Source organism: Rothia nasimurium (assembly GCF_928382285.1).
Classification (GTDB): domain Bacteria; phylum Actinomycetota; class Actinomycetes; order Actinomycetales; family Micrococcaceae; genus Rothia; species Rothia nasimurium_E.
The window spans coordinates 1-57,671 of sequence record NZ_CAKMSS010000007.1; the positions used below are offsets into that span (position 1 = coordinate 1).

55 protein-coding genes (1 of these 55 running past the window's edge) are annotated in these 57,671 nt (G+C 59.4%); 42 read left to right on the plus strand and 13 right to left on the minus strand.

Annotated features, from left to right (window positions below):
- Positions 1-443 precede the first annotated feature (443 nt).
- Positions 444-1,532: an alanine dehydrogenase gene (gene ald, locus L6758_RS08205; RefSeq protein WP_237205570.1), complete on the plus strand. Its 1,089-nt coding sequence runs from the start codon at positions 444-446 to the stop codon at positions 1,530-1,532.
- A 92-nt stretch (positions 1,533-1,624) separates the two neighbouring features.
- Here ald and L6758_RS08210 read toward each other — a convergent pair whose 3' ends face one another.
- The 6 genes from L6758_RS08210 to dcm all read right to left on the minus strand — a co-directional run bounded on the left by L6758_RS08210 (position 1,625) and on the right by dcm (position 6,578).
- Positions 1,625-2,032 carry a hypothetical protein gene (locus tag L6758_RS08210; RefSeq protein ID WP_237205571.1) on the minus strand — a complete coding sequence of 136 codons (408 nt, stop codon included), beginning with the start codon at positions 2,030-2,032 and terminating at the stop codon, positions 1,625-1,627.
- On the minus strand, positions 2,029-2,448 hold the full coding sequence (locus tag L6758_RS08215) for a hypothetical protein (RefSeq protein ID WP_237205572.1): 420 nt from the start codon (positions 2,446-2,448) through the stop codon (positions 2,029-2,031). Before L6758_RS08215 ends, L6758_RS08210 begins: the two co-directional genes overlap by 4 nt.
- 67 nt (positions 2,449-2,515) lie before the next feature.
- The gene (locus tag L6758_RS08220; RefSeq protein ID WP_237205573.1) at positions 2,516-2,938 is read right to left on the minus strand and encodes a hypothetical protein; all 423 of its coding nucleotides are present in this window, start codon (positions 2,936-2,938) and stop codon (positions 2,516-2,518) included.
- 351 nt (positions 2,939-3,289) lie between these two features.
- Positions 3,290-4,222, minus strand: a complete 933-nt coding sequence (locus L6758_RS08225) for a hypothetical protein (protein ID WP_237205574.1) — start codon at positions 4,220-4,222, stop codon at positions 3,290-3,292.
- Positions 4,223-4,269: 47 nt separating this feature from the next.
- Positions 4,270-4,956 (minus strand): DUF6318 family protein, encoded by a 687-nt coding sequence (locus tag L6758_RS08230; protein WP_237205575.1) that lies wholly within the window; start codon positions 4,954-4,956, stop codon positions 4,270-4,272.
- 293 nt (positions 4,957-5,249) lie between these two features.
- Positions 5,250-6,578 carry a DNA (cytosine-5-)-methyltransferase gene (gene dcm / locus L6758_RS08235; RefSeq protein WP_237205576.1) on the minus strand — a complete coding sequence of 443 codons (1,329 nt, stop codon included), beginning with the start codon at positions 6,576-6,578 and terminating at the stop codon, positions 5,250-5,252.
- A 132-nt stretch (positions 6,579-6,710) separates the two neighbouring features.
- Here dcm and L6758_RS08240 point away from each other — a divergent pair, with 132 nt between their 5' ends.
- The gene (locus L6758_RS08240; RefSeq protein ID WP_237205577.1) at positions 6,711-8,213 is read left to right on the plus strand and encodes a MutH/Sau3AI family endonuclease; all 1,503 of its coding nucleotides are present in this window, start codon (positions 6,711-6,713) and stop codon (positions 8,211-8,213) included.
- Positions 8,214-8,381: 168 nt separating this feature from the next.
- On the plus strand, positions 8,382-9,335 hold the full coding sequence (gene pheA, locus L6758_RS08245) for a prephenate dehydratase (RefSeq protein WP_237205650.1): 954 nt from the start codon (positions 8,382-8,384) through the stop codon (positions 9,333-9,335).
- Positions 9,336-9,380: 45 nt separating this feature from the next.
- On the opposite strand, the gene L6758_RS08250 is transcribed toward pheA, so the two are convergent.
- Entirely contained in the window at positions 9,381-10,430 is a 1,050-nt protein-coding gene (locus L6758_RS08250) for an Abi family protein (RefSeq protein ID WP_237205578.1), read from the minus strand.
- Positions 10,431-10,590: 160 nt separating this feature from the next.
- The gene (locus L6758_RS08255; RefSeq protein WP_237205579.1) at positions 10,591-11,751 is read right to left on the minus strand and encodes a diacylglycerol/lipid kinase family protein; all 1,161 of its coding nucleotides are present in this window, start codon (positions 11,749-11,751) and stop codon (positions 10,591-10,593) included.
- 144 nt (positions 11,752-11,895) lie between these two features.
- Here L6758_RS08255 and serS point away from each other — a divergent pair, with 144 nt between their 5' ends.
- From serS to L6758_RS08305, 10 genes are all read left to right on the plus strand, one after another.
- On the plus strand, positions 11,896-13,200 hold the full coding sequence (gene serS / locus L6758_RS08260) for a serine--tRNA ligase (RefSeq protein WP_237205580.1): 1,305 nt from the start codon (positions 11,896-11,898) through the stop codon (positions 13,198-13,200).
- 109 nt (positions 13,201-13,309) lie between these two features.
- Complete coding sequence (locus tag L6758_RS08265) at positions 13,310-14,263, plus strand: metal ABC transporter substrate-binding protein (RefSeq protein WP_237205581.1); 954 nt, start codon at positions 13,310-13,312, stop codon at positions 14,261-14,263.
- A 20-nt stretch (positions 14,264-14,283) separates the two neighbouring features.
- Positions 14,284-15,036 carry a metal ABC transporter ATP-binding protein gene (locus L6758_RS08270; RefSeq protein ID WP_237205582.1) on the plus strand — a complete coding sequence of 251 codons (753 nt, stop codon included), beginning with the start codon at positions 14,284-14,286 and terminating at the stop codon, positions 15,034-15,036.
- Positions 15,036-15,896, plus strand: a complete 861-nt coding sequence (locus L6758_RS08275) for a metal ABC transporter permease (RefSeq protein WP_237205583.1) — start codon at positions 15,036-15,038, stop codon at positions 15,894-15,896. The genes L6758_RS08270 and L6758_RS08275 overlap by 1 nt, the downstream gene beginning before the upstream one ends.
- A gap of 141 nt (positions 15,897-16,037) precedes the next feature.
- Entirely contained in the window at positions 16,038-17,282 is a 1,245-nt protein-coding gene (locus L6758_RS08280; protein ID WP_237205584.1) for an ATP-binding protein, read from the plus strand.
- A 112-nt stretch (positions 17,283-17,394) separates the two neighbouring features.
- Entirely contained in the window at positions 17,395-18,255 is an 861-nt protein-coding gene (locus tag L6758_RS08285) for an HAD family hydrolase (RefSeq protein WP_237205585.1), read from the plus strand.
- 277 nt (positions 18,256-18,532) lie between these two features.
- Positions 18,533-18,901, plus strand: coding sequence for an antitoxin HicB (locus tag L6758_RS08290; protein WP_237196313.1), 369 nt, complete (start codon positions 18,533-18,535; stop codon positions 18,899-18,901).
- A 271-nt stretch (positions 18,902-19,172) separates the two neighbouring features.
- The gene (locus L6758_RS08295; protein WP_237205587.1) at positions 19,173-20,159 is read left to right on the plus strand and encodes a glycosyltransferase 87 family protein; all 987 of its coding nucleotides are present in this window, start codon (positions 19,173-19,175) and stop codon (positions 20,157-20,159) included.
- Positions 20,137-20,502 carry a thiol-disulfide oxidoreductase DCC family protein gene (locus tag L6758_RS08300; RefSeq protein WP_237205588.1) on the plus strand — a complete coding sequence of 122 codons (366 nt, stop codon included), beginning with the start codon at positions 20,137-20,139 and terminating at the stop codon, positions 20,500-20,502. Before L6758_RS08295 ends, L6758_RS08300 begins: the two co-directional genes overlap by 23 nt.
- 27 nt (positions 20,503-20,529) lie before the next feature.
- Positions 20,530-21,450, plus strand: a complete 921-nt coding sequence (locus L6758_RS08305) for an AEC family transporter (protein WP_237205589.1) — start codon at positions 20,530-20,532, stop codon at positions 21,448-21,450.
- A 19-nt stretch (positions 21,451-21,469) separates the two neighbouring features.
- Here the strand turns inward: L6758_RS08305 and L6758_RS08310 are convergent, their stop codons facing one another.
- From L6758_RS08310 to L6758_RS08320, 3 genes are read right to left on the minus strand one after another with little or no spacing between them, the layout of a single operon-like run.
- Positions 21,470-22,096, minus strand: a complete 627-nt coding sequence (locus tag L6758_RS08310) for a recombinase RecJ (protein ID WP_237205590.1) — start codon at positions 22,094-22,096, stop codon at positions 21,470-21,472.
- 36 nt (positions 22,097-22,132) lie between these two features.
- Positions 22,133-22,861, minus strand: coding sequence for a hypothetical protein (locus tag L6758_RS08315; RefSeq protein WP_237196322.1), 729 nt, complete (start codon positions 22,859-22,861; stop codon positions 22,133-22,135).
- 1 nt (position 22,862) lies between these two features.
- Positions 22,863-26,654: an AAA domain-containing protein gene (locus tag L6758_RS08320; RefSeq protein ID WP_237205591.1), complete on the minus strand. Its 3,792-nt coding sequence runs from the start codon at positions 26,652-26,654 to the stop codon at positions 22,863-22,865.
- Between the two features lie 625 nt (positions 26,655-27,279).
- Between L6758_RS08320 and L6758_RS08325 the strand changes: the two genes are divergently transcribed.
- Complete coding sequence (locus L6758_RS08325) at positions 27,280-28,398, plus strand: CAP domain-containing protein (protein ID WP_237196327.1); 1,119 nt, start codon at positions 27,280-27,282, stop codon at positions 28,396-28,398.
- Between the two features lie 88 nt (positions 28,399-28,486).
- On the opposite strand, the gene dacB is transcribed toward L6758_RS08325, so the two are convergent.
- The gene (gene dacB / locus L6758_RS08330; protein WP_237205592.1) at positions 28,487-29,887 is read right to left on the minus strand and encodes a D-alanyl-D-alanine carboxypeptidase/D-alanyl-D-alanine endopeptidase; all 1,401 of its coding nucleotides are present in this window, start codon (positions 29,885-29,887) and stop codon (positions 28,487-28,489) included.
- Between the two features lie 209 nt (positions 29,888-30,096).
- On the opposite strand from dacB, the gene L6758_RS08335 reads away from it, so the two are divergent.
- The 25 genes from L6758_RS08335 to L6758_RS08455 all read left to right on the plus strand — a co-directional run bounded on the left by L6758_RS08335 (position 30,097) and on the right by L6758_RS08455 (position 54,108).
- The gene (locus L6758_RS08335) at positions 30,097-30,615 is read left to right on the plus strand and encodes an inorganic diphosphatase (RefSeq protein WP_237199651.1); all 519 of its coding nucleotides are present in this window, start codon (positions 30,097-30,099) and stop codon (positions 30,613-30,615) included.
- Between the two features lie 154 nt (positions 30,616-30,769).
- A complete protein-coding gene (locus L6758_RS08340; protein ID WP_237205593.1) occupies positions 30,770-31,900 on the plus strand; it encodes a zinc-dependent metalloprotease in 1,131 nt (376 codons plus the stop codon).
- Positions 31,900-33,093: a tRNA lysidine(34) synthetase TilS gene (gene tilS, locus L6758_RS08345; RefSeq protein ID WP_237205594.1), complete on the plus strand. Its 1,194-nt coding sequence runs from the start codon at positions 31,900-31,902 to the stop codon at positions 33,091-33,093. Before L6758_RS08340 ends, tilS begins: the two co-directional genes overlap by 1 nt.
- A gap of 84 nt (positions 33,094-33,177) precedes the next feature.
- Positions 33,178-33,729: a hypoxanthine phosphoribosyltransferase gene (gene hpt, locus L6758_RS08350; protein ID WP_185173992.1), complete on the plus strand. Its 552-nt coding sequence runs from the start codon at positions 33,178-33,180 to the stop codon at positions 33,727-33,729.
- 213 nt (positions 33,730-33,942) lie between these two features.
- Positions 33,943-36,036, plus strand: a complete 2,094-nt coding sequence (gene ftsH, locus L6758_RS08355) for an ATP-dependent zinc metalloprotease FtsH (protein WP_272878406.1) — start codon at positions 33,943-33,945, stop codon at positions 36,034-36,036.
- On the plus strand, positions 36,036-36,602 hold the full coding sequence (gene folE / locus L6758_RS08360; RefSeq protein ID WP_237205595.1) for a GTP cyclohydrolase I FolE: 567 nt from the start codon (positions 36,036-36,038) through the stop codon (positions 36,600-36,602). Before ftsH ends, folE begins: the two co-directional genes overlap by 1 nt.
- A gap of 114 nt (positions 36,603-36,716) precedes the next feature.
- Positions 36,717-37,616 (plus strand): dihydropteroate synthase, encoded by a 900-nt coding sequence (folP, locus tag L6758_RS08365; protein WP_237205596.1) that lies wholly within the window; start codon positions 36,717-36,719, stop codon positions 37,614-37,616.
- Between the two features lie 258 nt (positions 37,617-37,874).
- A complete protein-coding gene (folB, locus tag L6758_RS08370) occupies positions 37,875-38,285 on the plus strand; it encodes a dihydroneopterin aldolase (RefSeq protein WP_237196340.1) in 411 nt (136 codons plus the stop codon).
- Positions 38,275-38,781, plus strand: a complete 507-nt coding sequence (folK, locus tag L6758_RS08375) for a 2-amino-4-hydroxy-6-hydroxymethyldihydropteridine diphosphokinase (RefSeq protein ID WP_237205597.1) — start codon at positions 38,275-38,277, stop codon at positions 38,779-38,781. The genes folB and folK overlap by 11 nt, the downstream gene beginning before the upstream one ends.
- Positions 38,778-39,305 carry a DUF3180 domain-containing protein gene (locus tag L6758_RS08380; protein ID WP_237205598.1) on the plus strand — a complete coding sequence of 176 codons (528 nt, stop codon included), beginning with the start codon at positions 38,778-38,780 and terminating at the stop codon, positions 39,303-39,305. The genes folK and L6758_RS08380 overlap by 4 nt, the downstream gene beginning before the upstream one ends.
- A 277-nt stretch (positions 39,306-39,582) precedes the next feature.
- Positions 39,583-40,140 (plus strand): PH domain-containing protein, encoded by a 558-nt coding sequence (locus L6758_RS08385; RefSeq protein ID WP_237205599.1) that lies wholly within the window; start codon positions 39,583-39,585, stop codon positions 40,138-40,140.
- Positions 40,141-41,799, plus strand: coding sequence for a PH domain-containing protein (locus tag L6758_RS08390; RefSeq protein WP_237205600.1), 1,659 nt, complete (start codon positions 40,141-40,143; stop codon positions 41,797-41,799).
- Positions 41,799-42,503 carry an ABC transporter ATP-binding protein gene (locus L6758_RS08395; protein WP_237205601.1) on the plus strand — a complete coding sequence of 235 codons (705 nt, stop codon included), beginning with the start codon at positions 41,799-41,801 and terminating at the stop codon, positions 42,501-42,503. The genes L6758_RS08390 and L6758_RS08395 overlap by 1 nt, the downstream gene beginning before the upstream one ends.
- Positions 42,497-43,873: a hypothetical protein gene (locus tag L6758_RS08400; RefSeq protein WP_237205602.1), complete on the plus strand. Its 1,377-nt coding sequence runs from the start codon at positions 42,497-42,499 to the stop codon at positions 43,871-43,873. Before L6758_RS08395 ends, L6758_RS08400 begins: the two co-directional genes overlap by 7 nt.
- 52 nt (positions 43,874-43,925) lie before the next feature.
- Positions 43,926-44,828 carry a Rossmann-like and DUF2520 domain-containing protein gene (locus L6758_RS08405; RefSeq protein WP_237205603.1) on the plus strand — a complete coding sequence of 301 codons (903 nt, stop codon included), beginning with the start codon at positions 43,926-43,928 and terminating at the stop codon, positions 44,826-44,828.
- A 90-nt stretch (positions 44,829-44,918) separates the two neighbouring features.
- Positions 44,919-45,785 (plus strand): pantoate--beta-alanine ligase, encoded by an 867-nt coding sequence (panC, locus tag L6758_RS08410; RefSeq protein WP_423816780.1) that lies wholly within the window; start codon positions 44,919-44,921, stop codon positions 45,783-45,785.
- Between the two features lie 97 nt (positions 45,786-45,882).
- A complete protein-coding gene (gene lysS / locus L6758_RS08415; protein ID WP_185174710.1) occupies positions 45,883-47,340 on the plus strand; it encodes a lysine--tRNA ligase in 1,458 nt (485 codons plus the stop codon).
- A 196-nt stretch (positions 47,341-47,536) separates the two neighbouring features.
- On the plus strand, positions 47,537-47,734 hold the full coding sequence (locus L6758_RS08420) for a hypothetical protein (protein ID WP_237196360.1): 198 nt from the start codon (positions 47,537-47,539) through the stop codon (positions 47,732-47,734).
- A 204-nt stretch (positions 47,735-47,938) separates the two neighbouring features.
- Entirely contained in the window at positions 47,939-48,292 is a 354-nt protein-coding gene (locus L6758_RS08425; RefSeq protein WP_185174003.1) for a histone-like nucleoid-structuring protein Lsr2, read from the plus strand.
- A 446-nt stretch (positions 48,293-48,738) separates the two neighbouring features.
- The gene (locus tag L6758_RS08430; RefSeq protein WP_237205605.1) at positions 48,739-51,357 is read left to right on the plus strand and encodes an ATP-dependent Clp protease ATP-binding subunit; all 2,619 of its coding nucleotides are present in this window, start codon (positions 48,739-48,741) and stop codon (positions 51,355-51,357) included.
- Between the two features lie 397 nt (positions 51,358-51,754).
- A complete protein-coding gene (locus tag L6758_RS08435) occupies positions 51,755-52,261 on the plus strand; it encodes an amino-acid N-acetyltransferase (protein WP_237205606.1) in 507 nt (168 codons plus the stop codon).
- Between the two features lie 90 nt (positions 52,262-52,351).
- Positions 52,352-52,909 (plus strand): hypothetical protein, encoded by a 558-nt coding sequence (locus L6758_RS08440; protein WP_237205607.1) that lies wholly within the window; start codon positions 52,352-52,354, stop codon positions 52,907-52,909.
- Positions 52,894-53,223 carry a hypothetical protein gene (locus tag L6758_RS08445; RefSeq protein ID WP_237205608.1) on the plus strand — a complete coding sequence of 110 codons (330 nt, stop codon included), beginning with the start codon at positions 52,894-52,896 and terminating at the stop codon, positions 53,221-53,223. The genes L6758_RS08440 and L6758_RS08445 overlap by 16 nt, the downstream gene beginning before the upstream one ends.
- A gap of 25 nt (positions 53,224-53,248) precedes the next feature.
- On the plus strand, positions 53,249-53,815 hold the full coding sequence (locus L6758_RS08450) for a hypothetical protein (protein ID WP_237205609.1): 567 nt from the start codon (positions 53,249-53,251) through the stop codon (positions 53,813-53,815).
- Complete coding sequence (locus L6758_RS08455) at positions 53,809-54,108, plus strand: hypothetical protein (RefSeq protein ID WP_237205610.1); 300 nt, start codon at positions 53,809-53,811, stop codon at positions 54,106-54,108. Before L6758_RS08450 ends, L6758_RS08455 begins: the two co-directional genes overlap by 7 nt.
- Here the strand turns inward: L6758_RS08455 and L6758_RS08460 are convergent.
- A complete protein-coding gene (locus L6758_RS08460; RefSeq protein ID WP_237205611.1) occupies positions 54,105-55,070 on the minus strand; it encodes an A/G-specific adenine glycosylase in 966 nt (321 codons plus the stop codon). The genes L6758_RS08455 and L6758_RS08460 overlap by 4 nt on opposite strands.
- Before the next feature lie 86 nt (positions 55,071-55,156).
- Here L6758_RS08460 and L6758_RS08465 point away from each other — a divergent pair, with 86 nt between their 5' ends.
- The 3 genes from L6758_RS08465 to radA form a co-directional block, all read left to right on the plus strand.
- Positions 55,157-55,951 (plus strand): hypothetical protein, encoded by a 795-nt coding sequence (locus L6758_RS08465; RefSeq protein WP_237205612.1) that lies wholly within the window; start codon positions 55,157-55,159, stop codon positions 55,949-55,951.
- A gap of 96 nt (positions 55,952-56,047) precedes the next feature.
- Entirely contained in the window at positions 56,048-57,115 is a 1,068-nt protein-coding gene (gene disA, locus L6758_RS08470; protein ID WP_237205613.1) for a DNA integrity scanning diadenylate cyclase DisA, read from the plus strand.
- 51 nt (positions 57,116-57,166) lie between these two features.
- Positions 57,167-57,671, plus strand: partial view of a DNA repair protein RadA gene (radA, locus tag L6758_RS08475; RefSeq protein ID WP_237196379.1) — the start only. It continues 899 nt past the right edge of the window; the window shows 505 of its 1,404 coding nt (coding positions 1-505); it begins with the start codon at positions 57,167-57,169; the stop codon falls past the right edge of the window.

Here is a 57,671-nt window from a genome sequence, read left to right on the forward strand (position 1 = left end):
TCAGGCATGTGGGGTTTTTGGGCTCACTTGGTTTAGGTTAGCTTGTGGGGCTAACTTGTGGGGTTGGTTGCCTTGTGTTGATTGGGTTGTGGGGGTGTTGGGGACACACTTTTCTGCCTATAACCCATGATTCTGCCTTCAGACCTGGCATCAAAACACCCTCCGCAACGTACCAAACCATGGCTTGATATAGACCAACAGGTAGCCAAACTAGAGATGCGTGGGTTGCCTTTGGACGATTCACAGTGGGCTTTTTCCCGTCTCTATAGATGTCTTCAGATTTCCGACCCGGCTGCCGCTGCAGAGCTCGCCTAGTCGCCGTCCGCCCCGGGTTTTCTATGAATATGAAGAAAACCCGGGGCGGGTTGTTTTTGTTCAACAAAAGGGCGTAGGCTGATTAACGCAACATTTTTCAACGACGAAAATGAATGGGAGACCCCCTCATGCGCATTGGCGTACCCCGCGAAATCAAGCCCCAGGAACAGCGCGTTGGCCTCACCCCCGACGGCGTGCTGGCTCTTGTTCAGGCTGGCCACGACGTGCTAGTTGAGAAGGACGCCGGGCTCGGCGCAGGCTTCTCCAACGAGGAATACGAGAAGGCAGGCGCTACCCTGGTCAGCCAGGACGAGGCCTGGAACCAGGCTGAACTGCTGGTGAAGGTCAAAGAGCCAATTGAATCCGAGTACAAGTACCTGCGTGAGGATCTGACCCTTTTCACCTACTTGCACCTAGCTGCCGATAAGCCCCTGACTGAGGCTCTGCTGGCTGCGAAGACCCGCGGTATTGCGTACGAGACCGTGCGTAACGGCCGTGCCCTGCCCCTGCTGCTCCCCATGAGTGAGGTTGCGGGCCGTCTGGCTGCTCAGGCTGCGACTCAGTACACCATGGCTACCGAGGGTGGCCAGGGTATTCTGCTGGGCGGCGTGCCCGGTGTTGCCCCCGGCCGTGTGGTGGTTCTGGGTGGCGGTAACGTGGGTACCCACGCCGCTAAGCTGGCTGTTGGTGCTGGCGCTGAGGTTACTATTCTTGAGGGTTACGGCCCCCGTGTGCGTGAACTGTCTGACCTGTTTGGGTCTACTGCGCGCGTGCTGAACTCCACTCCCGCAAATATTGAGCGTGAAATCGCTGAGGCCGACGTGATTATCGGTTCGATTCTGGTTCCTGGCGCTAAGGCTCCTAAGGTTGTGCGCCGTGAGCACCTGAAGACCATGAAGCCCGGCACCCTGCTGATTGACGTCGCGATTGACCAGGGCGGTTGCTTCGAGACTTCCCGCCCCACCACCTACGCTGACCCGATTTTTGAGGTGGACGGCATCCGTCACTACTGCGTTGCTAATATGCCCGGTGCTGTGCCCCGCACCTCGACGATCGCCCTGACCGACGCAACCCTGCCCTACGTGCTGAAGCTGGCTGCTGGCGTGGATGAGGCCCTGGCCAACAACCCCGACCTGGCTCTGGGCCTGAACACCGACGCTGGCAAGATTACTTTTGCCGGCGTTGCTGAGGCCTTCCCTGAGCTGCCTGCCGCCTAGGTTTTAGAGGTAGCTTAAGGGGGCGGACGCCCGCCCCACCTTCCTGCCCTGCGGCAGGGGAGTGGGGCGGGCGTCCTTTGTATATTTCCGGGCTACTTGCTGTGCTTGCCCGTATATGGTGGGCGCACCGGCAGGAGCCTGCGCGCCAAGAGGTAGAGCATGTACGCTAGCGCGGCGTTGAGGGACGCTGTGCCCCACACTGTGAGCGCAAGTGATTCCGGTAGCAGGGTGTAGAAGAGGAAGGTTCCTAGCATGGTGCCTGCCAGGCCGAGAAAGAGAATCCCGGCCCCGTGCCAGGCGTACTTGCCCTGCCAGGGAACACGAGCCATTTCGAGGCCGACTCCGCCGAGGAAGATAGAGACGAATCCCAGCCAGTTGCTGTCGGCATATATGCCCCAGGCTATAGACCCGTAGCCTAGGCCAATGACCAGAGCGGCTGCGGGAGAAGCCCCGATCATGATGGGGTCTTGGCTTGGTTCGTGTGCCGGGGTGTTTGTCATTCCTGCTCCTTGCTGAGGGGGTGGTAGCCGGGGGTGACAAAGCGGTGGAAGATGAAGGTGGTGGCTGCCAGGAGGGGAAGGCGCCAGGTGGCACTGGCGGGGTCGTCTAGACCGGGGTAGAGCAGGGCAAGGACGGCCACTGCGAAAACCGTCTGGGAGACTAAACCATAGCTGATAGGTAGGGTTCTTTTTGCTGATGCTCGACGACGGCTGATATAAAAACCGAACGCCACACAGCAGAAGATAAGAACCATGGTGAGCAGGTGGGCCTGGAAGATGAGGCTGGCTGCGAGAGCTATAAAGAGGGCTGTGATGGTGAGAGTTTGCAACCAGCTGTAGCCGATACGTTCCTCGTAGGCGTAGGGTTCGGACGCCTGCTGCACGGCTGGCCGGGACTGGATGGTTTGTTCGGTCATGGGAATCTCCTCCTTGAGATTTCTACCATTGTAGAACTGTGGGCTCTAGTCAGGCTAGGGCTGCCTGTTATTTTTCGTTGGGTATGACTGGTTTACTCTTGTAAATCCAGGGCATCGCGAACCGGGCTGCCATGGTGAGGGCGCCAAAGCTGCTGATGAGGATTGCAATGTTTGACCAGGCATCTGTTTCTGGATCGGTGAGAATAAGCCACATAACGGTAAAAAACCATATAACGAGAGTTGCTAGGGAGATAACGGTGTAGCTGGTGCGGGTGTATGTTTCGATACGGTCATATTTGAGTTTGGACTGGTCTTGCGTGTACCAGATGGGGATGAATATGAGCGGGAAGAGCCCAGCTAAGTAGCCGTGTCCTGCAAGTATGACGGCGAGCATGCCTGTGTATATGGCTGCAAGTAGAAGAGACGGCCCCCAGGGTGCTCCGTTGGCCTGGTAGCCAATTTTTTCGGCGGTCTGTAAGGGTGTTGTCATGGTGGTAACCTCCTTGTTGTTTGCCTACTCCACCCAATTATATCATTGCTTACTATTTTGGAGGGTGGAGAAAAGGTCGCAACCTTCTGGTTGCGACCTTTTCTCATACACACACATTTCTTTCGCACCTATCCCTTACGGGAGGAGCTTCAGAGGTTACACACATTTCTCTGAAAGGGGTGACTCATCGCCACGGTGAGATTCTCAGTCTCTTGAGGTGGTGAGGTTTTCTCTCCTCGTCCTCATGTCTTTAACTATGGCACCCTAACCTTTGAGCTCAATTCGGGGAACCTGTGCGAAACCTAAGAAAATACTTTTCTGGTGAAGTTTCTGTGCTGGCTGGTGGCGGAACTAGCCGGTGGTGCAGCCCCAGGCGTCCGCACCCGCGGCGCAGTCGTCGGCAACTAACCCAACCTTGGTGCGCCAGACCCGCACGAGCTGCGGGTCGCTGGTGCGGCTGACGGTCCCGTCGATGACCTGCCAGGGTCCGCCCTCTACCGAGTATTCACCGCGGTAGGCGGTGGTCAGAGCGAAATAGTAGTCGCCGGGGTCTGTGTAGCGGTGGGAGGTGTCGGTGGGCTGGTCCCAGACGTCCGCGCCGAGCTGGTAGCCGGGGTAGGCAATTGGCCCGAGGGCGGCGCCGTCCCCGTAGTCGAAGGTGTAGGAGATGGGGGTTGCGCGGAGCACGACGTTTTGGCCGTTGATGGTGCGCGTGAATTCTTGGGGGTTGGGGTTGGCCCAGAAGTTGGTGTTGTAGTTTTTGAGGGTGTGTGGTGCGCGTTCTTGCTGGGGTGTGGCGGCTGCGATGGGGAAGGTGTCGAAGTCTTGGGTGGTGAGGGTGACACGGACGGTGCGTAGTACGGTTTGCCCGTTTTCTTCAGCGAGTTCTAGGCCGGCGGCTTCGAGGTCGGCTGGGTCGAGGGTGATGCAGCCAAGGCTGCGCCCTTGACTGAGGGCGTAGGGGGAGTCGCGGCCGGCGCCCCAGTCGGACGGTACGAGCCCGAGTGTGCCGACGTTGCCGTCGTTGGTGAGGCAGTAGGAGCCTTCTCGAAGGCTGGCGCCACGCTGAACGGGTGCTTTGCCGGGGACGTCGGGCTTGTCGAAGTAGATGAGGTTGACGGCAGATGGGAGACCCTCATTGTGGACTTGATACTCAGGAGGAGCATCAACTGAACTATCTACACCATCTTCAGACTTGATAAAGCTCTCAATGATATCGATTTTAAATCCATCATCGTCTGCCTCACCTGATGAGGTAGCATGAGCCCCCGGAGATGCGTTCAAAATAGCTAGTAAAAGCGCACAAGAGATTGAAAATACTTTAAGCCGCACTAGTTAATCTCCTTTGTGCTGAGTACCCTCCAACCCCCATCTTGGAATTTCAGGCGAAAATCTACGCCCTTACTTATTGAATCTGAGTTGTCGTTATAGATTGCTTTACCGTCATACCAGAGAACAGAGTCTTCTGCTTCAAAGTTGCTCCCAACTGAGTATTCTCCGTTTCCCAGGGAGACAATGAGTTCTTTGTTGTAGTGGACAGTAAGTCCACCAGCGACAACCCACCCCCCTGAGGCATAGATTTCTTCCAGCGATTGATAGAATTCATGTTCTTTAGTATGGGATTCGTCGACTAGTAGTTTCACCTCTGAGGTATCGCCGGTCTGGTAAGCATAATTGCGCATCTCCTGCCAGTACGCAATAAATTTTTCCATTGCCTCTGGCGACTCAATATTCATGCCTTCCGGTGCCACAGGCTTCGGTACGTTCTGAGCTGGTCCGTGTTCATCAGCAGCACGGTATTCACCCTCGGGTGCTTTAGAGCCACCTGAATAGTTGGTTTCTTCCGCGCTAGCTGTTTCCTCTATGGCACTTGTGCTACTGGACGCCGCCGCAGCTGTTACTGTGCTGGTGCTGTCGTTGGGTTCAGGTACTGATCCTGTTGCCTGCGCACTGCAACCTGTAAAAGCTAGTAGCGCGATAGCTGTTAGGGCAAGATTACGGGTGGGAGTGTGTTTCATAAGGGCCTCCTGGTGACGTCGTTGTGACTAGGTCTTATGTGTGTTTATAGTGCTGGGTTTATGCCATGGCAAGAGTTTCGGCCCGCTTGCCCGGTTTTTGACAGCAGATTACGCTGAAGACGGCCAGTTATCCACAGGTCTTGCGTCTGACGTGGGCTAATAGGCCTACAGGGAAGAACTGCGGAAAGTATTTGAGCTGACCCCGTTGCTCTATCTAGCAGTCCTTCAAAATATAACGAGTAAAGCGCCCCTCACCTGGCGGTGCGAGGGACGCTTATAGTAATTAGAGGTCGCTAGAAAAGGGTATCGGATGGATTATTTACTACCGCGTTGGTAAGAGGTATATTCTCACGCTCTAGCCCGTAGTGCCGACGATTAATGGCTTTGCCAAGTGCGTTGGGGATGCCCACGACTAATGCGTTACCCATGCAGAAAGCGCGATGCCCGTCAGTTAAACCTGTATCGGTCCAGCCCTTGGGGAAACCCTGAATTTGGTCTAGTTCATCAGGAATAAGACGGCGTAGGCGACCTGATTCTGTCTTTACAACATGTTTAAATCGTGAGGCGCCAGCTCCGCCCTCACCTGTCAAAATGGTACGTGCCGGGCGGTCGAGGGGGTCGGGGAAGGACATGCTGCCTTCTGAGTAGGTGTACTTGAATCCACTAGCTTTATTGATACGTTCCTCTTTTTTCCCGCCCTTGAGGTATTCCCATGCCTGGATTTTGCTAGGTTCAATAAAGAACTGGTCTGGTACTTCGGTCTCGTCGACCACGATATCGCCGAGAGTAAGACATTTGCCTGTGTACAGAGCTTCTGGTTTAGCGGTGTAAACCTTACCGTGCTGCATTACGCCGGCATCTTGGAATCGTGAGGTTTTTGCACCTAGACCAAAGTTTTGAGTTACTTCAAAGGGGTCAGAGCTGATACTAAAGTTATCTTCCCGAGTCAGGTTCTGAGTGATAGGGAAGGCCTCAGCAAAAACTCCTTCGGTGCGCAGGTTTGCTTCTAAATCCCATGATGTTTCGGTAAGTTCTGCGTAGATATATACACGTTTACGCTTCTGGGGGTGGCCATAGTCAGCTGCGTTAATAACGCGCCACTCAACGGAATACCCCAGCGAGTAGAAGCATGAAAGAATAATTGCGAAGTCACGACCACGCTGCTTTGAGGGCGACTTGAGCAGACGGTCTACATTTTCGAGGACGACGTATTGCGGCTTTTTCATGTCTAGCGCACGGTAGATATCCCACCAGAGTACGCCCTTTTTGCCTTCAATGCCGTGTGACTGAGATAAGGGCTTGGAGACAGAGTAGTCCTGGCAGGGGAAGCCACCAACAAGCATATCTGCGTCTGGAATAGTGATTTCACCATTTTCGGCCATGGTGAGAGCTTTATTGATGTCTTCGTTGAGGAAGTTTTCTTCACCAAAACGTGCAACATAGCAACGGGCAGCAAACTGCTTAGTGGGGGTTCCTGGGGGTTCCCACTGGTTAGCCCAGACTGTCTCAAAGCTGCCAGCTGAGGGCAGGGTAAACCCATCTTTGTTGTAGCCTTCGAAGCCCAGGCGGAAGCCGCCGACACCTGCAAAGAGCTCGATGATACGAATCGGCTGGTCTGCCACGGTTGAACCTCCCGCTTGGAACTGTAAGTCTTAAGAGTATAGATCAGAATAGGTGTTCTGATCAATTCTATGTGATAAGCATCTATAATTTAGGTGCTTTCTGCTTTCGTCGAGCGAAATGAGTTATAGAGAATGGCCAATGAATTCACCAGGGAGTCTTTGGAGTCCCTCCTAGATGCAGCTATGGGCAGGACGCTGGGGGAAGTTGATAGCAAGCATCTTATTGATCGTTATGTGGAAAGCCGTCCTGACCGTGTGGTCAAGGGGGTTCCTGGCGATATCATCGAACAATCTGTCCTTGGCCTCCCCAAAGATTCTCTCCAGAAAGCTGACCTCTTGGTTGACGGGAATCCAACGGAGCTGAAGGTAACCGGGGTCTATAAACGTGGGGAAGGGACGAAAGCGGAGTACCACGCCAAGGAACGTCTTACGATAACTAATGTGAACTACTCTGGAGTCGTTCAAGAGAGTTTCATAGATTCCCATCTGTGGGAGAAGATTCAGAATATCTTGCTGGTGTACTACCAGTACGGTGATGCCCGTGCGCTCTCGACTGAAGACTACAGAAAATTCCGGTACTTGCTCTACTCAAATCTTCACTTCAGTGATGAAGAAAGAGAGATTATCAAGTCAGATTGGGAACAGGTCCAGGGTTTCTTCGCCTCTGAGCGTGGCCAGTATGTTATTAGACAGCTTCAGGACTCTCAAACTGACGACGAAGCACGTCGAGCCCTGAGAGCAGAGCTATCCGCGGCCCTTGGTGGGCTGATGTATCTAGAGGTTGCTCCTAAATTTCCTCGTGCCCGGTTGGCTATAAAAAACTCGTACTTCAAAGTAAAGACAAAAGAAATATTTAGCGCGAAAGCATCGCAGCAGAAACTGGCAGGGGTTTCTGGTTATTCAGATTTGCTCCAACAAATTTCTAATTCTGTAGCACCTTATGTTGGTATGAAGCTAGGAGATATCGCTAAAGAAGCGGCAGAAGCTAAATCTTCTACTCTTGCTGACCGAATCAGCAAAGGGGCAACCAACTACATGCTTGGGTACATGCTTACTGGAGATTACGTTAAAGCTACTTCTATTGAAGAGCTTGCTAAAGCTGGCTTCATTGTTAAGGCAATACCCATCAAGGACACCGGCCATAAGAAGGAGGATTCTAAACTTACCCCGGTCGTATTCTCAGAATTTGAGGATGATACAGCTTTCGAAGATTCAACACTTTTTGATTACCTTTTTAGTCACAGGTTCTTATGCGGGGTCTTTGAACGTCATCAGGGGAAGGACAGAAGCCTAGATATCTTCAGGGGTGTTAAGGTTATTGAATTTTCAGACAGCATGTTTGAAGAATCTGCCCGGAGAGTTTGGGAGACAATGCGTCGCATGTACCTTCAGCAGGAGATGACCACTCACTTGGCTCTGCGAAAAGATGGAACGGTTATCTATAACAAAAATGGTTTCCCAAAGATGGGGAACAACCTACCTAAGTCCAAGGAATATGAAATCTTTATCAAGGGTACGAGCGGAGATTCATCGAAGAAACCGTTAGTCCTTAACGGACATGCCTTCTACAATCTGGATTATTGGATAAAGGGTTCCCTCATGGTTGAGTTACTCAATGAATCTGAGTTCCTTTAAGAAGAGTGATTCAAAAAATCTGGGGTGAAGCAGGATTGCAGCGAGCGTAAGCCTGTTTCACCTCTTTCAATCTTCTGGTCCCGCTATATGGGCAGCCCCCGGTACAAACCTCCCCTAACCCTCCGGCAAGAAGCCGGGGTGCCGCGTCCACCCGCTAAACTAGACCCCATGCGCTACACCTACCTCGGCCCGTCCGGAACCTTCACCGAAGCAGCCCTCCTCACCGTGCCCGGTGCCCCCGACGCCGAACGCATACCCGCAACATCCGTCCCCGCAGCCCTCGACGCGCTGCGCGACGGCACCGCCGATGCCGCCATGGTACCCATTGAAAACTCTGTTGAAGGTGGTGTGACCGCAACCCTCGACGCCATTGCAGCTCTCGACGGGTCCCTGCGTATCGTCCGCGAAGTGCTGGTGCCCATCACCTTCGTGCTGGTTGCCCGCCCCGGCACCACGCTAGAGAACGTCAAAACCATTTCAACGCACACCCACGCCTGGGCGCAGGTGCGCCGCTGGGTGGCAGAGAACAAGCCGGACGCCGGCTACCTGCCCGGCTCGTCCACTGCTGGCGCGGCCCTTGGCCTGCTCAACGATAACCCGGGTTACGAGGCCGCCGTCTGCTCACCGGCAGTCGCTCAAGCCCACCCCGAGCTAGAAGTGCTGGCCCACAATATCGGCGATAACAAAAACGCCGTCACCCGTTTCGTGCTCGTCGCCCGCGACGCTGAAACTCCCGCACCGACCGGGGCCGACAAAACCACCCTGGTCATCCCGCTACCCCAGGACCGCCCCGGCGCCCTACTTGACCTGCTTGAACAGTTCTCCACCCGGGGAATCAACCTCTCCCGCATCGAATCCCGCCCTACCGGCGAATTCCTGGGCTCCTATTTCTTCTCCATCGACATTGACGGGCACCTCTACGACGCCCGCGTGCGCGATGCCCTGCGCGGTATCCACCGCGTCTCACCCGGTGTGCTCTACCTGGGCTCCTACCCGCGAGCCGACAAGCGCCTGGCAGCGGTAGACCCCATGCACGATGAAGAGTCCTTCAACGCTGCCCGCGACTGGGTAGAAACCCTCTTCCCGGGTGGGCGGCCCGAAAGCCTCAAACACAACATCTAAATGTGGGTCTACCTATAAGGGAGTCTCTGGTCCCTGAAAACACAACTAAGACTCTTCTAAGCCCCATATCTGGTGGTGTTTCCAATCATCCGGAAATCCCATCTCCTGGGCAGTAAGGAAAGGCACTGCGGATAGCGCTGAATCGACAAGAGAAGCAGTTCTACTTGCCCAGGCTGAACCAGGGGATACGGTTTCAAGGATCTTGGCAATAATGATAAGCGCGCCGTAAATTTTTTCGCTCTGCTGCCTTGGGGTGCCCTCCTGCCCCGGTGGGAGGGGCAGATGCGAGAGAGATTCTAAACCGCTAACCCTGGATAAAATACCAGTACCCATAGGAGATAAGGTGCAGTTCCATATTCTGGCGTGATGGGCAGACTTATTCCGTAGCAGGGTCAGCTGACGCAGAGCAGCTGCAAAGGGGTGATTGGGTGAAAGGCCTTTGGCCTCTTCTCTTCTGAGCCCCAGGTTTCTAACATCTATGCCAATTCGGCCAGCAACCTCGTTCTGATCTGGGGTTCTCAACAGATTGAACAGCTTAGAAAGGTCCGAGAAATCTAGCACGTCCATAACAACCCAGGGCGCTAATTGAACCCCATATTTCTCCACATTGTGCTTAATGTGAGAGCTATCTCGTGACCCTAACGCACGATTTACTCTTGAGGTAATAGTGCTAATGATCTGGTAGTGCTCGTATTCTCTGCCCCGGGTCACCCGAAAATTATCCCTATCGTATAAGGCGAGCGACCCAGTGCTGCTAATGATATCTGCTAAAGATGTGCGCAGGGCAATCTCAACCCGCTCAATACCGTCGTGTACTTGAGTACGTAGCTTCCGGTCAAACTCATAAAGAGCGGTAATCTCGGTAAACCGAGTTCCCGGCGCGAAGGTGTCCGTACGCACGGGACGGGGTGGATTTCCCATCGAAAGAGGTGGGTCGCTTAGCATTCTGCGGGTGTACCAGTACCCGCTTAGTCTGTAGTACCCAACAGTTGATAGCCATTGCTGAGCCTCAGCTTCATTGACGTCCATGCCTCGTTCACGGAGCAGGGCAATCTGCTGCTCAATAGATGTGGGCGGTTTATGCGGTGACGTCATTGAACACTCCACGGCCTGGTGAAGGAGGGAATAGAAATCCAGCCCACACTTCACTATGGAAGGCGGGCTGAACGATTGATACCAATTATATACAGATAAGGCCCGCTTATCTAGAAAGTGTGTATATTTCACTGCGGCCTGAGGAGCTTAAGCACCATATCTAGAGCCGCAAGAGCCTCTGCCACCAGCGGCGGTGCTGCTCTACTAGCTCCTCGCGGGCGTTCACAAAATCACTCAGTGAACGGATCTGCATGTCATCAGGGTAGACCTGCACCTTGACCGCAGCGGGGAGCACCTGGGCGTGGAAATCGCTGACGTCACCGAGCACGTCCCCGTCCACCTCAACGGGCAAGCTGGTATTGGGGAAGTAGACGCGGACGTCCGTACCCACAAAGTGCTCGACAACCGGGTAACGGACCCGGGTGGGGCGCAGAATAAACTGAGCCGCCATACGCACCCAGCTACCCAGGTTGCGCGGGGTCAGCACAATCACCTCAAGCTGCCCATCGGACAGCTGAGCTGTCTGTGCAAGATTCACCCCACCCTGAATCTTGCCGGTATTGGCAACCAACACAGCCCGAATCTTGCGGCGAACGGGCGCACCGTTATTCACCGTAATCACCGCTGGGCGGCGGCGGGTGAACATGTGCCGGGTGCTAGCCTCAACATAGGCCAACCAGCCGATGCGGGCTTTCAAATCCTCTCGGGTGTCGGTCATAATCTGGGCGTCAAAGCCCGCTCCACCCATGACCACAAAATTGACCGGCGGCAGCTCCTTCTCACCCTGCATCTCCATACGAATCATGTCGATGGTGCGACTCTGCCCATGCAAGGCAATATTGATGCAGGCGTGCAGGTCATTGACGTCCATGTCGAGGTTGCGAGCCAGCAGATTGCCCGTGCCCAAGGGCACAATGCCTAAGGTGGCAGTGGTGCCCGCCAGGCCGTCCGCTACAGCGCGTACGGTGCCGTCACCGCCCACAGCCAGCACAATCTCAGCCCCGTCCGCCGCAGCCTGCTGGGCCATACCAAAGCCGGGGTCGTTAGCCTCAGTCTCATAGAACCTAGCCCGAGGCCAATCAGCCAGACCCAGCTCGGCGGTAATCATGCGAATCACCGAATCAGCCCGATCCTTGGTGGGGTTATAGACCACCGCAACCTGCTTCGGTTCACCCGGCTCCAACATACGGTGCAGGGGCCGGTAGACCGGGAAAAGATCAGGACGCTCCCGCCTACCCTTGCGCACAGACAGCGCCACCCCACCCAGGGCAAGAGCAGAAGCAGCAGTAAGGGATACACCGAGAGTTGTACGCGAAACCATATCACCAGCATACTGAATAAAACCCTTCCCCGCCGACCCCGGCTCCCCAACCCCAACCCCTTCACCACCCCAGCGGACGCACCCCGCCGCTCCCAGCGTCCGCACGCCTGACATCGCAGCGGCAACTACGGTAAATTTAGAGGCATGATTGACATTAACCTCCTGCGTGAAAACCCCGACGCCTTCCGCGCCTCCCAGCGCGCTCGCGGCGCTGACGAAACCGTCATCGACCAGATTCTCGAAGCGGACGCCACCCGCCGCACCTCCATCAACGAATTCGAGAAGCTCCGCGCCGAACAGAACGTCTTCTCCAAGAAGATCGGCAAGGCCGCCAAGGAAGAAAAGCAGGCCCTGCTTGCTGAGGTTAAGGAACTCTCCCAGAAAGTCTCAGAAGCCAAGGCCGCTGCTGACGCCGCTGCCGCCCGCCAGGAAGAACTGGTCGCCGGTGTTGGCAACCTGATTATTGACGGCATTCCCGCCGGCGGTGAGGACGACTACGTGGTCGTCAAGCAGGTGGGCGAGCCCCGCAACTTCGAAGCCGACGGCTTTGAACCCCGCGACCACCTGGAAATCGGTGAACTGGTGGACGGCATCGACATGGTGCGCGGCGCTAAGGTCTCAGGCTCCCGCTTCTACTTCCTCAAGGGCCATGTAGCCCGCCTGGAACAGGCCCTCATGTGGATGGCCCTCGACCAGGCCACCGCCAACGGCTTCACCATGCTCACCACCCCCACCCTGGTGCGCCCCGAAACCATGAACGGTACCGGCTTCAACGTCGAACATGACGACGAAATCTACCGCCTTGAGCGCGACGACCTCTACCTGGTGGGCACCTCCGAGGTCGCCATCGCCGGCTACCATGCCGATGAAATCATCGACTTCGACAAGGGCCCCAAGAAGTACCTGGGCTGGTCCTCCTGCTACCGCCGCGAAGCCGGTTCCGCCGGTAAGGACACCCGCGGCATTATTCGCGTGCACCAGTTCAACAAGGCCGAAATGTTCGTCTACTGCCCCGTTGAGCAGGCAGAAGAGATGCACGCCAAGATGCTGGCCTGGGAAGAAGAAATGCTGGCCAAGTGCGAGCTCTCCTACCGCGTGATCGACACCGCCGCGGGAGACTTGGGCTCCTCCGCCGCCCGCAAGTTCGACTGTGAAGCCTGGGTGCCCACCCAGGGCGCCTTCCGCGAACTGACCTCAACCTCCAACTGCACCACCTACCAGGCCCGCCGCCTGAACGTGCGTGAGCGCATGCCCGACACCGTTACCGCAGACGGCAAGACCAAGAAGGGCGGCACCCGCACCGTCGCCACCCTCAACGGCACCCTGGCAACCACCCGCTGGCTGGTTGCAATCCTCGAAACCCACCAGCAGGCCGACGGCTCCGTCCGCATCCCCGAGGCCCTGCGCCCCTACATGGGCGGCCTTGAGGTTATCCCCGTAGCAGCCTAAGCCCGCAAGGTACCATCTACCTCGGAAAAGACCACCTAGTTCGTGGGTCTAACCGGCGTAGATGGATGGTACCTTCTGCTTTTCAGCCTGACCCAGGAAGGGGCCCTCCATGCTCAACGATTCCCGCGCCCTACTCGCCAGCCTGCTGGTGCTGGTGGCGGGCGTCCTTTCCGCCTGCGCCCCGGGTGCCACCGGGCAAGAGGCAGGGCAGGACGCCGCCGCGCAGCCGTCCGCCGCATCGGGTGAGGGTAAGCCCCTGGTGCTTGCCACCTTCACCGTGCTTGCAGACATGGCCCAGGTGGTGGGCGGGGAACACGTTCAGGTGGAGTCCCTGACCAAGGCCGGGGCCGAGATTCACGGCTATGAGCCCACCCCCTCAGATGTGCGTAAGGCAGCGGACGCCGACCTGATTCTTGCCAACGGCCTCAACCTCGAAGCCTGGCTGGAGCAGTTCGTGCAGGACGCCGCCGCCCCAGCTATCACCGTCACCGAGGGCATCACGCCCCTCAGCATTGTGGAAGGCGAAGGGGAGGGCTACCCTAACCCCCACGCCTGGATGAGCCCGGTTGCCGCCCAGACCTACGTGGACAACATCGCCAGCGCCCTGGCCGACCTCGACCCGGCCCACGCCGACAGTTACCGGGCCAACGCCGAAGCCTACAAGCAGGAACTCAGCCAGGTACACCAAGAACTCATCTCCGCCATCAGTAATCTCCCCCAACACCAGCGGCTTCTGGTGACCTGCGAGGGCGCCTTCTCCTACCTGGCCGCCGACGCCGGTCTCGATGAAGCCTACCTCTGGGCAGTGAACTCCGACGGCGAAACCGGTGCCCGCCGCATGATGGAACTCTCCGACAAGGTAGCGGGCAGCGCCGTGCCCGCCGTCTTCTGCGAATCCACCGTGCCCACCCGCACCATGGAACAAATCGCCACCGACACCGGCGCAACCTACGCCGGAGCCCTCTACGTCGATTCCCTGTCTGACGCCGACGGCCCCGTGCCCACCTATCTCGATTTAATCCGCTACGATACCCGCCTCATGGCTGAGGCCCTCAGCCAATAACCGCCCTAAACTGAGGTTCTATGACTGCACCACCGCTGCTCCAGCTCACCGATGTAACTGTCACCTACGGGGCACCCGGCTCCGGGGCCGTACGCGCCCTGAACCGGGCGTCCCTGCACGTTGCCCCGGGGAGCATCTGCGGGCTGGTCGGCATGAACGGCTCTGGCAAGTCCACCCTCTTCAAGGCCATCATGGGCGTGGTGCCCGCATCGGGCAGCGTCCGGGTTGACGGGCTCGCCCCGCGTGAGGCCCGCAAACAGGGCTTGGTCAGCTACGTGCCCCAGAGCGAGGACATCGACTTCACTTTTCCGGTCTCGGTGCGCGACGTGGTCAGCCAGGGGCGCTACAGCCGACTGGGCATCACCCGCCACCTGGGCGCTGCCGACCGGGCCGCCGTCGATACCGCCCTCGAACGGGTCGGGCTCACCGACCTAGCCCACCGGCAAATCGGCAACCTCTCCGGCGGCCAGCGCAAACGCGCCTTCGTTGCCCGCGGGCTGGCCCAGGGAGCCCGTCTGTTGCTACTCGATGAACCCTTCGCCGGCGTCGATAAAAAGAGCGAAGCCATGCTCGTGAGTCTCTTCAAAGAGCTACGCGCCGACGGCGCTGGCATACTCATCTCAACCCACGACCTGGCTAACCTGGCAGACCTGGCCGACACCGCCGTCCTGCTCCGCAACGAAGTGCTGCTCACCGGCGATCCCGCTACCGTGCTGGCCCCCGAGAACATCGTGCGAGCCTTCGGAATGAACCCGCTGACAGGTGAAAACTAATGTACGAACTCTTCATCGAACCCCTTACCTACGGCTTCATGCAGCGGGGCTTGCTGGTCACCGTGCTGGCGGCTTTAGTCTGCGCCCTGCTTTCTTGCTGGCTGGTGCTCATGGGCTGGTCGCTCATGGGCGATGGTATCTCCCACGCCGTCCTGCCCGGTGTTGCCCTCGCCTACATTCTGGGTGCCCCCTTCGCCCTGGGCGCCCTACTTGCCGCCCTGGTAGCCGTTGCCCTCATCGGCTCGGTTGCCGCCCGCAGGCGCGTTCGAGAGGACGCCGCCATCGGCATCGTCTTCACCGTCATGTTCGCCCTGGGGCTGGTGCTCCTCTCAGCCTTCCCCTCACAGGTTGACCTGCACTCAGTGATTTTCGGTAACGTGTTGGGCGTATCGTGGGCGGACGTCTGGCAGATCGGTCTGCTGGCTGTGCTGGTCGTTGCCGTGCTGCTGGTCAAACGCCGTGACCTGGTGCTCTATGCCTTTGACCCCGGCTACACCCACGCCATTGGACTTAGCCCCCGGCTGCTCTCCAGCCTGCTGCTGGTCGCCCTGGCCCTGACCTCTGTTCTGGCCCTTCAGATTGTGGGCGTCGTGCTGGTGGTTGCCCTGCTGGTAATCCCCGGGGCAACAGCCCGCCTGCTGACCGACCGCTTCACGTCCATGCTGCTGATCTCGTCGGCGGTCTCCCTGCTGGCGGCCCTGGCCGGTTTCTTCCTGGCCTACCTGCTCGATATCTCAGCCGGCGGTACCGTCGTCCTGGCCCTCGGCGTCCTCTTCGGTTTGGCCTACCTCTTCGCCCCCCGCCACGGCCTGCTGGCCGCTGCCCGGGCCCGGCGGGCGGTGGAGGCCGGGCAGGGCTAGGCAAAGAGCTGAACGGAATATCTCTAAACTGCCCAACAGGACTTCATCAAAGTGCGGAATAGATTAATCACAAAGTGCGGAATAAAATATCTCTAAACTGCCCAATGAAATTGTTGCAAAGTGCGGAATAGGGGTATAGGTGTGCCCGGACAGTACATTCAAAGATTTGCTGACGAAACTCTGACTCGTGCCTTGAAGCGGGCCGGAGCTGTGCTGATTGAGGGGCCTAAGGGCTCCGGCAAGACAGAGACGGCCCTGCAGGTAGCTCAGAGCCAGGTTCGTTTGGACGTAGACCCCCAGGTAGCCCAGACCGTGGAGATCGACCCTTCGCTGCTCTTGCTTGGGGAACAGCCCCGGCTCCTAGATGAGTGGCAGCTTCACCCGGTGATGTGGGACGTGGTGCGTCGCGATATTGACGACCGAAAATTGACCGGAGGTTACATCCTCACCGGATCTACCGCACCCGGAGAAACTGCCGCCCGGCATACCGGAGCGGGGCGTTTTGCCCGTCTACAGATGAGCACCATGTCTCTTGCCGAATCGGGAGAGTCAACGCGCCAGGTCTCGTTAGGGCAACTGCTGGAGGGGCAGGCTCCACGGGCCGCAGCCCCGGACGTGAGTATCAGCGAACTTGTAGACCGCATGTGCAGGGGCGGCTGGCCCGCCTTTATTCACTTACCCCTAGATGCGGCTTTAGAGAACCTTCGGGACTATGTATCAACCGTTGCCGACGTAGATATCCGCACACCTGATGGGGTACGCCGTGACCCTGCGCAAGTGCGTCGTTTGCTGAGGTCTCTGGGCAGAGGCATTGGTACTGAACTCAAGTTTTCTACTCTTGCCCAGGACTCAGGAATCAACAGGGATACAGCTGCTGATTATATTGCTGCGCTCTCCCGGATTTTTATTCACGTAGAGCAACCTGCATGGTCTGCCCACCTGAGGTCTAAAGCGACCCTGCGGAACTCTCCTAAACGTCATATGGCTGACCCTGCGCTTGCGGTCGCTGCTTTGGGGGCTACCCCTCAGAAGGTACTGCAGGACCTCGATTTTGCGGGGCAGCTCTTTGAGTCGCAGGTCGTACATGACCTTTCCGTTTATATGGGAGATCAGGGCACAGTATCTCATGCCCGAGATTCTTCAGGCAGGGAGGTGGACGCCGTGCTAGAGCGACACGATGGCAGATGGGCCCTCGTAGAAATTAAGTTGGGATCCCGCGAAGAAACAGTAGAGAAGGCGGCTACCTCTTTAAAGAACTTCAGGGATCAGCTGGATCTCAGTCGGTACGAGTACAGCCCTGAGCTTATTGTGCTGACGGGCGGCGGCCTGTCCTACCAGCGAAAGGACGGCGTCAAGGTGGTGGCCTTTACTGCGCTTACTCAATGAGTTCTGTCAGGGGTTGCGGTGGCGTCCTCACCACTAGGCTTCACGCGGCGCTCACCTTGCCTTAACCCGGCTTTTGTATAGTCTGGTCTAGACGATAAGAAAAGAGACACCGATGATTTCAGAGATCAAAGACATGCAGACCCTGCCGCTGCGCCGCTCCAGCTGGCAGAAAGAAGAAGGCGCCAAGTACCTGGTCGCTATCGATGTTGATGGCACCCTGGTCACCCACGACGGTGCCATGAGCGAGGCCGTCAAAAAGGCCGCCCAGGATGTCGTGGACGCCGGCCATCACGTCGTGATTTCCACCGGACGGTCCCTGGGCGCCACCCTGCCCATCGTTGAGATGATTGGGCTGACCCGCGGCTACGCTGTGAGCTCCAACGGCGCGGTTACTCTCAGTATCGACCCTTCACTTGAGGCTGGCTACCGCATTATCGACAAGGTCAGCTTCGACCCCTCCAACGCTATTAAGCTGCTCAAGGCCAAGCTGCCACACGCCTCCCTGGCCCTTGAAGCCCCCGACGGCACCGTCTACGCCACCGACAACTTTGAGGATTGGTCTTTTGGGGTTAACACCGTCAAGACCACCCGCACCGAGATGGCTGCTATGAACTCGGCCGTGCGCGTGGTGGTTTGCTCACCCACCGACACCCCCGATGACTTCAAGCGCGCTATCTACGACTCGGGTCTGCACGGGGTCAACTACGCAGTGGGCTGGAGTGCCTGGCTCGATGTAGCTGCCCACGGTGTTTCTAAAGCAACCGCCCTGGAGCAGATCCGCCGCAAACTGCGCGTGGACCCCCGCCACACCATCGCCATCGGTGACGGGCTGAATGACAAGGAAATGATCCACTGGGCCGCCCGCGGCGTGGCTATGGGCCAGGCCCTACCCGAGGTGGCAGAGCTGGCTACGGACGTCACCGGTTCGGTCTACGAGGACGGCACGGTGCCGATCCTGCGGGACCTGCTCTAAAACCATGAGGCTTATTCATAAGGGGTTCCGCAGGCTCACGCTCGCTGCCGACCCTCTCGCATGGTTCGCTTCGCTCACAATGCGATTCACGCCCCGCCTAACGGCGGATTCCGTTCGCTCTTGCGTGCTGGCGCACCCGCTCACTTCATCCGAGCCAGCAGCTTCGCTGTGAGCCTGCTCCACCTACCCTAATGAATAAGCCCCCATATATCCCCTCTATACCTATTGGGTGTAGGGGGGATATACTGTACTTATGGTTAAGCCCATGAAATACAGAATGAAAACTGATCTTAACGTTCTGGCGCGTCCCTGGGCGGGTGGATGGGAACTCATTATCGATGAAGACAATGCTACCCAGGTGCGTAGTCTTACTTCTGCCCGCCAGCAAGTAATTGACTATATGGGCACCCTTTACCCCGACATCGATTTTTCTACTATTCGGGTTCACCTGATTTATGAAAAAGTATCTGAGGAACTTGAGTCAGCTCGCCGAGACCTAAAACTCGCCCAGCAAAAAGAAGAAGAAGCTGCAGCAAAGATTCGAGAAGTTGTGCGGCAACTCAGACAAGATGGGCTTTCGCTAGGCGAGACGGCAGCGATTCTTGAAGTTTCAAAAGCACGCGTCCAGCAGCTCCAGGTCGCCTAGACGTGAGAGTCACCCTCGTTGATAACCAGCATCAGGGCTCTCAGGGGGGGCAAACCGTTCCGTCCTTAAGAACTATTGTGCAGGAGCGGTTACTCTCTGCCTTTTAGCTCTGGCTACCGCCTGGGCGCGCTGCTTACTCCTGGATTCAACCCTCATTTTTAATCCAGCTGACTACGGAGTTTACCGTGGAACCGGGGTAGCAGTGATGGCCGGGGCTGACTTTTATAGTCAGAACATTACTGGAGTGTACGTACCCCAGGGGCTTCCCTTCGTGTACACGCCCTTTACCGCTCTGTTGCTGATTCCTTTAGCCTGGCTGCCGGAACCGCTAGGGATTGGGGGCTGGACCTTCCTCAACTGCCTGGCGCTGGGCATCCTGCTCCTGCTCAGTCTCATCTACGTGCGCCCGCACCTGACAGGCGTCCGCCTGGCCGCGGCACTCTCCGCCACCTACCTGCTTGCCCTACCCCTGAACGTCGTAGCTCAGCATCTTATCTTTGGGCAGATTAATCTGCTTCTTGTTTCTCTCTGCCTCATCGACATGGTTCGCCCACAGACCCGCTATCTACCTCGCGGAGTGCTGATCGGGCTGGCAGCCGGGATCAAACTGACTCCGGCTCTTTTTATTCTTTTCTTCTGGGTAAGCGGACGCCTGCACCCGGCTTTGACGGCAACGGCGACAGCCTCAGCTACCGTAGTCCTGGGGGTCCTGCTCCTGCCTGAACCCAGTTCAACCTATTTTGGGTCTAAACTCTCTGACCTGGAAAATGTTGTCGATTTAGGAACCAACTTCGCTACTTCGGGTAACAGCTCTCTGCAGGGGGTGGCTGAACGCTGGGTAGGTACCCATTCTCTGCTCCTGTTAGCACCCTTACTGCTAGCTGTTGTAGCGGTAGCGTTTTCCCAGGCCCACCGAGAGTTAGCGTGTGGTGATGGTTTTGCTGCCGCCGCAGTACTCGGTTGTGCTACTTGCCTGCTTTCCCCGGTGTCCTGGTTACACCACTGGGTCTGGGTTATACCCACTCTTGCAGTGTTGGTTACCCGTGGGCGAGCTGCGCGCGCTCTGGCCATTATCTGGATGTTAGCCTGCCTGGCTCAGCTCACCGACCTGGGTGACCTAGCAGCTCATGCCGGCTGGCCCATCATACCCGTTGAAATAATGCGCTCCTCTATAGTGCTGCTGGCCCTGCTTGCTATGGTGGTCTTACATCTGACCTGGAAGAGAAAGGGCCACCGTGACCACCTCCGTACTAGCTAAAGGCCTGTTGCTTTACGACCCCGACTGCGGCATCTGCCAAAAAGCCGCCCGAGTACTCACCCACCTGGGCCTAGACGCCCGGGTGCAGGCCGGGCACTACGACCGCCTACAAGAGTACGGCGTCGACCTCGAACGCTTCATGCGCCAAATCCCCTTCATCACCCCCACCGGGCAGGTGGCCTACGGGGCGCTCGCCATCGCCCTAGCCCTTTCCACCAGCCGGTACGCGCCCGTGCGGGTGGCGGCATCCGCCCTGAAGAACCCCCTGCTGCGCCCGCTAGCTGAGCGAGTCTACCTGCACATCTCCACCAACCGCTCCACCGCCTGCCAGCTCAAGCCCTAACGGTTCGACGGCAGAAAGAAGCCCAGCATGCTCGCAGTCCTCGAAGGGTTTACCATCATCGCGGTAGTAGTGGGCGTAGGCTACCTGGTCGCCCGCCTCGACATTCTGCCGCCCAACTCCGGGCTCTCCCTCAACCGTTTTGCCTTCTTCGTAGCCCTGCCCCCTCTCATGTTCGTGACCATGGCCGGGGCTGACCTGCACGTTATCTTCTCCGGCCGTCTTCCCGTGGCTATTTTGAGCTTCGCTACGGTCGCCCTGCTTTTTGCCGTCATCGCCAGGTTCCTGCTCAAAAAGGACGCCGGCACCGTCACCGTGGGCGCCGCCGCCAGCGGCTATATCAACGCCAACAACATGGGCCTGCCCGTAGCAACCTACATCGTGGGCGACGCTGCCCAGGTAGCCCCTATCCTGCTCTTCCAGCTCCTGATCGCCGCCCCCATCGTGCTTTCAATCCTGGACGCCATCTCCCACGGCTCGGTCTCCATGAAAGCCGTTGCCACCCAACCCATCAAAAACCCGCTGATTATCGGCTCAGCCCTGGGGCTGTTGGTTAACGTGCTCAACCTGCAGGTTCCGGATGTGGTGATGGAGCCCTTCCGCATCTTGGGCGGCGCAGGCGTACCTCTGATCCTGGCTGCCTTCGGCATGTCGCTGCGGGGCTCCAAGGTGCTCGATACTCCCGGCCAACGCTTTGAAACCGTGCTTGCTGCCAGCTTTAAGAACCTTCTGATGCCGCTGGTTGCCTACCTGCTGGCCCGCTACGTTTTCCACCTCAGTGAGAGTGATATCTTCGCAGCCACCATTCTTGCAGCCCTGCCCAGCGCCCAGAACATGTATAACTACGCGGTGCGGTACAACGTAGCAACCACGCTCTCCCGCGATATCGTGCTGCTCAGTACCCTGGGAGCCATGCCCGTGATTCTGGTAATTTCACTCCTCTTGCACTGACAGTTTGCCGGTGCCCGGCCTACTGATCTTGCCCCTCCAAGCCCTCAAGTAGCTCGGCGATGAGCTCGCGAGAAGCCAGCTCCTCATGCCAGTAGGACCGCACCAGGGTCTTGCTCACCGCCTGGGAGGTAATTCCCAGAGCCTGGGCTACCGCCTTTTGCTGCCCGCGCACACCGGGCACGAGCAGGTCAAGCACCCGCCACTCGGCTTCGGTACGGGCGGACGCCACCCGGTAGAGCAGGCGCAACAGGCCGGTTACCTGGTCGGCCCGGATGCCCTGCCCTTCAGCGTGCACACAGATACCGCGCGGTGGCGCACCGGTCTGGGCCTGCTCCACCGCCGACCGGGACAGGCTCAAGGCAGAGCCCGAACACTCCGGGGTAGAAACCGCCCCCAGGGCCGCTGCGAAGCGCGGCCGCACCAGCTCACCGGCTCCGATACCCACCCAAAACCGGGCAAACCGGGCCCCGAGCAGGGCGGCGGCGAGGGCGTCCTCGGCCTGATCGAAAGCCCCCTGCAGCTCATCGGGGTAGGTGCGGGTAAAAGCAACAGTGGGAGCCAGCTGTTCGAGACGGTTCTCCAGGTCGTCGAGGTGCTCCGGCACCGAACCCTGGGATGAGCGGGCAATGAAGGTCAGTACAAACATGCTTCTCAGTATGCCCTAGAGTCACCGGGCAGAAAACTAGCCCTCACCCCAGAGCAGGGTTTCGGCGTCCACCCCGGCAAGGAAGAGCTGCTCCTGTAGCGGCTGGGCGCACTCAATCGGCAGCCGGACGCTACTGCAAGTCAGGTCATAGCCCAGATAGGCGGTGGCAGATTCGAAGCCGGATAAATCGCGCCCCAACTCCCGGCACAGGTGCACCACCTGTTTGAGGTCGGGCGCTGAACCAAAGACCCAGAAATAATCGGGGCTCGTGAGCTGGAAGAGCCCCAGGGGCGCACCCGCACCCGACTGATCCCGCACCCGTACCCAGCCGCCTGCCGGGTCTAGGTCGCCGGGGCCGTCCTGCGGGGCTAGAGGGTCAAGCGTCCAGGCCCGGGTGCGCTCTAGCCAGTCGGGCAGCTGGGGCATATAGAGGGTGTCTCCCTCCCCGCCCCAGGGCGTAGCGTCAAAACTGCGGGCATACATGGCAGACCAGAACTCGCTACTGCTACACGAAACCCCCACACTGTTGAGCTGGGCCGGGTCGCTCGGCGTCGCAAACTGGCCGTGCTCGGCATCCTCGGGGCTGGACGCTGCCAAATCAGCCAGGTAGGCCTGGTCCCAGTAGGTGGGCCTGGTCGCGTACCCCTGCTCGCGCAAGCGCTCGTCGATACGCTGCAGGTAGCGGGGCTCGCCCAGGGCCACGGTCTGCCCGTCAAAGTGAAAGAGATAGGGGGAGCGCTTACGGTGGGTGGGGGAGAGGGGCATGCTAACTCCTAACGGTGGGGGTATCGGGGCGGACGCCAGCCTCCCCCTCATCGGGGAAGGGCAGGGCTGCCCGCTCAAGGCGGATAAAGGCACCCAGCAGGGCCAGCGCCTCGGGGCTGGTAGGCAGAAAGTCGGTAAACCGGGTTGAACACACCACCACCGCCGCCCACATGCCGCGGGACAGGGCAACATTCAATCGGTTGGGCGAGAGCAGAAAATCAGTTCCGCGGGGGCTATCACCGGCGCTGGAAGCGGCCATCGACACCAGTACCACCGGAGCCTCCTGCCCCTGGAACTTATCAACCGTACCGACGCGCACACCCCCGCCGTCGGCGTCCGCTAGCCCTGCCTCCAGCAGGGCCGCCCGAATCGTATCAACCTGGGCGTTATAGGCTGCCACCACAATAATGTCTGAGGGGGCCAGGGGCGCTGCCTGCTCGGGTGCAGCCAGGTGGGGCACCCACAGGTGCCCCAGAAAACGACGCACTAAAGCCACAATCTCATCTGCTTCTTCCGCCGAGGCCGTCGAATTGCCCCTGTGCTCTACCGTGCGCAGGTAGACCCCGGGTTCCCAGCCCTCCAAGTGCCTCTCGGTGCCCGAAGGAGCGGACGCCAGCCGCCCCTCATACGACAGGGCCGAGACCGGGGCACACAGGGCAGGGTGCATACGCCAGGTGACATCGAGAAAGTAACCAAACTCTTCGGGCAGCACCGTACGCCCGGCTGAAAGCCAGCCCAGGGCAGACTCGTCCACCGGGTAGGGGTGGGTACCCTGCGTGACCTGGGGTAGCTGGGCAGGATCGCCCAGAAGGAGCAGGTTCTTAGCAGACCGGGCCACCGCCAGAGTATTGGCTAGTGAGTGCTGCCCCGCCTCATCAATCACCAGCAGATCAAGGCCCTCAAACCGGAACTTGCGGTCAGAAGCGAAATCCCAGGCCGTACCGCCGAAGATACGGCCACCGGGCTCGTCCATAAACCGGGCGACCTCGGGGTTACGCACCTCGCGCCAGGGGAAATTCGGGGTCTGACTCTTGCCCGCCCCCTTAGCAATCTGGTCAGGGTCAACCCCGCCATTACTGATACAACCCAGCAGCATGTTCTCAACCACCGCATGCGACTGAGCCACAATGCCCACCTTCCACCCGGCAGCTACCAGACGGCCAATGACGTGCGAACCCACAAAGGTCTTGCCCGACCCCGGAGGGCCCTGCACCGCCACATACGACCTATCTAGCTGGCTTACCGCCTGATAGATAGCTTGCACGGTTGCTAGCGAGCCGTGGGTCTCCACAAAATCCCGAGGGCGCGGTAAGGCGCTACCTCCCACCAGCCGCGGCGGACGGCGGCGCACCAGGTCGGTGCCGGCCGATGCCGGTAGCTCAGGCAGGACGCGGGCCGTCCGTGCAGCCAGCTCCAGTAGAGACTGCTCCTGAGCCTGCGTGGGAATAGGCTGACCCGGCGTCAGCGCCATCGGCAGATGCGAGTAGGGCTCAGCCGGCTCACCGTCCGAGGCCTTCAAGCTCTCCCGTACCGTAAGCCGTACCAGGTTGGGCTGCCCCACCTCATGTTCGGGAATCTCTTCTAACTCCACAATCTCAGTATTAAAGGCTCCGGCCCGCTCAGCTTCCACCGGCAAGACACCCTCATGCAGCGCCGCATAGGTCAGGGCCTGCTGCCGAGCCTCCCGCTCCAAAAAGGGCGGAAAAGGCCTTGCATACATGGCAAACAGGCCGCTGTCGCCCACCTTTACCGATGACCCCGGGGCAACCCGTGCCACCCCGCTCAATAAACGCACCGTAGACCGGGCCCGCTCAGGACGGTGCCAGTCGGCAACCACCTGCAACCGACCCAGCAAGACCACATCGCGGGCGTCCTCCCAATCCTCACGGGGAGCCGTCAAACGATTAAAGTGATCCCACCAGAACTGACGGCGCTCGCGGCGGTGGTAGCCCGTAGCCGTAGCTACCATGGCAACCGCCTGCTTCTGGGGCTCTAGCTCACCACCGGCGTCCAGGGCCTCAACAAACCGGCGTAAGGTTCGCTCCGCCTCGGTCTCATCTTCTGCTCTGCCCGCCTGCACCAAGAGTTCATTCAGGTCAGCCAGGGGAGCAGGCTGCACCAGCTCTTCGTCAACCGACCGGCCAGCTAGCTCCAGCAGCCAGGAGCGCAACTGAGCCAGGGATAGGCCGGTGCGGTAGAGGCTACGGGCAAGGGCGCCCCGCATAGCCTCCACCTGCTCATGCTTGCCCGCCTGTTCGGCCTCCGACATGTCAGCAAAGGCTGTGACCGGTATATCCAGCTCAGGCTCTAGCCCTGTGGCGTAGAGGGGCTCAATATCTGCTAGGACACGAGTGCCGGTACTGATGCGCATGGAACGTCGTAGCACCTCAGAGAGGTCAAGGAGTACACCGTCACGCTGGAGGTCGGTCAGGTAGGCTTCGCCCGTACCGTGCATCGCAGCCAGCTGTTGCAGGGCAGTGAGAGTAGCTGCCCCAAAATAATAGACCCGCAGCCCCGGGTGAAGCTGCCGTTGATGGTGCAGCATGCCCAAAAAATCTGCAAGAAGCCGGCCCTCAGCACTGCGGTTTGCCGCCCAGAACTGGCTGAAGAGGGGCTGCGCACCGGGCTCTTCGGGCAGAGACGCAGCGCCCAAGCCGTAGGTCAAACCCCAGGCCAGCTCGGGGTGAGCTGCCTGCTCGTCATGCCACAGGGGGTCAGAGAGCAGGCTGATGAAGAGATCGCCTGCACTGGCCCGCGGGAGCATGCGCAGGGAATGACGGGGAAAGAGCTTATAGGAGACAGTCTGCTCCTGGCCATCCCGCTGCACCGTGGCTGCGCCATCGGGCTTAGATATGCCGGTCTGCAAGGCTGCCTGCTCCGCATAGCGACGTACCAGCCCAGGGAGCTGGTTCTGACCTGCCAAGCTAGCTAGCTCATCAATACTTTGCACCCCACACCGCTCATAGATAGCCTGCCGTGACAGTGCCGTCATTCCGGCGGTCAGTAGCATGTCGCGGTGCTCCTGCACCATCACCCGGCAGGTATCGCAGCGTCCGCACCGGGTGATCTCTGGGCTACCGGGTTCTACGAACCAGCTCACCGGCGGTGTACCCGGCGCCCGATGAGCGGTGAGGAGCTGAAGAAGACGCTGGCGTTTCTGTTCAAAAACAGGGGTAAGGGTAGCAAGCTCGTGGAGGGACTCAACATCGTTGCCCAGAATCAGCGAGGCAAAGGGATCACAGGCAATGCCCTCCTGCTGCAACTGGTCGGCGTAGGCCGCAACCTGTAAGAGGGCAGGCACGCGAGCCGTGCGGGCTAGTTTAGTATCGACTACCCGGTAACTGCCGTCGGGCTGCTTGACTAGGAAGTCAGCCCGCCCGTGAAAAGAACCATCAAAGAAGCTGGCCTGAAAAACAACGTCTGCTCCCGCTCGAAGGGCAGAAAGAGTCTCAGCGTGTTTCTCTTCGAGAGCTCGGCGAGTGTAGACCTGCGGTGGCTGAACCTCGTAGACACCCTGCCCTGCCGCTGAGTCCCAGCTGCCGTAGGTCGCTATGAAGCGGTTGAGGACGCGCTGTTCGTGGGCTTCACCCAGGGCAGCTGCTCTGCGGAGCTGAGGATCTTCGACGCGTTCGAGGCGGGGTACCCTGCCCAAAGCCTGATCGAGGGAGTAGAGAGCAGCAAACTGGCACTGGGCTGAGGTCACCAGATCTGTAGCCGAATACACCAGTGACCTGCCCAGCGGCTCGAGATGAACTGCGAGTGACGGCACTGAATCTGCGTCGATAAAGAACATGGGGCTCCTAGGGTCTACTGCTGTTCTCAAGGCTAGCAAGGGTGGCTGACAATTTAGCGGTGCGAGAGACCGCGAACCCTCAAGTGCTGTGGTTCGGACCAATAGCCTTTTTCTAGAACACATATTCTAAAAGTTACTAATTGGTATAGAACATAGATTTCAGAAATGTAATTTCAGCCATATGATGAATGGTTTTTTCTAAAGGGTTTATAGTGTCGGGCGTGTCTCGTATTTTGCAGTTTTTAAGAAGTGATGTTTTGAAGTAATGGGTGATGGTGTCGGTGGTGTTGTGTTTTGTCGTGGCTAGGCCATTTGATGTTTTTGGCCTGGTTGGGGTGCGTTGTAGTTGATTGGTGCTTGTGCCCTCTGGGGGGCGGGGCTTGGTATTGAAAAGATTAATTTTGTTTCATGAAATGCGGGTGAGGTCTTCGGGGGTGTGGTTCAAAGAGGGGGCTGATGTGCAAAAATACAGATAATCAGTAATCTTTATAATTATCGGAGCAGGTTCAGGTCTGATTTAATTCCTAAAAAAACATCACAAAATGGTCAAAATCAGGTCACGGTTCTATAAAGTTGTTTTCGGCAATCCCCCTTGCTCATTACCACTAGAACCTCAGGAGTACGATTGAAGAGCCTTCTCGAAACCACACGAGCTGTTCGGCCCACTCGCCGTCAGGCTGCCGTCCTGACCCTAACCGGTCTGGCTACTGCATCAGCTATGACTGCTGCGACTGCCGCTGCATCAGATATTCGCACAGTCTCAGCAGCCCAGCGTGCAGCCGATCGGCAGACTCTACTTAACCTCATTAATGCCTACCGCATCCAGAACGGTCTGGCACCTGTAAAGCACTCGGCAACCATCGCTTCCATCATGGATGCCGAGGCAGTCCGCCAGTTCAGGGCCGGATCCTACTCTCATGGTACCGAGTTTTACGGTAACCCCAAGGTGCAGGGCTACAGCTTTGTCAGCGAAGTCATTGCTCTGTCATACAACGATGATCTTAACCAGCTGATGAACTTCTGGAAGAGCTCGCGCCCGCACCGCGAGGCCGTTCTGGCTCCCCAGGCAAATGTTATGGCTATCGGTCTCTGCTACGGCCACGGAACCTCCCTGCCCTGGCGCGTGCTGGGTAATGTCGGTATCTACCGCTTCGAAGCGGGCAAGGGGCCGAACGACTATGTCTCTACCATCACAGGCGTCAACACCCTATCTAACGGGTCGTCTCAGGTGGGCACCTATGCTGTGGGTGACAAGCTTGCGAGCCACTACCGATCCAGGGGCGGTGCCGACTTCTTTGGTCTTCCTACCGGCGCGGCTTTCTCATCAATCAACGGTGGCATCATTCAGAACTTCGCCAAGGGCCGTACAATCTACTGGTCTCCCACCACTGGAGCTCAAGATGTTTACTGGCCTGGTGCTATCGGTGGCCGTTATGCGGGCAGTGACTTTGAGCGTAACTGGGGCTACCCCATGAACTCTGAGTATGAATTCTGGGGCAGCATACGCCAGGACTTTGTGAAGGGCGGCGTCATTACCTCGGTCTACTGGACCCCTTCAACCGGTGCCCGAGCCATTATCGAGACCGGCGCTATTTCAGCTCGCTGGTACGCCCTTGGCGGTCCTGCTGTACTGGGCTTCCCTGTCACCGACGAGGTTCGTTGGATTGACGGTGTTACCCGTGTGACCTTCTCAAGCGGCACCACCATTAACTGGACCCAGGCTCGCGGTACCTGGGTAAGCTAACTACCAGTTTCTAGGCACCGACACCTAGACACCGACACGAACGGCGGCTCCACACCTGTGGAGCCGCCGTCTTTATATTTATCTATATCTACCGGTTGCTGAGAGCAGCTGCAAACCGGTCGATAGTGTTTTTGGCTGCCTCGGTGTCATCCAGATCGTTCATGATAATCGAGAAGACTACTACCCGCCCTGATTCTGTGACGGTGTAGCCGGTGAGGGACAGTACGGAGTTCAGGGTGCCGGTCTTAGCGCGGACGACCCCGCGCCCACCGGCCTCGTCAGCGTCGTTGAAGCGGCTGGCGAGACCCAGGGTTCCACTGTATCCGGCTACCGGTAGGCCCTGCAGGGTGAGGCGTTCGGTCGTATTTCCGTTGACCGCGCGCAGGGCAATGCTGGTGAGCAGTTCGTTGCTGACCTTGTTGTTCATGGAGAGCCCGCTGAGGTCCATCTGGGTGTAGTTGGTGGGTAGGCCGGCGGCAGAGAGAGCCTCGCGCACGGCGGTTATTGCCCCTTGGCTAGAGCCGTCGCCGCCGGTGAGAGTAGAAAGGTTGCGCCCCAGAGTCTCTGCCAGAGAGTTGTCCGTTTCCTGCATCATGAGGGCCGATTGCTCTGCGGCGGTGGCTGACTGCACAGCTGCAATCTCGCGTCCGCTGCTGGGGGCAGTAACCTGCTCGCCCGCGGTGAAGGTGAGCCCGGCGTCCGTTCCTAACCTATTGAGAGCCTCTACCAGCACCTGCTGCACTTCTGCCGGGGCGTTGCTGGGGCGGCTGCCGCTTGATGCGGTTCCGTCGCTGGTGGGGGAGTAGTGGGAGTAAAAGGCGAGGGGGGTAACAGCACTGATAAAGCCGGAGTCGATATCTTCCTGGGCCCACTCGGGGTTAAGGGAGCTGCCGGAAAAGATAGTGGTGTCCAGGTTGAGGGTAAGGGCCTTGCCGCTGATGCCCTGCTCTTTAAGGCCCTCGATGGTGCGTTCTGCTAGGGTCTCGATGCCGGCGTGCCCCATCACCGCGGTGGGGTCGGAGTGCCCTGGCACCAGTAGGGTATCGCCGCCGGCAACCAGGGTAAGGGTTGAGTCGTCGTTGAGGTCGACGGACGTGGTGAAGCGGGCTTGCGGTGCAGTGGTCAGTAGGGCGTAGTCCACGAGCAGCTTCATGTTGGACGCCGGGGTTCGGCTCGTCTGAGCCTCACGGGAGTAGATGCTCTGGCCGGTTTCTGCATCAAGAACCTGGGCAGAGAAAACCCCCTGGCCTAAACCGTCAAGGACGCTATCGAGCTCTGTGCTCAGGGCAGCTGAATCGGGGGCAGCACCGGTGCCTGCTTCTGTCACCGCAACCGGAGAGGCCGTGATATCGGGGGCTACTGAGGCTTCGCGAAGGTCTTGGGCCTCCTGCCAGGCCGGTACAGCCCAGGCTCCTGCTGCTGCGCACCCGGCTGCCAGTAGGGCAGTAACCACCCAGGCAGTCAGGGGACGTCGGTGAGAAGCGGTCATGAAACCTCCACAGGTTAGCTCGCGGGGCAAAGGTGTCTTTCTCTCTAGGGTATATGCCTAACCTTTGAAGCAGGGGTATGTAATACGGGTGACACTGGCGCGCCTGCCCTGTAAAAAGGCTCCAGGCTGCCGGTTCTCGGTTAGACTAATATGCCGAACCACTCGCGCGTAGCGCGGGTCAAATACACCACTCAACCAGGAGGTTCCCCTTGGAACTCGACGTCACGATTGAAATTAACCGCGGCTCACGCGTTAAGTACGAAATTGACCACGAAACCGGTCGCCTGCGTCTGGACCGCGTACTGTTCACCTCCATGCAGTACCCCACCGCCTACGGCTACTTTGAAGACACCCTGGGTGAAGACGGTGACCCCCTCGACGCCATGGTAATCCTGGACGTTGATGTTGTTCCCGGCGTCCTGGTTGAGGCCCGCCCCATCGGCGTTTTCCGTATGACCGACGAAGCTGGCGGCGACGACAAGGTTCTCTGCGTTCCCGCAGACAAGCGCTACGACCACATCCAGGAAATCGACGATGTTGCCGACCAGCTCAAGGAAGAAATCAAGCACTTCTTCGAGCGTTACAAGGACCTGGAACCCGGTAAGTGGGTCAAGGGTGAGGGCTGGGAAGACCGCGCCTTCGCTGAGAAGCTGGTAGCTGAGGCCCAGGAGCGTTTTGAGAAGTCTCACTACGAGTCCGCTGCTGAAGCTGAAGCAGACGATAACTAAAGACTTGGTGGGGTAGCGAAAGCTAACTAGTGCCCCCACCGGGAAAGAAGGCTGAGCCCTGCACGGGGCCCAGCCTTCGCCCCTTTAAAGGCGTGGACGCCGGTGGTTGGCTGGGGTAGGCTCGGGCGCTGATGAGCCGGTAGAGTGGGGTGGCATGAGCTCATCTTCTTTGCCACTGAATTTTTCTTTAGCCCATAAGATTGCCGGTGTGCTGGCTCCGGCTGGCCCCCGCGCTGAGGCTGCGGCTAAGCGCCGAGCCGTTGAAGAGATGCGCTATGCGGCTACTGCCGCGGTTGATCACGTGCACGCTATTACGCAGCTGGCGGCAGCTGAGAACCTGCACGACTCTGAACTGCTGATTGTTGATAGGTCTACCTGGGTGAAGGCTAATACCCAGTCATTTGACGTGATGCTAGGGCCTATTGCCCAAGAGGTGCTGGGGCAGCGTCTTGCCAAGTTGTCTGATGCCGAGCATGCTGTGACTGAGATTGGCGGGGCGGCGGAAATTGGGGGAGTGCTGGCTTTCCTGTCTACCCGCGTCCTGGGCCAGTACGACCCCTACGCGGCTCTGGCCGGCCACGGGGCACCCGGTGGCCGCCTGATGATTGTGGCTCCCAACCTGATGAAGCTGGAAGAAGAGCTGAACCTCGACCCGGCTGACTTTCGCCTCTGGGTGGCCCTGCACGAGCAGACCCACCGGGTACAGTTTGCCGCTGCCCCCTGGTTGCGTGATTACCTGCTTGACCTGATGCACCGGCTGGGGCGGGAGCTGGGGGAGACCACCGATAACCTACCGGAGCGTATCGCCGCAGCTGCCAGTGGCGCTGTGCGCGGTATGAAGAAGCAGGAAGCGCCGGGGGAGAGCGCTGAGGTGGCCCGCCCCGCTGGTGCTGCCCTGCTGCTCAGCGATGAGGGCAAGGACCTGCTGGATTGCATCACCGGTGTGATGAGCCTGCTCGAGGGCCACGCCAACGTGGTGATGGATGCGGTTGACTCCTCGATTGTTCCCTCGGTGAAGACCATCCGCCGCCGTTTTGAGCGCCGCAGCCAAACCCAGGGTTTCTTCCCCCGCTTTATGAGCAAACTCCTGGGCATGGACGCCAAGATGGCCCAGTACAAGAACGGCCAAAAGTTCGTGCAGGCCATCATCGACGAGGTAGGCATGGAGCGGTTCAACCGTATCTGGCAGGCCCCCGAGAACCTGCCCACCGTGGCAGAAATTCATGCCCCCGCTCGCTGGATTGAGCGGGTCCTGGGTGAAGAGCTGCAGGAAGAGAGTAAGTAGTGCAGGGCCGTAAAACTCGTTTGAACCCGGTGGTGGGGGCTGCCCGCCGCGAGGTGGCACGCGTGCTGGATCAGGTATTTGGGGCGGGTACGGTGGCCCCTACCGGTTCGTCAGGACGCCCTGGCCCGGGACCGGAGACCCAGCAGGTTCCCCTGGTGTTAGCTGCCGTTTCAGGTGGCCCGGACTCACTGGCCCTGGCGGTTCTTCTGGCCCACTTTAACCGGCGCCGGGACGTGCGCGTGGGTGCGGTGGTGGTGGACCACCAGCTCCAGGACGGCTCAGCTCAGGTCGCCGAGCGCACCGCCCAGACCTTGCATGAGCTGGGTCTCAGCCCGGTACTGGTCGAGAAAGTGACCGTTGAGAGCGGTAAAGAGGGACCCGAAATGGCGGCCCGTACCGCCCGATACGGTGCCTTCGCCCGGGCGCTGGCCGCCACCGGGGCAGACGCTGTCGCCCTGGGCCACACCCTCGATGACCAGGCCGAAACCGTACTGCTGGGCCTGGCCCGGGGCTCCGGTACCCGCTCCCTGGCGGGTATGCCCCTAGACCGTACAGAAGACCACCCCGCTGGCCCCGTTCGGGTCATCCGCCCCTTGCTCACTCTGCGCCGCTCTGAGATCGAAGACATCTGCGCTGACGCGGGTCTGACCCCCTGGCATGACCCCACCAACACCGACCAGTCACTTATGCGCGCCCGGGTGCGTCACAGCGTCCTGCCCTACCTCGAAGACCACCTGGGCGGTGGCGTTGCTGTCTCCCTGGCTCGCACCGCTTCCATCGCCGGTGCGGACGCCGACTACCTGGCCTCCGCCGCCCAGCAGGCCCTGCAGGAGGTACTGGTGGGGGCGGACGAGCTCGCCCCCGCAGGCGCTGATATTGAAGGTCTGCTCGGGGTAGAGCCCGCCCGAAAGATGATCCTGCTCAACCGCGCTGCGCTCGCTGCCCTGCACCCGGCCCTGCGCACCCGCGTCCTTGCCCTTGCCCTTGAAGCAGCCGGGGGTATCGCCCCGGGCTTTGAGCGCTTAGCTGCCCTGGACACCTTTGCCGCCGAACACTCCGTGGCGGGTCCCCTGCAACTGCCCGGGCACATTTCGGCCTACCGCCGCCGCCCCGGTACCACCATCACCCGGGCAGGTCAGAGCTACAACCTCAAGAAAACCGGCCTCATCGTTTTACTCAACACCGCCCCATAAACCATACTTAAAGGTGAACACGCGCTTTACCCTACCCAACAGGGCAGGGCGCACACCCTTTGAACCAGCAGAAAGCGATCAACCGTGGACGCACTCGACGTACAGAACGACATCAAGCACGTTCTCTTCAGCAAAGAAGAAATCGACGCCAAGATTAAGGAACTTGCCGCCCAAATCGACAAGGACTACGAAGGCCGCGACGTACTGCTGGTCGGCGTACTCAAGGGCGCCATCATGGTCGTAGCCGACCTCTCCCGCGCCCTCAAGGCCCACTACACCATGGACTGGATGGCCGTCTCATCCTACGGTTCAGGCACCAAGTCATCCGGCGTCGTCCGCATCCTCAAGGACCTCGACACCGACCTGACCGGCCGCGACGTGCTCATCGTCGAAGACATCATCGACTCCGGCCTGACCCTCAAGTGGCTCCAGCAGAACCTGGTATCCCGCGGCGCCAACTCGGTCGAAATCTGCACCCTGCTGCGCAAGCCCAAGAGCGTCAAGACCGACGTTGAGGTCAAGTACGTCGGCTGGGACATCGAACCCGAATTCGTAGTGGGCTACGGCCTGGACTTCGCCGAGCGCTACCGCAACCTGGACTGCATCGTCACCCTGGCACCGCACGTCTACTCCTAAACACCGAGCACCTGTCAGAGAGCCCTGGCAGACTCCCCTCCGACGGTGCTTTAGCCCTGAGGTGAAAACCTTGAGGCATCAAGCAAGTACCCAGCAACTTTAGGTACATTAGATAGGTCTAGGCCCACCTGCACCCACTGCCGGGTGCTGGGGCTACCTTTGTGCGGGGCGCACACGGCGCCCCGCCCCGTTATTTTTGTGGAAGGCGCGGCTGTGCAGAATACGGATAACACCTCTGACCCCAAGAAAAAGGGGTTCTTCAGCAAGCTCATCTCAGGGCCCTGGTTCTGGGTACTGCTGGCAGTTCTCATTGCCGTGCCCATGATCTTCGCAAACTCCCTAGCAGCCTCAACCCGCGTTGATACCAACGTGGGTATCAGCCTGCTGAATGACGAGAAAGTCGTCAGCGCCAAAATCTTCGACGGCGACCAGCGCGTAGACCTGGAACTCAAGGAAGACTACGTGAACGCCGCCGGTGAGAACCAGGGCAAGAACGTGAGCTTCTACTACGTACAGCCCCGCGCTACCGACGTTGTCGCGGCCATGGACAACGCCAACCTTGAGTCCTACACCGATCAGCCGGTGCAGACCAACTGGTTCACCTCCATGCTGTCCTTCATCCTGCCTTTCGTGATCCTGGTGGCCCTCTTCTGGTTCCTGATGTCACGCATGGGTGGCGGCAGCAACCAGATTATGAACTTCTCCAAGTCCCGCGCTAAGAAGTTCAACAAAGACAACCCCACCGTGCGCTTTGCCGACGTTGCCGGTGTTGACGAAGCCCTAGCAGAACTCGAAGAGGTCCGCGAATTCCTCGCCGAACCCGAAAAGTTCACCCGCCTGGGCGCCAAGATCCCCAAGGGCGTACTGCTCTACGGCCCTCCCGGCACCGGTAAGACCCTGCTCGCTAAGGCCGTAGCCGGTGAAGCCGGCGTCCCCTTCTACTCCATCTCCGGTTCTGACTTCGTTGAAATGTTTGTGGGTGTGGGCGCCTCCCGCGTGCGCGACCTCTTCAAGGAGGCTAAGTCCAACAAGGCCGCTATCATCTTCGTCGACGAAATTGACGCCGTAGGTCGTCAGCGTGGCGTCGGCATGGGCGGCGGTAATGACGAACGCGAGCAGACCCTCAACCAGCTGCTGGTTGAGATGGACGGCTTCGACGGCACCTCCAACATCATCGTCATCGCGGCAACCAACCGCCCCGACGTGCTCGACCCCGCCCTGCTGCGTCCGGGCCGCTTCGATCGCCAGGTCGGCGTTGACGCCCCCGACCTCAAGGGCCGCCAGCGCATCCTCGAAGTGCACGCAGCCGGCAAGCCCATTGACCGCCGTGTTGACCTGGCCTCCGTCGCCAAGCGCACCCCCGGCTTTACCGGTGCTGACCTCGCCAACGTCATGAACGAAGCTGCCCTGCTCACCGCCCGCGACGGCGGCAACGTGATTGATGAACGCGCTATCGACGAGGCAATCGACCGCGTCATGGCAGGCCCCCAGCGTTCCTCCCGCATCATGAGCGAGCACGAGCGCACCGTCACCGCCTACCACGAAGGCGGTCACGCCCTGGTCGCAGCTGCCCTGCGCAACTCAGCACCCGTCACCAAGATTACGATTCTGCCGCGCGGCCGCGCCCTGGGCTACACCATGGTCATGCCTCAGGACGACAAGTACTCCACCACCCGCCACGAACTGCTGGACCAGATGGCCTACGCCATGGGCGGCCGCGCAGCCGAAGAGCTGATCTTCCACGATCCCTCAACCGGCGCATCCAACGACATTCAGAAGGCAACCGACACTGCCCGCAAGATGGTCACCGAATACGGCATGAGCGCCAAGGTCGGCTCAGTACGTCTAGCTGCCAAGGAATCCGACCCCTTCCTGGGCGGTGGTGCTGGCGGCGGCAACAACTTCTCTGACGAGATGGCCTACCTGGTGGACCAGGAAGTCGCCGCCCTGCTGGAGCAGGCCCACGATGAGGCCTACGAGATTCTGCGCGATAACCGCGATGTACTCGATGCCCTTTCCTTGGCCCTGCTCGAGAAGGAAACCCTGCTCGAGAACGACCTGGCGGAAATCTTCGCAGGCGTGCGCAAGCGCCCCGAACGCGACCACTGGTACTCCAAGTCCAACCGTGAGCCCTCTGCTCTGCCCCCGGTCAAGGTCGCTAAGGCAGAAGCCGATGAGGCTCCTGCCGCTGAAGAGCCGATCGTTCAGCAGCCCACCGTTGACCCCATGGATCCCGGTAACCCCCACCCCGGTGCCGCAGGCCCCGCGGGTAACCCCGATGTTGACCCCCTGGGAGGGCCCCGATAATGGCAGTTGACCAGCCCCGTATCGAGGCCGCTATTCGCGAGATTCTGCTGGCTATCGGCGAGGACCCCGATCGTGACGGCCTACTCGATACCCCGGCCCGCGTAGCCCGTGCCTACGATGAGATGTTTGCCGGTCTGCACCAGAGCGCCGGCGATATTCTGGGTACCACTTTCGACATTGACCACTCCGAGCTGGTTTTGGTCAAGGACATTCCCTTCTACTCGACCTGCGAGCACCACCTGGTGCCCTTCTTCGGGCACGCCCACATCGGTTATATCCCCGGTGGCGACGGCAAGGTAACGGGTCTGTCGAAGCTGGCCCGCCTGGTGGATGTCTACGCTAAGCGCCCCCAGGTACAGGAGCGTCTGACTACCCAGGTGATTGAGGCTCTCGAAGAGCATTTGCAGCCCACCGGTGCGATTGTGGTGATGCAGGCTGAACATATGTGCATGTCCATGCGCGGGGTGCGGAAGCCGGGAACCAAGACGGTGACGAGTGCCGTCCGCGGGGCCCTGCGCGATCCCGCTACCCGTGCCGAGGCGATGAGCCTGATCAACGCCTCCTGATTTCTCCCAAGGGGACCTGATTTCTAAAAAAGGACCGCATAATATGCGGTCCTTTTTTGGTTTTGCGGTCCCCTTAGCTCAGGCGAGCAGGTAAGCGAGTGCTAGCCTGGGTGCATGACCCTTCCTCACGCCCACGGTTCCTTCGCCAACCTGCCCACCGACCGCACCCTGATCATGGGGATTCTCAACGTCACCCCCGATTCCTTCTCAGATGGTGGCTTGCACGCGGACGCCGCCACGGCAGTTGCGCACGCCAAGACCCTGGTTGCCCAGGGGGCAGACATTATTGATGTGGGGGGCGAATCAACCCGCCCCGGTGCCACCCGTGTTGACCTGGCTGAGGAGCAGCGCCGCGTCCTGCCTGTTATTGAAGCTTTAGCTGCTGAGAACATCGTCATGTCGGTTGATACCCTCAACCCCGAAACCGCCCGCGCCGCCGTCGCAGCTGGCGCCCACATCATCAACGACGTTGCTGGCATGAGCCTGCGCGAAGACATGATTGAGACTGTCGCTGAGCTGGGCGTGCCCTACATTCTCATGCACTCGCGCGGTACCTCCATCACCATGGACTCCCAGGCCGTCTACACCGATGTTGCCGGTGAGGTCTTTAGCGAGCTCTTTACCCTGCGCGAGCGACTGCTTGCCGGGGGAGTGGCACCCGAGCAGATTATTCTTGACCCCGGCCCCGGCTTTGCTAAGCAGGGGGAGCAAAACTGGCAGATTTTAGCGGGTCTGCAGGCCCTGACAGCTGAGGGGCACCGGGTGCTGGTGGCTGGTTCCCGCAAGCGCTTTATCGCCCGGCTTTTGCAGGAGCAGGACGCCGCAGCCTCCGGTCTGCCGGCAGAGCAGGTTACTGAGCGCCCGGCTACTGAACGGGATGTTGCCAGCGCAGCCCTTTCGGTGATGGCAGCTGAGGCGGGAGCCTGGGCCGTGCGCGTCCATAATGTGCAGGCGACCGCCGATGCCCTGGCCGTGCGCGCAGCCTGGCGGCGAGCGTCCGCTCTCTCAAACTAGGTGGCGCAGGTAGCCATGAAACAGAAGCGTCATAAATGAAAATGTCTTTGTGACTTTAAGCGCTTTAGAGGTGGTGCTTTAGACCCGCTTAAGTACTATCCTTCCCAGCAAATACCCGGGTGAGACTATCTTTAGGCATGTCGAAGGGCACACATAACGGTCACTAACGGTTGCCCCCGCTGCGTGGATAATGGCTACAAAGCACCGGCGCTTCAACTCTGAACTGCCACCGGTGACCAGACTCGGTGAAAGGTGACCATGCACGATCACAGCTCATCGGCAGATACGCGAGACTACTCGCGCGCTGACCGCATAACGCTCACAGGTGTGGGTAGCGTGGGCTACCACGGGGTGCTCGACTCTGAAAAGCAGACCGGCCAGCCCTTCTTCGTCGATATCACCATGTTCACCGACTTTACCCGGGCCGCTGCCACCGACGATGTGGCGCACACCGTCAACTACGCCGAAGTAGCTGAGGTCATCCGCGAAATCGTCACTGGTGAATCCCTGGACCTCATTGAAACCCTGGCTGAGCGTATCGCTACCGCTGTGCTTGAGAAGTTCCCCCTGCTGGCGGTTGAGCTGACCGTACATAAGCCCAAGGCCCCTATCGAGGTGACCTTCGCCGATGTGTCGGTGACGATTTTTAGGGAGAAGCATGCCGGTTAAAGCCATTCTTGCCCTGGGCTCTAACCTGGGCAATAGCGAAGACACCCTGATTAAGGCAATTGGCGATATCTGCTCCCACGAGAAAATCGCGGTGACCAAGATTTCCCCCATCGCTATCACAGCTCCCGTGGGCGGCCCTGCCGGCCAGCCCGACTACGCCAACATGGTGGTTGAGATTGAGACCAGCCTGCGGCCCTTCATGCTGCTGGAATACACCCAGCAGATTGAGCAGAAGCACCACCGCACCCGCGACGTCCGCTGGGGCCCGCGTACCCTGGATATCGACATTATCGACATCGCCTCCCTGGAGATGGACGACCCCGACCTCACCCTGCCCCACCCGCGGGCTGCTGAACGGGCCTTTGTTCTGGAACCCTGGGCTCGTATGGACCCCGCTGCCCTCCTTTTGGGTTCATCAGTGCGTCAGCTGGCAGACGACGCAGCGGACGCCGGTGGCATCCGCGAGTTCCACCCCGCCCCGGTGGTCTGCGCGTGAAACTGCGAAGCCGGGCCCTCGCCCTCTTAGCGGGTGTAGGCGTTGCAAGCGGGGCGGTTCTTAACCTTCTGAGTGTTCAGTCAGGCGGCCCCGAGCTATCCCTGCCTGCCCTCACTCTGCTCGCTGCCCTCATCCTGGCAGGTCTGGCCCTCTACTTCGCCCGGCAGGTCTACCGGTATAGCCGGGTGGAGACCCGTAAGAACGCCGGTTCCATGAACCCCCTCATGGCCGCCCGGGTTGCTGTCTTCGCCCAGGCCCTGGCCCTCACTGGCGCCCTGGTCGGCGGCTGGCAGGTGGCTATCCTCGTCTACCAGCTGGGCCTGCTGACCTCCCGCGCTTTGGCGCAACCGCTGGTGGAAAGCTCTGTCGCTTTAGTCGGTGGACTGGTGATGCTGGTTGCCGGTATCGTCGCCGAGAACTGGTGCAAGATTCCTCCGGGAGATCAGGACGCCGGTGGTGGGGTTGGCGAGGTCAGCCCACAGACCGGTCCCCTGGCTCGCAATAAGCCGGACTCTTCTTCCTAGCCGGTAAGGTTTAGGCAGGCTTTCCCTCCGTGCCATAATGGTGTAGACCACATTTGAAGCATATAGAGGGTTTTTATAAGGTATGCCAGGCTCACGCTCGCTGCCGACCCTCTCGCTGGTTCGCTAGCGCTCACAAGGTGATTCACGCCCCGCCTTGCGGCGGATTCCGTTCGCTCTTGTGTGCTGACGCACCCGCTCACTCTATCGAGCCAGCAGCTTCGCTGTGAGCCTGCCTACCTACTTTATGAATAAGCCTTATACGTAACGAGAGAGCACCATGAACGAGCCGCAATTTACACCTACCCTGCCCCCGCTCGACCTTGATGGCCTGGGCAAGCAGACCATAGATCTACCCGAGGTCAGTTGGAAGCGGGTTTCGCCCAAGTACGTTCGGGTTAAGCTCATCACCTCTCTCATCTGGTCTCTTATTCTGCTGGGGCTGGCGTCCCTACCGCTTATCATGACGCTTGTGGTGGAGAGCTGGAACTGGGCACCCTGGGCCTACTGGGGCCTACCTGCCTTGGTGCTCATCTGGCGACTGTGGGTGCTAATACTGGTCAAGCGCCGGGTGCAGGCTATTGGCTACAGTGAACGCGCTGACCACCTGCTCAAGCGATCCGGCCTGCTCTTCCGTTCGCTCACCGCTGTGCCTTACGGGCGTATCCAGTACGTCGATGTGTCCTCTGGGCCGCTCGAAAATGCGCTCTCACTGGCCAGCGTTGAGGTAAAAACCGCGGCCAACAGCATCACTATTCCGGGCCTGGCCAAGAGCGAGGCTGACCAGCTGCGCGAGGTTCTTACCGACCTGTCGGACGCCAGAATGGCGGGCCTCTAAATGAGCGAACAGGTACCCACCTCAGAATCACCGGCGGTTTCCACCGATATCACCGCCCGCGAAGAAGCCGCCCTTACCTGGCGGCGGGCTCACCCGCTCTCACCCCTGGTGAGGGCCTGGCTGATTATCGTCGTGTTCGTCTACACCATCGCTAACAACCTGGTCGACGACCTCTTCACCGGCGAAGAACCCCTTGACCTGCGCGAACTCGGGCAGAGCGGCCCGCCAGATACCGTCTTTCTCTCCTGGACGAGCATCTTCGGGGGCTTCTGGTTCCTGGGAGTGCTGGCCGTCTTCTTCCTGCTCTTGCTGCTGCCCTTCCTCTCAACCTGGTTCTTTTACCGGTTTGCGGTCGATGACCACAATGTCTACATCAAGAGCGGCATGCTCTTCAAAACCGAGCGCAAGGCCCGGTTAGACCGCGTGCAGTCTATCGACGTCAACCGCCCCCTGATGGCCCGCCTGCTGGGCCTGGCAGAGCTTAAATTCGACGTGGCAGACGGAGATTCTTCTGCCCTGCGGGTGCAGTTCCTCAAGTACGCCGATGCCCGTGCCCTGCGCGAGCAGCTTCTAGCCCGGGTGCGCACCCTCAAAGCCGATGCGGCAGACTCCCCGGCGCCGGCGTCCGCTCCTGCCGACCAGCCCGCCCACCGCGACATGGCAGACCGCCTGAGCGACCATCTCACCGAGAATTTTCTGGGGGTTAAGGACGCCGGTGAGCAGCTTATCGTCAAGGTGCCGGTTGCGCGGCTGTTGGGGTCGATGGTGCTGAGCCTGGGCTGGGTCGTGGGCCTGCTTTTCCTCTTGGGCATGGGCGGGCTGATGTTCTGGGCAGAGATGTCCCTGGGCGCTATTTTCGCTTCGAACGTGGCGGTTATCCTGACTATCGTTTCGAGCGCCTGGAAGCGCTTTAACACCGGCTTCAACTTTTCGCTTTCCACCAGCCCGGACGGCCTGAAAACCCGCTTCGGTTTTACCGACACCACCACCCAGACCTTGCCCGAGGGGCGCGTCCAGCGTATTTCGGTAGAGCAACCCTTGCTCTGGCGTATAACCGGCTGGTACCGGGTCAAGGTGACCCTGCTCGGTAAGGGCGAGGGACAGGGTGAGTTTGCCGGTGAGCTGCTCCCGGTAGGCACCCTTGATGACGTGATGCGGGTGCTCCCCCTGGTGGTGCCGGCCCAGCAGGACGGCGGTGTTTCGCCTGCCCAGCTCATAGCCGGTTTGGCAGGTGGCGGCGCAGAACAGGACTTTACGGTCTCCCCGGCGTCCGCCCGCTGGTTTGACCCCCTGACCTACCGCCGCAACGGCTTCGCGGTAACACCCCTGCTCCTGCTGGTGAGGTCAGGTCGTTGGGTGCGCCGCCTCTCCTTTGTTCCGCACCGCAAGGTGCAGAGCCTTGAGCTGAGCCAGGGGCCCCTACAGAAGCGGGCTGGGCTGGCTCACCTGTCGCTGCGGGTTGCCGGGGGAACCCTGCCCACCGCGGTGCATAACGCGGACGCCGAGGTCGCCCGCGCCCTGGCTATCCGCCTGGCCCAGATGGGAGTTGCGCCTGCATCAGTGCCGACGTCTGCGGACAAGGGGAAAGGCTCCGGTACCTCTTCGCAGCTCCCGCCCTACGAGCTCCTACCTCTGCCCGATACTGAGATAGGAAACTGATGGGTTTACCTACAAAGGTTCCTGCACTTCAACTAAATCAGGGGGCCAAAGCCTTTGACGAGAATGTTATTTTCTCTGGTGCTTCTGTCACGCTGGAGCCAGGAGTGTATTACACTTTGACTGGCCCTAACGGTTCCGGTAAGTCGACCCTCATGAGCTGTCTTCTTCTGCACCAAGATTTAACCGAAGGGCAAGTGCTCATCGATGGGGCACCGGTGACCTCTGCGTCTGAGGCCTTCCGTTTACAGGTTTTTGGGCTCAACGACGCGCTGGGGTGGCTTCCCGGCCTAACCGTAGGGCAGCATCTTGAAATACTGGCCGATGAAGGCCCTAAAATCGCTCAAAAGCTGGGAATGGCTTCTTCTCAGCGTATGAGCGTGCGTCAGGCGCTAGAAGAACTTGGAGTACCCCAGGCTTATGACAGAGAACCACACACCCTGAGCTCTGGCCAGGAGCAACGCTCCCGCCTTGCGTCCTTGTTGCTCCGTCCTGCCCGTTACTACTTTTTGGACGAGCCAGAAAAGCGTCTTGATACTGCTGGAGTGCAGTGGATTGCTCAGTGGGCGGAGTCTACAGTCTCTGCTGGGGCAGCAGTTTGTATAGCCACACATGACCCGGAGCTTAACGCGTTGCCAGGAACTAAAAATTTGGTGTTTCCGTTGGAGACTGATGGGCTGGGTCTGGCGGCCGAGAACGCATGGTAGCGCTCAGGACGTTAGGGTATCGGCTCGGTGCGGTCTATAAGGTATTTTTCTACCTGGTTTTCTGGCTTGCTCTTGCAGGGTCATTCAGCGTCTCCCTGCGTCAGGTTCGAGGATCCTACCTATATTTCACATTAGAAGATTTCCAAGCGCCCGGTTTCTTTATGGGCGGTCTGCTGATTGCTGGAGCTGGGCTAGTCTGGCTCTTTTATCAGTTGGGACCGCTGGCTTACTCGCCGGCTGACCTCTTTTGGCGTTACTCTGGACTTTCATATCCCAGCCGTAATCCCTGGCATTTTCGGGCTATATGGGTTGCTTTAGGCACGTGGGTCCTGCTCTCCGTAATGCTAGCGACTATTTTTGCGCCGCTCTCGGTGACTTGGTTGGTGGGAACGGCACTGGGCGCTGTCGCGTTTGGGGTGCTTATGCTGCACGGTATGGCTGCGGCGCAGCTACTGGGACGGCTAAAGTTTCTTTTGGCCTGGGCAGGTCTGGCAGCGGTTACGGGTCTTCTATTGCTCATCGCTACGACCACCGATTCAGTCATAAGCGCAAACGTTGCTTTAATCTACTGTCTTGGAGTGCTTGTTCTGTCCCTCGGAATACTTGTAGCTCTTGTGTTCGTTATTTCAGCTCAGAATAGTCCTCTGGAACGGGTTGCTGCTACTCAGGGGTTTGGGAGAAGCACGCTGCTTCTATACGCCGTCCGTAATCTCAGCGGAGCACAGGGTTACCGCTACTATGGTGGGCAGGGCGGTACCTTCCGCAGAAAGCTTGTGAACTCTCGTCCTTACCTTCTATCGCTGGCTGCTTTAGCTGATAGCCTGGCCCCGCTCGTTCTCATTACCCTACTGAGTATCCCTCTGGGAATCTTTGTGGGGGTCGGTTTCGGAGCGTCTGGCATCGGTATCGTAACGATTGTAGGTGTCTGGTTGATTGCCTTCTTCTACCGCTGGCTACCGCGGGAATGGTCAGCCCAGCTGCCTCTTCGGCAGTGGCTTACAGCTCCTTATTTTTCAACCTTGTTGGGGTTTATCGTGGGCGCTGGTGTTGCTACGGTAATCTATGCCGTGGCAATGACCATCATCTTTCAGCTTCCGGGCATTATTACGGGTGCTGCTCTCTTTTTCGGGATTGCCGTGGCGCTAGGAGAGACTGACCCTCTACAGGAATACGACTACAGCCTTGTCGTTGCCCTGCCGTCGGGATTAGTGGTTCCGGTTCAGCCTCTGGTAGCTGCGAGTACCGTTGCTTTTCAGATTGGGGTGGTTGCGCTGGCCGTTTTTAGTGGCACTATTCAAGGGCTACTTATTCCCCTAGCCTTCTGCCTGTGGCGTCTTGGGCAGCACTACAGTAAAGGCCGTACCCGGTAAGAGACTGCCCCCGGTAAACTAAGCAGGCAGGACGCAGACAGAAAGGTGCCCCGTGCAAACCAGCAACCATCTTAAGCCCGCCCGCCTGGGCATCGGCGTAATCTCAGCAGGCAAGGTGGGGGCCGTGCTCGGCGCAGCCCTCCGTGCCGCTGGGCACCTGATTACCGGCGTCCATGCCGTCTCAGAAGCCTCCCGTACCCGGGCTGAGGCTCTGCTCCCCGGCGTCCCCGTCTCCACCATCCCAGAGATCATTACCACCAGTGAAGTGGTGCTCCTGGCCGTACCCGATGATGCTCTGCCTGATCTAGTTAAAGGTATAGCCGAAACCGATGGCTGGCGCCCCGGGCAAATCCTCATCCACACCTCAGGGCGGCACGGCACCTCCGTCCTTGCCCCCGCCACCGCTCAGGGAGCTATCGGCCTAGCCATCCACCCGGCCATGACCTTCACCGGCCTCTCCCTCGACCTGCCCCGCCTGGCCAACACCAGCTTCGGCGTCACCGGCCCAGCCCCCTTCACCCCCATCGCTCAGGCCCTGGTCGTTGAGATGGGGGGAGAGCCCGTCCTGATAGCCGAAGGCGACCGCCCCCTCTACCACGCTGCCCTTGCCCACGGCTCCAACCACCTGGTTACCATCATCGGCCAGGCCCTCCAAATCCTGGCCTCCATCGGCATCGAAAACCCAGCCCGCTACATAGAGCCCCTGCTCAGAGCATCCCTCGACAACGCCCTCGCCAACGGCGATAGCGCCCTTACCGGCCCCGTCGCCCGCGGAGACGCCCACACCGTTGCGGCCCACGCCCAAACCCTAGCCAGCTACGCACTCGAAGAAAACGCCGACGACGTCCCCGCCGCCTACCTGGCCCTGGCCCGCGCCACCGCCGAACGTGCCCACAGCCGCGGCGCCCTCACCGATGAGAGCTACCAGGCTGTGCTTAAAGCGCTCGCCGGGTAAACTAGGAGGGCGCAAAACACGAAAGGACCCCTCACCACCGTGACGAGTCAAACCCCCATCGCACACACCATCACCGATCTTGGCAACGAAATGCTGCTGGCCCTCACCACCGCCAGTCGCCGCCGAGACACCGGTGAAACCCTCGCCGCAGAGAAGCCCCTCACCGTAGGCTATGTAGCCACCATGGGTGCCCTGCACGATGGGCACGCCACCCTGATTCGCCGTGCCCGCGAACAGAACGATGTTGTGGTGCTCTCTATCTTTGTGAACCCCCTCCAGTTCGGGCCCAACGAAGACTACGACCGCTACCCTCGCACCCTCGAAGCCGATGCCGCCCTGGCAGCTGAAGCTGGTGTCGACGTCATTTTCGCCCCCACCGTTGAAGACATGTACCCCGGTGGCGACCCCAAAATCACCGTGGTCTCCGGCAAACTGGGTACCCTCTTTGAGGGCAAGACCCGCCCGGGCCACTTCGACGGGGTGCTGACCGTAGTCAATAAGTTCTTCAATATCCTCAAGCCCCTGGTCGGGGAGGCTAACCTCAACGCCTACTTCGGGCAGAAGGACGCCCAGCAGCTGGCCCTCATTCAGCGCATGGTCAAGGACTTCAACCACGATGTCACCATCAAGCCTGTGCCCGTGGTACGTGCGGACGACGGCCTTGCCCTCTCCTCGCGCAACCAGTACCTGAACGCTGAAGAACGCGAAGCGGCCCTGGTGCTTTCCCGCACCCTGGCAACCCTGCGCGAAAAGTACATTACCGGCAGCTTGAGCACAGAGGACGTCGCCCAGGCCCGTACCGCCATCGACAGCACCGACGGAGTGCACCTGGACTACCTCGAAGTCGTCGACACCGACACCTTTGAGGCCCCCCAGAGCGAACAGGCACGTGTGCTAGCGCTCGTGGCAGCCTACGTGGGCTCCACCCGCCTCATCGATAACATGGAAATCAACTAAGACCTCTATACCCAACCTAAGAACAGGTACATCATTGACTGAACAGGGCAACACCCCCGCCGAAACCACCGCCTTCGACCACGGCGTCTCAGAGCAGATGCAGATTCGCCTCGAAAAGCGCGCCAAGCTGCTCGAATCTGGCCGTGAAGCCTACCCCGTGGGCGTCCCCGTCACCCACACCATCACCGAAATCCGTGAGAAGTACGACGGCAAGCTCGAAGCAGACCAGACCACCGGCGACATCGTTGGTGTGGCCGGACGCGTCGTCTTCGTCCGCAACACCGGTAAGCTCTGCTTCGCCTCCCTGCAGCAGGGCAACGGCACCCGCATCCAGGCCATGATCTCCCTGGCCAGCGTGGGCGAAGAATCCCTGGCTGACTGGAAGGCCCTGGTTGACCTGGGTGACCACGTCTTCGTCAAGGGCGAGGTCATCTCATCCCGCCGCGGCGAGCTCTCCATCATGGCGGACGAATGGCAGATGGCATCCAAGGCCCTGCGCCCCATGCCCAACCTGCACTCCGACCTAAACGAAGAGACCCGCGTCCGCCAGCGCTACCTCGACCTGATGGTGCGCGACGAAGCCCGCGACCTGGTCATCAAGCGCGCCAAGATCACCCAGACCGTGCGTAACGTGCTGAACGACCACGGCTACATCGAGCTAGAAACCCCCATCCTGCAGCTCATTCACGGTGGTGCGGCAGCCCGCCCCTTCGAAACCCACCTGAACGCTTTTGACCAGCCCATGACCCTGCGCATCGCCACCGAGCTCTTCCTCAAGCGCGCTGAGGTAGGCGGCCTGGAACGCGTCTACGAAATCGGCCGTGTCTTCCGCAACGAGGGCGTAGACTCCACCCACAGCCCCGAATTCACCACCCTGGAATGCTACGAGGCCTACGCCGACCAGTTCGTCATGGCCAAGCGCATGCAGGAAATCATCATGGCCTGCGCCGACGCTGTGGGCGTACACCAGATCGAAACCGAAGCCGGCACCATCGATCTGACCGGCGAATGGAAGTGGCTGGGCGTCTACCCCGGCCTGTCCGAGGCCGTGGGCGTTGAGATTACCCCCGCCACCACCGCAGAAGAACTGCGCGCTATCGCCGAGAAGCACGAGGTCCCCGTTGACCCCAAGTGGGACGCCGAGAAGCTAGTCGTTGAGCTCTTCGGCGAAATCGTGGAGCCCACCCTGATTAACCCCACCTTCGTCTACGACTACCCGCCCTCAGCCCAGCCGTTGGCCCGTCAGCACCGCTCCGAGGCCAACCTGATTGAGGCCTGGGACCTGATTATCGGCGGTATGGAGCGAGGCACCGCCTTCTCCGAGCTCATCGACCCCGTGATTCAGCGGGAGCGCCTCACAGAGCAGTCCAAGCTGGCTGCCGGTGGCGATGACGAAGCCATGCAGCTCGACGACGACTTCCTGCGAGCCCTGGAATACGGTGCGCCCCCCATGGGCGGCCTGGGCTTGGGCATCGACCGCCTGATTATGCTCTTCACCGGCGTAGGTATCCGCGAGACCATTCTCTTCCCGCTGATGAAGCCCGAAGCTGAGTAAAACGTCCTAACGCTCTTGTGCCCGCCTGGCAGCCTGCCGGGCGGGCTTTTTCATGTCCTGTTTGCCAGTTACCTGGGGTAGATTGGAGGAAGTGTATCTGATGTGTTCAAAGGGCTTCGCAGGCTCGCGCTCGCTGCGAGCCTGCTACAGCCATTGTTTCGACAAGTCTTGTAAACCCGAGAAAGGTAGAGAAGAGATGGAATTCCTGATTGGCCTGGTTCCCTCCATAGGCGCGGGCCTGGTGCTTTATTTTATTTTGCGCTGGATGAATCGTGCTGACCGCACCGAGCGTGCTGCCCGCCGGGATATCGAAAAGGACGCCGAAGCCTGGTACCGCTCTGTAAAAAACGCAGAAGGAACACGGGATCCTTTTGGAACATCAGAAACTAAATAAAAGTCTTTTTGTTCTCTGAAGCGTGACTTTATTTCCTTTTTGAGAAAAGAATATGTACTATTTATTTTAGTCATCAAGGGTGACTAACTCGATTGCGTGCCCCACAGAAAAGGGTAGAGGCGGAATATCCTCTTATATGTGCTTCCCTACCCAAAACGCGATTGAGTTCATATTCCCTCAACAGATTCATCCAAGGAGAAAATAATGGCTCAGAAGGTCAAGATTATTCTTGAAGACGATCTCGACGGCGGCCCCGCAGAAGAAACCGTACGTTTCGGTCTCGACGGCGGCCAGTTCGAAATCGATCTTTCTAGCGCTAATGCTGCCCGTCTGCGTGACGCCATCCGTCCTTTCGCTGCTAAGGCCCGCCGCGTTCAGGGTGCCCAGCGCACCCCCGGCCGTCCCGCAGGTTCACGCACCACCGCTAAGCGCAACCCCGAAATCGCTGAAATTCGTAAGTGGGCCCAGGAAAACGGCTACGAGGTTTCTAGCCGTGGCCGTATTCACCAGAACATTCAGGACGCCTACTACAAGGCTATGGGCAAAGAAAGCAAGTAAATAATCTTCTTCTTGTCTCTATGAGGCGGAACCCGCTGAGCGGGTTCCGCCTCAATTATTTATAAGCGGCCTATAAAACATGCGTGTAGAAGAAAAATTGGGTGATGTTTCGGCAGGTCTTATCGAGTAAATGAAGCTTATTCAATAAGTGCGGGTGAAGCATGCTCACAGCGAAGCTGCTGGCTCGATGAAGTGAGCGAGTGCGAGCGCGCGAGCACACAAGAGCGAACGGAATCCGCCGTCAGGCGGGGCGTGAGGGTCAGGCTTACGCCTATTCCGCCCGCAGATTAATTTCCTCGCGCGCTCGGAATCTGCTGGGCTTCATCCAGCGTGAGCATGCGGAACCCTGATAAATAAGCCCCATTCATTCCGTGGCGAACAGCGCCCCGCGGGGGTGAAAACGCGCGTAATCTTTTGGGTAATAGTAAGTTTCCAAGGAGTGTTCAATGTTTGAACGGTTTACCGACCGCGCCCGTCGCGTCATCGTGCTTGCCCAAGAAGAAGCACGCATGCTGAACCACAACTACATCGGTACCGAACACATTCTGCTCGGTCTGATTCACGAGGGTGAGGGTATTGCGGCTCGCGCTCTTGAGTCGCTCGGTATTAATCTCACTGCCGTGCGTGACCAGGTGCAGGACATCATCGGTTCTGGCCCGCAGGCGTCCAGCGGTCATATTCCCTTTACCCCGCGCGCTAAGAAGGTTCTTGAGCTGTCGATGCGCGAGGCTATCCAGCTGAACCACGGCTACATTGGTACTGAGCACATCCTGCTGGGTATGGTGCGCGCTAATGAGGGTGTGGGTAACCAGATTCTGACCAAGCTGGGTGCTGAGCCCGCTAAGGTTCGTCAGACCGTGATGGACCTGATTTCTGGCTACCCAGGTAACAACAACGGTGAGGGTGGTAAGGAGACCGCCGGTGTGGGTGCGGGTAACTCCCGCGAGGGCACCCCGGCTGGGTCTGCCATTCTTGACCAGTTCGGACGCAACCTCACGGCTGCGGCGCGCGAGGGCAAGCTTGACCCTGTGATTGGTCGCCATAAGGAGATGGAGCGCGTTATGCAGGTGCTCTCTCGCCGTACTAAGAACAACCCCGTGCTGATTGGTGAGCCCGGTGTGGGTAAGACCGCCGTTGCTGAGGGCCTGGCTCAGGCGATTGTGCACGGTGATGTACCTGAAACCTTGAAGGACAAGCACCTTTACACCCTGGATCTGGGTTCTATGGTGGCGGGTTCCCGCTACCGCGGTGACTTCGAAGAGCGCATGAAGAAGGTGCTGAAGGAGATCCGCAACCGCGGCGACATCATTCTCTTCATCGATGAGATTCACACCCTGGTCGGTGCAGGTGCCGCTGAGGGCGCGATTGACGCTGCCTCAATTCTGAAGCCCATGCTGGCCCGTGGCGAGCTGCAGACTATCGGTGCAACCACCCTCGATGAGTACCGTAAGCACATCGAGAAGGACCCCGCCCTGGAGCGCCGTTTCCAGCCCATCCAGGTCGATGAGCCCAGCCCCGAGCTGGCTGTTGAGATTCTCAAGGGTCTGCGCGATAAGTACGAAGCTCACCACCGCGTGACCATCTCAGATGAGGCTCTGGAGACCGCCGTTAACCTGGCCCACCGCTACATCTCTGACCGCTTCCTGCCCGATAAGGCTGTTGACCTGATTGACGAGGCCGGTGCCCGCCTGCGTATCAAGCGCATGACCGCTCCGCCCGAAATCAAGGTGCTTGAAGAGCGCATTGCCAAGCTCAAGGGCGAGAAGGAAGAGGCCATTGCGGCTAACGAGTTCGAGAAGGCAGCTGACCTGCGCGATAAGGAGCAGAAGCTGGTTGCTGAGAAGGAAGAGGCTGAGCAGCAGTGGCGCAACGCTGGTGACGCCTTCGGCGAGGTGACCCCCGAGGTTATCGCCGACGTCCTTGCCTTCTCCACCGGTGTTCCGGTCTACAAGATTACCGAGGAAGAGTCCGGCCGTCTGCTCAAGATGGAAGATGAGCTGCATAAGCGCGTCATTGGCCAGGAGAACGCTATCAAGGCTCTCTCCCGTTCAATCCGCCGTACCCGTGCGGGCCTCAAGGACCCCAAGCGCCCTGGTGGCTCCTTCATCTTCGCCGGCCCCACCGGTGTCGGTAAGACCGAGCTGGCTAAGGCCCTGGCTGAGTTCCTCTTTGGTGACGAGGACGCCCTCATCACCCTGGATATGTCGGAGTACCAGGAGAAGCACACCGTGTCCCGCCTCTTCGGTGCCCCTCCCGGCTACGTTGGCTACGAGGAGGGCGGCCAGCTGACCGAGAAGGTCCGCCGCAAGCCCTTCTCCGTTGTGCTCTTTGACGAGGTTGAAAAGGCTCACGCTGACCTGTTCAACTCCCTGCTGCAGATTCTGGAAGACGGCCGTCTGACCGACTCCCAGGGTCGCGTGGTGGACTTCAAGAACACCGTCATCATCATGACCACCAACCTGGGCTCCCGCGAAATGGCCCGCCGTGTACCCGTGGGCTTCCAGCAGGTCGGCGACGACCAGGGCTCCTACGAGCGCATGCAGGGCCGCGTGATGGAATCCCTCAAGGAGCACTTCCGCCCTGAGTTCCTCAACCGCGTGGACGACATCATCGTCTTCCCCCAGCTCTCCGAGTCTGAGATTCTGCAGATTGTTGACCTCTTCGTTGCCCGCCTGGCCAAGCGCCTGGCTGAGCAGGATATGTCAATCGAGCTGACCGATAAGGCTAAGGCTCTCATGGCAGCTAAGGGCTACGACCCCTCCATGGGTGCCCGCCCGCTGCGCCGCGAGATGCAGCGCAACCTGGAAGACCCGCTCTCTGAGAAGATCCTCTTCGGCGAGATCAAGTCCGGTGAGAAGATCACCGTGGACGTTGAGGGTGAGGGTGACCTGGCTAAGTTCACCTTCTCGTCAGCTCCCCTGGGTGAGTTGGACGCCGAGGCTTTTGATAAGGCCTTTGGTGAGGATGAGAAGGAGCTGCCCGCAATCCCCGAAGCTGAGGTAGCTAACGAGACTGCCGAGCAGCGTTTCGAGGCTGAAGAGGCCCGCGAGGCCGACGAACGCTAAGCCGCGTTTATAACCTTAAGCCGCCTGTGGCGTCCTGATACCAAGGACGCCGCAGGCGGCTTTGTGTTGCGCTGGTAGGTTCGTGATGCTTCTGTGATGGCTCTTGATAAATGTAACCAAAGCTTGACCAAGTTTTCAGCTTGTGCCCAGCTCTTTAAGGCTTGCGCTCAAGGCTGGCTTGCCATACTTGAGTCATACGGTTCGACAGAGCCCCTGAAGACTCAAAGCCCCGGTGTGTGGGGCTACTTTAGGACAAGAAGACTCTTGTGTGTATGTGTGTGTAATGATGTAAATCAGCTCTCGCACCGCTTAGCGGTCGGGGGCTGATTTATTGCTTAAGGGCCTCTGTGTCTCATGCGGCTTTGGCCCAGAGTAGGCCGGGCAGTAGCCTTGAGGAATGACTGATGTGACCGTCCGCCCCGCTACCGTGCACGATGTGCCCGCTATTCAGAGCCTGGTGCGCCCCCTGGCCCTTGAAGGAATCCTGCTTGATAAAGAGGCGGTGGCCTACTACGAGGCTATCCAGGAGTTCCTCATTGTTGAGGACGCCGCCGGGCAGGTTCTCGGCTGCGGGGCCCTGCACGTGATGTGGCAGAATATCGCTGAAATTAGGACGCTGGCGGCAGCTCCTGCTGCGCGCGGTCGGGGAGTGGGGCACGCCCTGGTGGCCGCTCTGGTGGAGCGGGCCCGGCGGCTGGGCGTAGCCAGTGTTTTTTGCCTGACCTTTGAGGTGGATTTCTTCAAGCGCCAGGGGTTTAGGGTGATGGAGAACCAGGATCAGATTGACCCTGAGACTTTTATGGAGCTGCTGCGGTCGCACGATGAGGGTGTGGCTGAGTTTCTTGACCTTGCCCGGGTGAAGCCCAATACGCTGGGAAATACCCGGATGATTCTGGAAATCTAGGGGGCTGGGCTGGAGGTTTTCCTTCTGCAGGTCTGGAATATGCCCGGCTTTTAAGGTAATCTAGTTCACAACTTCTGAAAGGTGTGAACCATGAATCATCAGGATTTGCAAGGAACATACCGTCAGAAAAAGCGACCCGGCATCGTTGCCGGCGCCGCACTCGGCTTGAGCCTTTTGCTCGCCGTTGCTGCCTCGTTTTTCCTGGCGGGAACTTCAACTTTAGGGCGCTCACCGAGCAGTGAGCCTATTGAACACATTACGGTGACCCGTAAGGCAGCAGTACCCGGCTATTCCGACGCCCAGTGCTGGCAGGCTTTCACCCGCGTGGCCGAAACGAATATTCTGGGCAAGGAGCTTCTGGCCCATAAGTTCTCCGTTATCTGGTGCGCGAAGGACGGCGGCATCGTCTACCAGCAGGACGCCACCACGGTTGACTACGAGGGCCCTAACATGCGCTCAGACCCGCCTGCTAACCCCGACTATTCACTGGCCTATGAGCTGGATTCCCTTGAGTCATACCGCACGGTTATTGGCCGCATGGTGAATAACAGTAGTGGCCTGCCGAGCTACGGTTTTGAACGGTGTGTGGCCTTTACCCTCGACGCTGAGGGTACAGCGGAAGGAGAGCTCTCGTGCGTTCCCAACTAGACCTTGATCAGGTACCCGGTACGGTTCTGGCTGAGAACGGTCGCCCGGTCTTTTTGCAGACAGTACCCGGCCTCTTTGCGACCTGGGTTTATCCGCTTGCTCTGATTCTGCTTTTGCTGGTGAACCAGCCCCTAGCCCTGTGGCTGGTGCTAGCCGCTGGTGTTTATGCCCACGGGGTGCGCTACCCCAGGGTCTATGAGGTCTTCTACCCGGTCTACTTCTATCTTTCGGTAGTGCTTGTGGCCCTCCTGCCCGTGGTACACCTGGTGCTTACCCTGGCAACCGGGGTGAGTGTGACGGACGGGCGTCCCTAGCCCCATCGAGAAAGCGAGGAGAACCGTGAAAACGAGGCATCACACCATCGTGCTAGGGCGGGTATGTACCGCTGTGCTGGTTATTCTGCCCCTCTTGCTGGGCTGGCTTGTTTCTAGCCAGCAAATGAAGAACTGGGACCACATGCGGAATAATGACGGTGCGCTACTTGTATCGGTGAACTCCTGGAGCGTTAGCAACCTGGTGACGGGATCAACCCGCGATAAGATCACCGAAAAAGAAGCGGCCCTTTATGCAGACCATCAGTGCTGGCAGGCGAGTACCCCGGTGACAGAAGAAAACCTGCTGGGTTCTGACCTGACCACCACGGTTTTCTCACTGGGCTGGTGTACCGACGGCTCTGCCATCACCTATCTGAGCAACCTCACCTACACCTCATCTAGCTTTTCCCTGCTTGGCGATAACTCGGTCTACGACAGGGAGCCTGAGGTATGGGAAGAAAAGGGTTCGACAGCCCGGGTATCGGTGGTACGGGAGTTCAACCGCACCAGCCTCAACAGCTATGGCTACACCCGTTGCGTGAACTTCTTCATTGACAGCGAGGGTACCGCAGAAGCGAGGCTGACATGCTAAAGAGAACAGACACCCACTACGACACCACCGGCCGTCAGGTCTACCTCAACTACCGGCCGGGCTTCTTCGCCCAGCCCTGGTACCCGGTGCTGGTCTTTGTGCTCCTTATTCCCTCTGCTCAACTCTTGTCCCTTATTCTGCTCATCGCAGGCACATACGCAAACGGGGTGCGCTACCCCCGCCAGCACGGGGTCTTCAAGCGAGGCTACTTCTTCTTCTCCTTCATTGCTGGAGTGGTTATTCCCTTCGCAGCGATTTTCTGGGGTAGCGCAACGGCCGTGAGCTTCGGTTAAAGGCTGACCCTGCCGCCCTCAACCTGCCGGGCGAGGCCGTCCGCCAGGAGCCCCGAGAAACAGCGCTCAACCTGCTCCGGCGGGGGAGTGAGCGCCCGCAGCTTCGCAACAGCAGGAACAAGACCCTCGGGAACAACCATATCTACCCGCCCCACACTGGTCAGCAGCTGGTCCGGCACCGGCTCCTGGGCGGCGCGCAGCACGCCCATCATGGCACCCCGCAACTGGCGGTCGGTACCGGCCCAAGCCTGGCCCTTAGGCACATAGTCGGCCTCGGGGCATCCTGCCGCAACCCAGGCACAGGAATCCACCACCGGGCAGCGCTCGCAGCTCGGGGCTTTAGCGGTACAGATGAGCGCTCCCAGCTCCATGACCGAGACATTCCACAGGCAGGACGTCGCCAGGTCAGCGGGCATGAGCTCGTCAGCTAAACGGGTTTCGGCTGCTGTGAGTGCCTTAGACGGCAGCGCCTTGCCCGAGATAAGGCGGGCATGGACCCGGCGAATATTAGTATCAATCACCGTGGCCCGCGCCCCAAAGGCAAACACAGATATAGCCGCAGCGGTATATGAACCTACACCGGGTAAAGCCAGCAGCTCCTCGTAGCTGCCGGGTACCTGGCCACCGTGCTTCTGAACGATAGCCTGGGCCGCAGCATGCAGCCGCAGGGCTCGGCGGGGGTAGCCCAGGCGTCCCCAGGCACGCACAGCTTCACCGGAATCCTCAGCCGCCAAATCAGCGGGAGTAGGCCAGCGCTCCAACCAGGTTTCCCACACCGGTAAGACCCGCTTGACCGGAGTCTGTTGCAGCATAAACTCGCTAACCATCACCTCCCAGGGCGTATTACTCCCGGTACGCCAGGGCAAATCGCGGCGGTGCTCCAGGTACCACCCGTTAATCTCGGTGTGCAGGTTTTCAAGTTCCTGGGGAGTGAGCTGGCTCAGCGGCAAAGTAAAAGACACTCCAACACTCTAAAACACCTGTAACCAGGAGGACGAACACAGCCCAAAAGTTCCGCAGGTGGCATAGAAAAAGGTACTCTAGATGTATGTCTGAAAACGTTGATTCACAGGTGGAAGAAGTCTCACCCGAGGTCTACCGCCGCCGCCGCATTGTTGCCGTCCTCATCCTGGTCCTTGTCCTGCTCCTCATTATCGGCCTCATCAGCTGGTTAGCAGGTCGCGGTAACAGCTCCGACAACGCAACCGCCACCGCAAGTACCTCCACCAGCGCTGAAGCCTTCAGCGACTTTAGTCAGCGCGCTACCGAATCAGCGACCCCCTCAGAAAGCGCTGAGCCCAGCGACTCCGCAAGCGCCAGCGAATCAGTATCAGCCGACGCAAGTGAATCAGCCGCCGCCAGCGCAGAGGCTACCGAATCAGCCGAGCCCACCGCGTCCGCTGAGCCTAGCGAATCAGCTGAACCCACTGAGTCCGCCTCACCCACCGAGGTTGTTGCGGCCGCCTGCACCGCAGCCGACCTGCAGGTAAGCCTGACTGCCGACCGCAACAGCTACGCAGCGGGCCAGAACCCTGCCCTGGCCGTTACCTACACCAACACCTCGGGTAACCCCTGCATCGTGACCGGCGGTGCCAACAACGTAGACGTTAACATCACCTCCGGCCCCGCCCAGGTCTACAACTACGCCCAGTGCTACGCCAACCCCGTCGAAGACGCTGAAGTTGCCGCAGGTGCCACCAACACCACCGCCCTGACCTGGAACCGCTCCCTCAACGTCCTGGGCTGCAACACCTCAGCAACCATCCAGCCCGGCTACTACTGGGCAACCGCAACCGTCAACGGCGTGACCTCACAGCCCGTCCGTATCATCGTCACCGGCTAAGAACCTTAGCCTCACAGACCGCTACTGCCCCGGCCCGCCCTGCGCATGCCGGGGCGGTGCCGTTCCCGGGCTAAGCTGTGCACTAAAATTGGTGGAGTGCTAACGGTTTATAGTGAATCTCTGCTGAAAACAATCGCCCAAATCGCCCCCGGTACCGAACTCCGCGAGGGCCTGGAACGAATCTTGCGCGGCCGCACCGGTGCGCTGATCGTGCTGGGCAGCGATAAGACCGTAGCGCAGATGTCGTCGGGCGGGTTTGCTATCAACACCGAATTCTCTGCCACCCGCGTGCGGGAGCTCGCCAAGATGGACGGCGCGATTGTTTGCGACAAGGACGCTTCCACCCTGCTGGCGGCAGGAGTGCAGCTGCTACCCGACCCGTCCATCGATACCAATGAGTCGGGTACCCGCCACCGCACCGCAGAACGTGTGGCAAAACAAACCGGCTTCCCCGTCATCGCGGTGAGCGCGTCTATGTCCCTGATTTCGGTCTATACCGAGGGAATCCGTTACACGGTTGAAGACACCCAGTCGCTCATGAATCGCGCTAACCAAGCGATTCGTACCCTCAATAGCTACACCGAACGCCTAGAACAGGTGCTCCACCAGCTCTCTTCCCTAGAAATCGAAGCCAACGTAACCCTGCGCGATGTAGCCAGCACCCTACAGCGCATGGAAATGGTTCGCAGAATCACCGTAGAGGCGGGCCACTACGTGGTGGAGCTGGGCAACGTGGGCCGCCTGGTTGCTCTGCAGCTTGAAGAACTGACCACCCACGACCTGCCCGCCACCTGGGTCGTCTTGCGCGATTACCTGCCCGCAGACACCAGCCCCGAAGACCTCCAGGCTGCTGTGGACGCTCTGGCCCAGCTTGACGATAAGGAAATCGTTGACCCCCTGACCATCGCCCGCACCGCAGGGTTGGGTGAGGAACTGGACGCCCCGCTCCACCCCCACGGGCACCGCCTACTGGCCGGTATCAAGTCCATGCCGGGGGCGGTCGCTGACCGCCTGATCGACCGCTTTGACGGCCTACAGTCGCTGATGGCTGCCAGCCTCGATGACCTGCGGGCCGTTGAGGGCATCGGTGAACAGCGCGCTCGCGTGATTCGAGAATCCCTCTCTCGCATGGCCGAAAGCTCGCTCTTAGAGAGATTTATGTAGGCTTTAGCTGGCAGCGCTTAAAGTGTCAGCCACCGGCCTTATGCTGTTGATATGGCTACCCGTAAAACAACCCGCTCACGCTCCGCTAACGCCTACCGCTGCACCGAATGCGGTTGGACCACCGCTAAATGGGTGGGGCGTTGCGGCGAATGTCAGTCCTGGGGCACCGTAGAAGAAGCTGTCGGGCCGGTTGCCGCGAAAACCACCGTGGCATCGAGCGTGCAGGCGCCCGCCCAGCCCATTGGGCGGGTTGATTCCACCGTGGCCCAGTACATGAGCACCTGCAACCCGGAGTTCGACCGTGTCTTAGGCGGCGGTCTGGTGCCGGGGGCAGTAATTCTTATGGCCGGTGAACCCGGCGTCGGCAAATCCACCCTGCTGCTCGATGTAGCCGCTACCTTTGCCCGCGGCGAGTCAACGGGAAAGCCCCACAACGTCCTGTATGTGACCGGCGAAGAATCAGCCGCCCAGGTCAAGCTCCGCGCCGACCGCATCGGGGCTCTGGCCGATACCCTCTACCTGACCAGCGAAACCGATCTCGGCACCGCCCTGGCCC

Excerpts from the sequence above, each read along its gene's own strand:
- ald (WP_237205570.1), top strand. The coding sequence starts at position 444 with ATGCGCATTGGCGTACCCCGCGAAATCAAGCCCCAGGAACAGCGCGTT.
- L6758_RS08210 (WP_237205571.1), bottom strand. The coding sequence starts at position 2,032 with ATGACAAACACCCCGGCACACGAACCAAGCCAAGACCCCATCATGATC.
- L6758_RS08215 (WP_237205572.1), bottom strand. The coding sequence starts at position 2,448 with ATGACCGAACAAACCATCCAGTCCCGGCCAGCCGTGCAGCAGGCGTCC.
- L6758_RS08220 (WP_237205573.1), bottom strand. The coding sequence starts at position 2,938 with ATGACAACACCCTTACAGACCGCCGAAAAAATTGGCTACCAGGCCAAC.
- L6758_RS08230 (WP_237205575.1), bottom strand. The coding sequence starts at position 4,956 with ATGAAACACACTCCCACCCGTAATCTTGCCCTAACAGCTATCGCGCTA.
- L6758_RS08240 (WP_237205577.1), top strand. The coding sequence starts at position 6,711 with ATGGCCAATGAATTCACCAGGGAGTCTTTGGAGTCCCTCCTAGATGCA.
- pheA (WP_237205650.1), top strand. The coding sequence starts at position 8,382 with ATGCGCTACACCTACCTCGGCCCGTCCGGAACCTTCACCGAAGCAGCC.
- L6758_RS08250 (WP_237205578.1), bottom strand. The coding sequence starts at position 10,430 with ATGACGTCACCGCATAAACCGCCCACATCTATTGAGCAGCAGATTGCC.
- L6758_RS08255 (WP_237205579.1), bottom strand. The coding sequence starts at position 11,751 with ATGGTTTCGCGTACAACTCTCGGTGTATCCCTTACTGCTGCTTCTGCT.
- serS (WP_237205580.1), top strand. The coding sequence starts at position 11,896 with ATGATTGACATTAACCTCCTGCGTGAAAACCCCGACGCCTTCCGCGCC.
- L6758_RS08265 (WP_237205581.1), top strand. The coding sequence starts at position 13,310 with ATGCTCAACGATTCCCGCGCCCTACTCGCCAGCCTGCTGGTGCTGGTG.
- L6758_RS08270 (WP_237205582.1), top strand. The coding sequence starts at position 14,284 with ATGACTGCACCACCGCTGCTCCAGCTCACCGATGTAACTGTCACCTAC.
- L6758_RS08275 (WP_237205583.1), top strand. The coding sequence starts at position 15,036 with ATGTACGAACTCTTCATCGAACCCCTTACCTACGGCTTCATGCAGCGG.
- L6758_RS08285 (WP_237205585.1), top strand. The coding sequence starts at position 17,395 with ATGATTTCAGAGATCAAAGACATGCAGACCCTGCCGCTGCGCCGCTCC.
- L6758_RS08290 (WP_237196313.1), top strand. The coding sequence starts at position 18,533 with ATGAAAACTGATCTTAACGTTCTGGCGCGTCCCTGGGCGGGTGGATGG.
- L6758_RS08305 (WP_237205589.1), top strand. The coding sequence starts at position 20,530 with ATGCTCGCAGTCCTCGAAGGGTTTACCATCATCGCGGTAGTAGTGGGC.
- L6758_RS08310 (WP_237205590.1), bottom strand. The coding sequence starts at position 22,096 with ATGTTTGTACTGACCTTCATTGCCCGCTCATCCCAGGGTTCGGTGCCG.
- L6758_RS08315 (WP_237196322.1), bottom strand. The coding sequence starts at position 22,861 with ATGCCCCTCTCCCCCACCCACCGTAAGCGCTCCCCCTATCTCTTTCAC.
- L6758_RS08320 (WP_237205591.1), bottom strand. The coding sequence starts at position 26,654 with ATGTTCTTTATCGACGCAGATTCAGTGCCGTCACTCGCAGTTCATCTC.
- dacB (WP_237205592.1), bottom strand. The coding sequence starts at position 29,887 with ATGACCGCTTCTCACCGACGTCCCCTGACTGCCTGGGTGGTTACTGCC.
- L6758_RS08340 (WP_237205593.1), top strand. The coding sequence starts at position 30,770 with ATGAGCTCATCTTCTTTGCCACTGAATTTTTCTTTAGCCCATAAGATT.
- folE (WP_237205595.1), top strand. The coding sequence starts at position 36,036 with ATGGCAGTTGACCAGCCCCGTATCGAGGCCGCTATTCGCGAGATTCTG.
- folP (WP_237205596.1), top strand. The coding sequence starts at position 36,717 with ATGACCCTTCCTCACGCCCACGGTTCCTTCGCCAACCTGCCCACCGAC.
- folB (WP_237196340.1), top strand. The coding sequence starts at position 37,875 with ATGCACGATCACAGCTCATCGGCAGATACGCGAGACTACTCGCGCGCT.
- folK (WP_237205597.1), top strand. The coding sequence starts at position 38,275 with ATGCCGGTTAAAGCCATTCTTGCCCTGGGCTCTAACCTGGGCAATAGC.
- L6758_RS08385 (WP_237205599.1), top strand. The coding sequence starts at position 39,583 with ATGAACGAGCCGCAATTTACACCTACCCTGCCCCCGCTCGACCTTGAT.
- L6758_RS08390 (WP_237205600.1), top strand. The coding sequence starts at position 40,141 with ATGAGCGAACAGGTACCCACCTCAGAATCACCGGCGGTTTCCACCGAT.
- L6758_RS08395 (WP_237205601.1), top strand. The coding sequence starts at position 41,799 with ATGGGTTTACCTACAAAGGTTCCTGCACTTCAACTAAATCAGGGGGCC.
- L6758_RS08400 (WP_237205602.1), top strand. The coding sequence starts at position 42,497 with ATGGTAGCGCTCAGGACGTTAGGGTATCGGCTCGGTGCGGTCTATAAG.
- panC (WP_423816780.1), top strand. The coding sequence starts at position 44,919 with ATGCTGCTGGCCCTCACCACCGCCAGTCGCCGCCGAGACACCGGTGAA.
- lysS (WP_185174710.1), top strand. The coding sequence starts at position 45,883 with ATGCAGATTCGCCTCGAAAAGCGCGCCAAGCTGCTCGAATCTGGCCGT.
- L6758_RS08420 (WP_237196360.1), top strand. The coding sequence starts at position 47,537 with ATGGAATTCCTGATTGGCCTGGTTCCCTCCATAGGCGCGGGCCTGGTG.
- L6758_RS08425 (WP_185174003.1), top strand. The coding sequence starts at position 47,939 with ATGGCTCAGAAGGTCAAGATTATTCTTGAAGACGATCTCGACGGCGGC.
- L6758_RS08430 (WP_237205605.1), top strand. The coding sequence starts at position 48,739 with ATGTTTGAACGGTTTACCGACCGCGCCCGTCGCGTCATCGTGCTTGCC.
- L6758_RS08435 (WP_237205606.1), top strand. The coding sequence starts at position 51,755 with ATGACTGATGTGACCGTCCGCCCCGCTACCGTGCACGATGTGCCCGCT.
- L6758_RS08440 (WP_237205607.1), top strand. The coding sequence starts at position 52,352 with ATGAATCATCAGGATTTGCAAGGAACATACCGTCAGAAAAAGCGACCC.
- L6758_RS08455 (WP_237205610.1), top strand. The coding sequence starts at position 53,809 with ATGCTAAAGAGAACAGACACCCACTACGACACCACCGGCCGTCAGGTC.
- L6758_RS08465 (WP_237205612.1), top strand. The coding sequence starts at position 55,157 with ATGTCTGAAAACGTTGATTCACAGGTGGAAGAAGTCTCACCCGAGGTC.